We start from the raw sequence: 57,203 nt of genomic DNA, 5'->3' as shown, positions 1-57,203 counted from the left end.
GCCTCGCTCCGGCCCCTTCACTCTTTTTCCATCCTGTGGCGCCCGTCAAGGTTTTAAACTTGCATTAACTTATTTTTAACTTAAAGTATCACTTGTAGACACTTTTACTTTCGAATGAAAGATGCGAGGCAGTTATGACCTTTACCAGCGAAACGTTGCCAGCGGACCACAAAGCGGCAATTCGTCAGATGAAACGCGCGCTACGGGCCCAGATCGGTGACGTGCAGGCAGTGTTCGACCGGCTTAGCGACAAAATCGCCGCCCGCGTGGCGGAAATTAACGCCCTTAAAAATAAAGGTGAATCCGTATGGCCGGTAATCCCCTTTACGGATGTGAAAAACGGTACGATCACCGCCGAACAGCGCGAAGCGGTTAAACGTCGCGGCTGCGCGGTGATCAAAGGCCACTTCCCGCGCGAGCAGGCGCTGGCATGGGATCAATCGATGCTCGACTACCTCGATCTGAATAAGTTTGACGAGGTTTACAAAGGACCCGGCGATAACTTCTTTGGCACCTTAACGGCCTCTCGCCCGGAGATTTATCCGATCTACTGGTCTCAGGCGCAAATGCAGGCGCGCCAGAGTGAAGAGATGGCACAGGTACAGTCGTTCCTGAATCGTTTATGGACATTTGAGAGCAACGGTAAGCAGTGGTTCGACCCGGACGTGAGCCTAATTTATCCGGACCGCATTCGCCGCCGCCCACCAGGAACAACCTCGAAAGGACTTGGCGCACACACCGATTCCGGCGCGCTGGAGCGCTGGCTGCTGCCCGCTTATCAGCAGGTCTTTGCCCGCGTGTTTGACGGCAACGTTGAAAAATACGATCCGTGGAATGCTGCGCACCGTACCGAGGTGGAAGAGTACACGGTGGATAACACCACCAAATGCTCCGTGTTCCGCACCTTCCAGGGCTGGACGGCACTGTCGGACATGATCCCCGGCCAGGGGCTGCTGCACGTGGTGCCGATCCCGGAAGCGATGGCTTACATTCTGCTGCGTCCGCTGCTGGACGACGTGCCGGAAGACGAACTGTGCGGCGTGGCGCCGGGGCGCGTGCTGCCGATTTCTGAGAAGTGGCATCCGCTGCTCATCGAAGCGTTGACCAGCATTCCCGCGCTGGAAGCCGGTGATTCTGTCTGGTGGCACTGCGATGTGATCCACTCGGTCGCGCCGGTGGAAAACCAACAGGGCTGGGGCAACGTGATGTATATTCCTGCCGCGCCGATGTGCGAGAAAAACCTCGCCTACGCGAAAAAGGTCAAGGAAGCGCTGGAAACCGGCGCGTCACCGGGAGATTTCCCGCGCGAGGATTATGAGAAAAGCTGGCAGGACCGTTTCACCGTGAACGATCTGAACATCCACGGCAAGCGCGCGCTGGGCATGGCTTAACTGTCGTAAAGCCCTTCCCGCTCAACGGCGGTGCGTCGTTTTCCCTGACGTATCCGCCGTACCGATTCCCGCACGGCCAGCGTGCCGTTTAGCAGCAATGTTCCGACCGGCGCGTCCGGGCGCATCAGCCGCTGCTGGAGCATATATACCGCTTCTGTTCCCAGCTCATCGCGCGGGACATGCACCGCCGTCAGAGGCACATCCTGAATCGCCGCGAGATTAAAGCCGTCGATGCTCATCACCGAGACATCCTGCGGCACGCGCAGACCGTGTTTTTGCAGGGCGCTGATGGTCCCCGCCGCCATAAAGTCGCCGCCCACCAGGAACGCCGTCGGCAGATCTTTCCCTTTTTGCTGGTGAAGCCACTCACTCACCAGCTGCTCCGTCTCTTTGGCGCTGAAGCTTGGCACCATCAGCAGATCGCGCCGGTCGCTAAACCTGAGGTTATGGCCGTGCCACGCGTCGCGGATCCCCGACAGGCGCAGCTCCATGGTATAGCGACGCAAACACAGCACATTCATCACCTCCCGGTGCCCCATCTCGAACAGGTACTCCGCCGCCCGCTCGCCAATGGCGCGGTGATCCGGCGCGACGGCGGGCAGGCGCATGTGGCGGTCCCGGCAGTTAATCAGCATGCAGGGTTTGCCCACGTCTACCGCCAGATCGTGGATATGCGGATCGTCGATACCGAGGAGGATCGCCGCCTGGGTGTCCACTTCGTTCATGCGGGCCAGAAACAGCTGGGCGTCGCTGTCGTTCTCCTCCAGCGCACAGTAACGCAGGCGAACCTCGTGCGAGGCCAGCCCTTTGCTCACGCTCTGGATGACGCGGTAGTAAAAGATGTCAGACCGCTCGTCAAACGCCCGCTGCGGGGCAAACACCATCAGGCTGTTAAGCAACAGACGCCCCGCCGCCATGCCCTCTATTACCCCCAGCTCCCGCGCGCATGCCAGCACCGTTGCCCGTGCTTTTTCGCTGGTGTTTGCCTTCCCCGCCAGCACGCGGGAAACGGTGCTGATGGAGAGCCGGGTACGGGCGGCGATTTCGGTGATTTTAAGCCTTTTATCCATTTTGTGATCTGGCTCCGGATGTGAAATGAAAAAATTTTCACAACATCTTTATCAGGTAATAACTTGCGAGAAGGCCATAATGCCGAAAATTAAACCTCGGTTATGAGAAAGTTTGCACAAAATCCACTATTTCCTGCTCAATTTCTCTCTTAAGGTGAACCTGTCACACAACTTCCATACTAGTTGTATAGCAGCTTAGCACTCTAAAACAGATAACTTTCAAACGCCTGACGCTGTGTGACATCTGAACCTTTGTCCCTTACCGTCCGTCTTGTGGAGAAGAAAATGAGTCAGGACATCAACAACACCGTTGCGACAAGCAAAACCCGTCGCGTCATTAAGAATCTGCGCTGGTACGTACTGGTGCTGTTTCTTCTTGGCGTGACCGTAAACTACATCACCCGTAACTCGTTAGGTATTCTCGCCCCCGAGCTGAAAGAGAGCCTTGGTATCACCACCGAGCAATACTCGTGGATCGTCGGCGCGTTCCAGATCGCCTATACCATTTTCCAGCCCCTTTGCGGCTGGCTGATTGACGTTATCGGCCTCAAGATTGGCTTTATGGTCTGCGCCGGGATTTGGGCGCTGATGTGTATCTTCCACGCAGGTGCCGGGAGCTGGCTGCATCTCGCGATCCTGCGCTTCTTTATGGGCGCGTCCGAAGCCGCCGCCACGCCAGCGAACGCCAAAACCATCGGTGAATGGTTCCCGAAATCAGAGCGTCCTGTTGCCGCCGGTTGGGCGGGCGTGGGCTTCTCCATCGGTGCGATGCTGGCTCCGCCAATCATTTACTTCGCTCATGCGTCGTTCGGCTGGCAGGGTGCGTTTATGTTTACCGGCGTACTGGCGCTGCTGTGGGTGATCCTGTGGTGGATCTTCTATCACAACCCGGAGCAGCACCCGAACCTGAGCCGCGACGAGCTGGCGTTTATCAAACAGGATAACGAACCCGCACCGGTCAGGCTGCCCTTTCTGACCGCGCTGAAAACCGTCTCGAAGAACAAACGGTTCTACGGTATCGCCATTCCGGCCTTTATGGCGGAACCCGCCTGGGCGGTGCTGAGCTTCTGGGTGCCGCTGTACCTCGCCAAAGAGCACGGCATGGATTTGAAACAGATCGCGATGTTCGCCTGGCTGCCGTTCCTCGCCGCCGACCTCGGCAGCGTGGCGAGCGGCTACCTCACCCGGCTTTACACCCGCTGGTTCGGCTGCACCCGCGTCAACTCGGTGGTGGCAAGTTCAGTGACCGGCGCGTTTCTGATGATTTCTCTGGCCGTTGTGGCCGTGACCCGCGACCCGTATATCACCATCGTGCTGATCTCCATCGGCGGTTTCGGCCACCAGATTATCTCCTGCATGCTGAGCGCGCTGGTCGTGGAGTCGTTCGACAAGGGCCAGATGGCGACGGTTAACGGCATGCGCGGCTCGGCGGCGTGGATCGCCAGCTTCCTGTTCTCCCTTTTGATTGGGGTGACCGCCGACAAAATCGGCTTCAACCCGCTCTTTATCGCCATGGGCTTCTTTGACCTGATTGGCGCTTTCTTCCTGGTGGCATTTATTGCTGAACGTCGCGCCAAGCGCGCCTGATAGTGGATGTATTGCATATGAAAACCCTGAAAAACTGGACCATCGATACGCAGTCAGCGAATCATCTGGAACTGCTGGTGGATAACCAGCACCGTCTGTGCCTGTATGTGCTGGAAGAGAATCTGTTCCGCGTGCTGATCAAGCGTAAAGGCCAGCTGGCGCTGGACCGCACCTGGAGCATCGCGCCGGAACAAGACGTACCGTGGGAAGGCCGCCGTCGTGACGATGTCAGCGGCTTCACCTGCCCGGCCTGGACACTGACGCAGCAGGGCGATGCGTTAACCGCAGCGACCGAACAGCTGCGCGTCACCGTCCACCAGCCCCTGTGGCTGGAGTGGCACTACCGCAATGAAGCGGGCGAGTGGCAGCCGTTGGTCAATGACCGCCCGACCAGCGCCTACCTGCTGAACGCCCACGGTGACGGCGTGGCGCACTATCTCAGCCGTCGCAATGATGAACGTTTTTACGGTCTGGGTGAGAAAGCGGGTGATTTACAGCGCAACGGCAAACGCTATGAGATGCGTAACCTGGACGCGATGGGCTATAACGCCGCCAGCACCGATCCGCTGTACAAGCACATCCCGTTCACCCTCACCCGTCGCGATGACGTGAGCTACGGCCTGTTCTACGATAACCTGAGCAGCTGCTGGCTGGATCTGGGTAACGAGATCGACAACTATCACACCGCCTACCGCCGCTGGCAGGCGGAAGCGGGCGATATTGACTACTACCTCTTCACCGGCAAGCGCGTGCTGGACGTGACGAAAGCCTTCGTGCGCCTGACGGGGAAAACGCTGTTCGGACCGAAGTGGAGCCTGGGCTACAGCGGCTCAACCATGCACTACACCGACGCGCCGGACGCGCAGGACCAGCTGATGAACTTCATCCGCCTGTGCGATGAGCATGCCATTCCGTGCGACTCGTTCCAGCTCTCCTCCGGCTATACCTCGATTAACGGCAAGCGCTACGTCTTTAACTGGAATTACGACAAAGTGCCGCAGCCGAAGGTGATGAGCCAGGCGTTCCACGACGCGGGGCTGCGGCTTGCGGCAAACATCAAGCCGTGTCTGTTGCAGGATCATCCCCGCTACGGCGAAGTAGCGGAACGCGGCCTGTTCATTCGCGATTCAGAAACCGATGCGCCTGAACGTTCCAGCTTCTGGGATGACGAAGGATCGCATCTCGATTTCACCAACCCGCAGACGGTGCAGTGGTGGCAGAACGGCGTGACCACGCAGCTGCTGGAGATGGGCATCGACTCCACCTGGAACGACAACAACGAGTATGAAGTGTGGGACGGGGAAGCGCGCTGCTATGGCTTCGGCCAGGAGATCGCCATTAAGCATATTCGCCCGGTGATGCCGCTGCTGATGATGCGCGCCTCGCTGGAAGCACAGCAGCGCTTTGCGCCGGATAAACGTCCGTATCTGATCTCCCGCTCCGGCTGTGCCGGAATGCAGCGCTACGTTCAGACCTGGAGCGGCGACAACCGTACCAACTGGGACACCCTGCGCTACAACATCCGCATGGGCCTGGGCATGAGCCTGTCCGGACTGTTCAACGTCGGTCACGACGTCGGCGGTTTCTCCGGCGACAAGCCGGATGCCGAGCTGTTCGTGCGCTGGGTACAGAACGGCGTGATGCATCCGCGCTTTACCATCCACTCGTGGAATGACGATCGCACCGTGAACGAACCGTGGATGTACCCGGGCGTGACCCCTGCGATTCGCAGCGCCATTGAACTGCGCTATCGCCTGCTGCCGTACCTCTACACCCTGCTCTGGCAGGCGCACGCCGACGACGAGCCGATGCTGCGCCCGACCTTCCTCGATCATGAGCACGATGCGCAGACCTTTGAAGAGTGCGACGACTTCCTGCTGGGCCGTGACCTGCTGGTGGCCAGCGTCGTCGAAGCCGGGCAGCGCGAGCGCCGCGTCTGGCTGCCGGATAACGAAACCGGCTGGTACGATTTTTACACCCACGCGTGGTATGCGGGCGGGCAATCGATCGTCCTTGATGCGCCGCTGGAAAAGCTGCCGCTTCTGGTGCGCGCCGGGGCCGGTTTGCCGCTCAGCGAACGCATCCGTCACGTGAGCGCCGATAAAGACGATACCCGCGAGCTAAAACTGTTCCCGGTGAAAGGCGTCGGCACCACCTCCGGGCTGCTGTTTGAGGATGACGGCGAAAGCTGGGGCTACCTGAACGGCAATGCGCTGTGGGTGGAATGGGAGATGGTGTGCGACGGCGCAAGTATCAACCTGAAGGTGAATGCGCGCGGCGACTATCGTCCGGCATGGAAGGCACTGAAGGTGTCGTTACCGACGGGGGAAAAACGTACGCTGCGGGTGAACGGGGTTGAAGGAGGCGAGTGGGTGGTTTAGTGCGGCCTGATGCCCTCACCCTAACCCTCTCCCACAGGGAGAGGGGATAGAACGTAGGCCGGGTAAGGCGAAGCCGCCACCCGGCTATTTTTTTAACTCTCGATACCTTTACTGCGCAGGTAATCTTCGTAGTTACCGGTGAAGTCCACCACGCGCTCTGGCGTAATTTCGATCACGCGGGTCGCCAGGGAGCTAACGAACTCACGGTCGTGAGAGACGAAGATCAGGGTGCCCTGATACATCTCCAGCGCCATGTTCAGGGATTCGATCGATTCCATATCCAGGTGGTTGGTTGGTTCGTCCATCACCAGGATATTCGGTTTTTCCATCATCAGCTTGCCGAACAGCATACGGCCCTTTTCACCACCGGAGAGCACTTTGGCGGGCTTTTTGATGTCGTCCTGGCTGAACAGCAGACGCCCCAGAATGCTGCGTACCGCCTGCTCGTCGTCGCCTTCCTGCTTCCACTGGCTCATCCAGTCGAAGACGGTCAGATCGTTTTCGAACTCATATTCATGGTCCTGCGCGTAGTAACCAATCTGCGCGTTTTCAGACCATTTCACGGTACCGTTATCCGGTTGCATTTCGCCCACCAGAGTTTTCAGCAGGGTAGATTTACCCACGCCGTTGGCGCCCAGGATAGCAATCTTCTCGCCCACTTCCAGCAGCAGGTTGAAGTTTTTGAACAGCGGGCCTTCATCGAAGCCTTTGGTGAGGGCTTCCACTTCCAGCGCGTTACGGAACAGCTTCTTGTCCTGCTCGAAGCGGATGAACGGGTTCTGACGGCTGGAGGCTTTTACCTCTTCGAGCTTGATTTTGTCGATCTGACGGGCACGCGACGTTGCCTGGCGCGATTTAGAGGCGTTGGCGCTGAAGCGGCTCACGAAGGATTGCAGGTCCGCAATCTGCGCTTTCTTCTTGGCGTTGTCGGCAAGCAGACGTTCACGCGCCTGGGTTGCCGCCGTCATGTACTCATCGTAGTTGCCCGGATAAACGCGCAGCTCGCCGTAATCCAGATCCGCCATGTGCGTACACACCATGTTAAGGAAGTGACGGTCGTGCGAGATGATGATCATGGTGCTGTCGCGATCGTTCAGCGTCTGCTCCAGCCAGCGGATGGTGTCGATGTCCAGGTTGTTGGTCGGTTCGTCGAGCAGCAGGATGTCTGGATTAGAGAACAGCGCCTGCGCAAGCAGCACACGCAGCTTCCAGCCTGGCGCAACTTCGCTCATCGGACCATAGTGCTGTTCAACAGGAATGCCGACGCCCAGCAGCAGTTCGCCCGCACGCGCTTCCGCAGAATAACCGTCCATTTCGCCGTACTGCGTTTCCAGGTCGGCCACTTTGTAACCGTCTTCTTCGCTCATCTCAGCGAGACCGTAGATACGATCGCGCTCCTGCTTCACTTCCCACAGCTCCGCATGCCCCATGATCACGGTGTCGAGCACGGTGAACTCTTCGAAGGCGAACTGATCCTGACGCAGCTTACCGATACGCTCGTTCGGGTCGAGCGACACGTTGCCCAGCGTCGGCTCCAGGTCACCGCCGAGGATCTTCATAAAGGTGGATTTTCCGCTACCGTTGGCACCAATCAGGCCGTAACGGTTGCCGCCGCCAAATTTGACGGAAATATTTTCGAACAGCGGCTTACTGCCAAACTGCATAGTGACGTTGCTGGTAACTAACACGGAGAGATTCCTGCGAAAAGTGTGATAAACGCGGCATTATGCCACAATTCCGAATTGAGATCCTGTGTTGCGGTAATCCACTAAACTTTAACAAAATCGAAAAAAATGTGATTTCGTACACATCTGAATTCCCAGTTAACGGGAATGCACATATAATGCGCTCCCATTACAGATTCAGACTTCTCAACTCATCGCCAGAATGGCTTAGATACCTCGCATAACATGAACATGAAATTAACAACGCTTTTTGCGGCGGCGTTAGCCGTAGTAGGTTTTTGTAAGACCGCGTCTGCGGTGACGTATCCCCTGCCAACAGACGGAAGCCGTCTGGTGGGTGAAAACCAGGTGGTGACAGTTCCGGAAGGTAACACTCAGCCGCTGGAATACTTCGCGGCGCAGTATCAGCTCGGCCTGTCTAACATGCTGGAAGCGAACCCGGGCGTTGACCCGTATCTGCCGAAAGCGGGTACCGTACTCAACATTCCACAGCAGCTGATCCTGCCGGATACCGTGCACGAAGGTATCGTGATTAACAGCGCCGAAATGCGTCTGTATTACTACCCGAAAGGCACCAACACCGTGATCGTGCTGCCTATCGGTATCGGTCAGCTGGGTAAAGACACCCCGCTGAACTGGACCACCAAAGTGGAGCGTAAGAAAGCGGGCCCAACCTGGACGCCGACCGCCAAAATGCACGCTGAGTACATTGCTGCCGGTGAACCGCTACCGGCCGTTGTGCCTGCTGGCCCGGATAACCCGATGGGTCTGTACGCGCTGTACATTGGTCGTCTGTATGCCATCCACGGTACTAACGCCAACTTCGGTATCGGCCTGCGCGTAAGCCACGGCTGCGTACGTCTGCGTAATGAAGACATCAAATTCCTGTTCGATAACGTGCCGGTCGGTACGCGCGTGCAGTTCATTAACGAACCGGTGAAAGCGACGTCAGAGCCGGACGGCAGCCGTTACATTGAAGTGCATAACCCGCTGTCCACCAGCGAAGATCAGATCAACAACAACGAAATCGTACCGATTAAGCTGACCAGCGCGGTGCAGTCCGTTACCTCTCAGGCGGATGTTGACACGACCATCGTTGATCAGGCGATTCAGAACCGTTCCGGTATGCCGGTGCGTTTGAACTAATCGCGAGCACGAACAAAGCGGGCCTCGAGGCCCGCTTTTTTTTATCCGTTATTCACAATTACGATGCCGCCATGGTCATAGCGATAGTGACAATGGGCGTACTCCAGCGGCGTACCATCTTCCAGATAGATCACCTGCTCCACCTCCAGCACCGGGTCGGTTGGCTCACAGACCAGATGCTGCATATCCAGCGCACTGGGCTTCAGCGCCCGCACCACACGATACGATCCCATGATCTTCAGCCCCAGCGTCTCCTGCACATACCGGAATACCGAACTTTCAAGATGGGTTTTGTTCAGCCCGGGCACCAGATTGAGCGGCATCACCGTGGCATCCAGGGACATCGGCTCACCGTTGAGTAAACGCAGACGGATGAAGTCATAGATCGGCGTATCCGGATTTATCATCAGCGAGGCCTGCTCTTTCTCGTTCGGGAAGCGAAGTTCGAAGTGCACCACCTGGCTCGTCACCGTGCCTAAATGTTCCCAGGTTTTGGTCGCCCCAAAGTAGTCGCTGCCGGAGAGATCCCACTGGGAAAGCTGGAGGAAATTTTTGCGGATGAACGTGCCCTGTCCCTGCCGGGTATAGACCAGCCCTTCTACGATCAGCTGACGCATCGCCTGCTGAATGGTCATCCGGCTGGTGCTGAATTCCGCCGCCAGCGCGAACTGGTCCGGCAACGGTTCATTGGCGGCGTACTGCTGGGTAATAATGCGTTTCTTAATTTCCCGCGCTATGGTGATGTACTTCGCCGCCATCTTCCTTCCTTAAATTAGTTTTCTGTCCCGCTGTTTTTCAAGGCCACTCGCTCGGCCACCTTGAGGAAAGGCAGGTAGAAGAATACACCAAATACGATGATTGCCAACTGCACCACCACCGCCCGCCAGTCCCCCGCCGTCGCCAGCCAGGCGCTGAGGATCGGCGGCGTGGTCCACGGGATCATCACCACGCAGCGCGACATCAGACCCAGCGTGGTACAGAGCCACGCAAAGTAAATCCCGATGGCGGGCAGCAGCACAAACGGGATCATCAGCGGCAGGTTAAAGACAATCGGCAGGCCGAAAATCACCGGCTCGTTGATGTTGAACAGACCCGGCGCCAGTGACAGACGCGCCACCTGCTTCGCTGATTTCTGTCTTGAGAAGATGAAGATAGCGATCAGCAATGAGATAGTGCTGCCCGTCCCGCCCACCATGCCAAAGGTCGGCACAAAAATGTTGTTGATGATGTGTGGGATCGGCTGGCCGTTGGCAAAGGCCAGCATGTTCTCGTTGGTGTTGATCAGCAGAAACGGCTCCAGCACCACGCTGTTGACTACCGACTGATGAATACCGAGCGTGAACAGGAAGTTACCGAAGCTGTAAATGAAGATCGTCCCGGGCAGACTGGTGTTGATCAGCCGCAGCGGCTGCTGAATGAATGTCGTAATGAGATGGATCAGATCCGTATGCAGCACGTTCGCCAGTATGGCCGCCAGCACCGCAAACAGGGAGAGCGTAAGGATTGTCGGGATCAGCGCGGTAAAGGATTTGCTCACCGCCGGAGGCACGTTCTCCCCCAGCGAAATGTGCAGCGCCTTCAGCCGTGAAATGGCGATAAACAGCTCGGTTGAGAGCAGCCCAATCAGCACCCCGGCGAAAATGCCGGTGGAGCCGATATTGGCGAACGTCAGCACCTGGGTGACGTTCACCGTGGCGTCGCTGCCGACAGGCGTAATCTGTAAGCGCATCGGCATCATGATGATGAAGCTGCTGACGGCGATAACCACTGCCGAGACCGGATTGTCGAAATCTTTGTTGCGCGCCAGCGACCAGGCGATCATCGGCGCCAGCAGCAGCGCGGCGATGTTCAGCGTGCCGTTGATAATCGCCTCGCCCCACACCTTAAACTGCGTGAGCGTGTCGCCTTCCAGCACCCATGGAAACACGACGTTGTTCACCAGCACCGCCAGACCGGCGAGGATGAAAATCGGCATCACCGTGGCGAAAGCGTCCCGCAGGGATCGCAGGTGTACCTGGTTTGCCAGGCGCGCCGAGAACTCAACAAATTTATCGACAAAAGACTGCATGTGCGGTGTTATTTTTGTTTCAGACATAGCGGAGTATTCCCATCAATCAGTCACAAAAACGGCCCGGCAGCGTACGGCTTACATCTCGCGTCCGTTAGTATGGATAACCTGTTTTAACCACGCGTAGCTCTTCTTCGGCACGCGCTTAAGGTCTTTCAGGTCGTGATTTTCACGGTTGACGTAGACCACGCCGTAGCGCTTACGCATGTCACCCTGCGAGCTGAGAATGTCGATTAAGCCCCAGCCGAGGTAGCCCATTACCTCTGCCCCGTCCTCGAATATTGCCGCTTTCATCGCCTCGATGTGCGCCCGGTGGTAGTCGATGCGGTAGGTGTCCTCGATCGGGTTTACCCCGTCCCAGGACTCGATCACGCCGATGCCGTTTTCAATCGGGAATACCGGCATCCGCCAGTCGTTGGCATAGCGGGTGATGATGGTGCGAAAGCCCAGCGGGTCGATCTGCCAGTTCCACTCGGTGGCTTTCAGGTACGGGTTATTTTTCTCGCCATGCAGCAGGTAATGGTTCACCGGCGTGCCTTCCGGGATGGCATCGCTGTCCAGCGTTTTGCTGGCGTAATAGCTGAAGGCCAAAAAGTCGTTCTTCGTGCGCGCAAACAGCGCGAGATCGTCTGCGCGGTAGATATCACCGAAGCCCTCCTGCTCCACCACCGCCATCACCGCCGGGCTGTAGCCCTGTCCCGCGAAGACGCGCAGCAGGTTCTGGTTGAGGAATTCGTCGTACTGCTGGGCGCAGAAGATATCACGCGGTTTGCAGGTGGCCGGATAAATCAGCTGGTGCGCCAGCATGCCGCCCATCAGCTTGCCTGGCTTAGTCTGGTGCAGGTATTCGGTCAGAGTCATGTGCGCCACCATCGCATGGTGCTGAAGCTCATACAGCTCGCGCAGGGTTTGCTCGCCTTTCATGTAACCGGAAATGCGAAAAGCTTCCGGCATATGGAAAATGTTCTGCTCGTTGAAGGTCAGCCAGTACTTCACGCGATCGCCGTAGCAGTCGATCATCTTCTTGCCGTAGCGGATAAAGGCCTCCATCACCCGGCGGTCGTTGAAGCCGTTGTACTCCTGCGCCAGCGCCAGCGGCATATCGAAGTGGTAGAGGCAGACCATCGGCTCAATACCGCGGGCGAGCAGATCGTTAATAAAGCGGTCGTAAAACGCGATACCTTCGGCGTTGAACTCGCCGTCACCCTGCGGGCAGACGCGGCTCCAGGAGATCTGGAAGCGGTAGCAGTTCATGCCCAGATCCTGCATTAGATCGAAATCTTCCCGGTAGCGGTGATAGGAGTCGGTCGCCACTTTCCAGTCGGAGATGTTTTCTCCTGCTTCCCGAATGTCATATACCGACATCCCCTTCCCGCCCTCATTCCATGCCCCTTCCGTCTGCATGCTGGATACCGAGTTGCCCCATAAAAAGTTGGCTTGCAGTGATTTGTTCATGGTCTCTCCCTATATGACTAGTCATTTAAATTTCATGACTAGTCATATAGATCGAGATCAAACATCAGGCAAAGAGAAGGAGTATTTTTTGTGAGGTGGGTTGAAATAAAGACCAGAGATAGTAGCCCCGGTAGGCGAAGCGCCACCGGGGAAAAGGAAGGTTACTGCTGCGCGAGCTGACTACGACGGTATTCCCCCTGCCGCTCCAGCATCCAGCCTGGATATTCGCGCGGCAGCGCGCTGACGGCATCAAGCTGTTTAAGCTCGTCTTCGCTTAAGCGGATCCCGGTGGCGGCAATATTATCGTCCAGCTGATCGACGCGTTTCGCACCAATAATGACGCTGGTCACCGCTTTTTGATGCAGCAGCCATGCCAGCGCGATTTGCGCCACGGAGACGCCCCTACGCTCGGCAATGACGCGCATTACGTCCACGCAGTCGAAGGCGCGATCTTTATTCACCGGCGGGAAGTCAAATTCCAGACGGCGGCCTCCGGTTTCGCTCTGCCCGTCACGACCGTATTTTCCGCTCAGCAGGCCGCCCGCCAGCGGGCTCCAGACCATCAATCCGACGCCTTCGCTCTGCATCATCGGCACCAGCTCGCGCTCCAGGTCACGTCCGGCAATGGTGTAATACGCCTGCAACGATGCGAAACGCGCCAGCCCAAGACGTTCAGAAATACCGAGCGCTTTGGCAATCTGCCACGCAGTCCAGTTCGAGACGCCGATGTATCGCACGTGACCGTGCTGCACAAGGTTATCCAGTGCGTAAAGCGTCTCCTCGATGGGGGTCGCGGGGTCGAAACCGTGCAGCTGATAGAGATCGATATGATCGAGCTGCAGGCGGCGCAGGCTCTCCTTTACGCTGTCGATAATGTGATAGCGCGAGCCGCCGCGTGAGTTCACTCCCGCCGTGCCCGTTTCACCAAACACCTTTGTGGCGACCACCACGTTTTCACGTGGAACGCTCAGGTTTTTCAGCGCCTGCCCGAGGATCTCCTCCGAGCGTCCTTCCGAATAGACGTCGGCAGTGTCGATAAAGTTGATGCCCGCGTCCAGCGCGCGGCCCACCAGCTGCTCGGCTTCGTTTTGCCTTAGCTGGCCAATCTTGCCCCACATGCCGCCCTCGCCGCCGAAGGTCATGGTGCCGAGGCAGAGTTCAGAAACAAACAGTCCGGTATTGCCCAGTTTTTGATAACGCATAACGCTTTCCTCGCATGTCGATTGGGTGTCTGTTAGTTATACCCGCCCCCCAGCCATCGCGAATGTGGCGTTCCTGTCCGTTTCTTGCCCAATCCTCTGAATCTATCCGCGCGGGGCATCGCCAAAGACGCTGTAGTCTGGCAGCTGAACCTGCTGATACGGCTCCCAGCCGCCGCCGAGGGCTTTGTAGAGCGCCACCAGGTCAAGCGCGCTCTGCACCTGCGCCTGCGCCCGCTGCTGTTCGGCCTGAGCGAGCTGACGCTGGGCGTCCAGCACGTCAATAAAACTGGCGATCCCCTGCCGGTAGCTGTCGCTGGCGAGATCAAAAGCGTTTTGCAGCGCGTCGATGGTTTTCGCCAGGCCCGCCTCACGCTGCTGGTCAGTGCGATAGCTCACCAGCGCGTTTTCAACGTCACCGAGCGCCGTCAGCACCGTCTGACGATAGTCCAGCACCGCCGCCCCTTGCTGTGCGCGGGCCACCTTGACGCTGGAGACCAGCCGACCGCCCTGGAAGATGGGGATGGAGACCTGCGGACCGAAGCTGTAAAAGTGGCTGCTCCAGTCGGTCAGCCAGCCGGATTCGCTGTTACGCAGGCCAAACTGCCCGGAGAGGGTGAAGCTTGGGAACAGTTCGGCTACCGAGACGCCAATTTGCGCCGTGGCGGCATGGAGGTTCGCCTCGGCTTCGCGCACGTCCGGGCGACGACGCGCCAGCGTTGACGGAATGCCGGTTTGCACAATATCCGGCAACGCTGGCATCGGCTGCACGGATTGTAATTCGGCATCCAGCGCCCCCGGCGGTTTGCCGAGCAGGATGGCCAGCCCGTTCATCGCCTGGCGTTCCTGCGCCTGATACTGCGGCAATTGGGCTTCAAGATTGCCCAACTGCGCCCGGGCGTTTTCTACGTCCATCTGCGGTGACAGCCCGCCCCGCTGGCGGCTTTCGGTCAGATCCAGCGTCTGCTGCGCGCTTTCAATTTGCGTATTAAGCGTGGCAATGATGCTCTGCGCCCCTCGCAGCTGTAGCCACGCCCGCGCCACTTCGGCTTCCAGCGAGACCAGCGCATCGTTACGCTGCTCGATCGCCGCCCGCTGCTGCGCCTCGGCCGCTTCTACCTGACGGCGCACCTTGCCCCACAGGTCGATTTCCCACTGAGCGTCGAAGCTGCCCTGATAGAGGTTAATCGGCTGCGTCAGCGGGCCTAACGCGCTTCGCAACTGCGGATCGACATTATTCAACTGGTCATACACGCCGTGGGATTTCAGCTCCCCTTCCAGCCCAAGCTGCTGGCGCGTCGCCTGCACATTGCCATTCACCGACGGGAAAAATGCCCCGCCGGCCTGGTTAATCTGTTCGCGCGCGCCGGCAATGCGCAATACCGTTTGCTGTAGCGTCAGATTTCCGGCGATGGCGCGTTCAATCAGGCTGTCGAGCTGCGGCGAGCCGAAAGTTTTCCACCAGCGCGGGTTAGTTGCCGCGGAGGACGTTTGTGATTTCACCGCGCCGTCGCCCTTATCGTTCCAGTGCGTGGTGGCGGGCGGTGCAGGCTGTTGGTAGTCCGGCCCGACGGCGCAGCCCACCAGCAGCGTCATTATCATCAGGGGGTGTAAACGTCTGTGTATCATCAGTGTGCTCCTGCACTCCCCTCGCTCTTAACCGGCGAGAGCAACAAACAAAACGGAATCAGTAAGAAGGCCACCGCGCTCAGAATGGTGAAGACGTCGATGTAGGCCAGAAAGCGCGACTGCTCGATCATGGTCTGGTACATCCGCCCGGTGGCAATGCCGGTCGGATCGCCCACCTGAGTGGTGAAGTTCTGGATCGCCTGGGCGCTTTCGCGTATCGCCAGCTGGAACTGCTCATTAAACGGCGAAGCGTGGTAAGCCAAATGCGCGCTGTGCGCCTGTGAGCGCTCGGTGATCGCCGCCGTCGAGAGCGAAATCCCAATCGAGCCAGCCACGTTGCGGAACATGGTAAACAGCGCCGCCGCGTCGGCGTTAAGCCGCCTCGGGATCGAGATAAAGGCGATGGTGGTGAGGGGCACAAACAGGAACCCGAGTCCAATCGACTGGGCGCTGCGGAACAGCACCAGCGTTTCGAAATCGATATCCGGCGTCAGCGTGCGGGACCAGAAGAACGACACCGCCAGGCAGGTAAAGCCGAAGGCGATGATCCAGCGCGTCTGCACCACCGGCATCAGCTTCAGTACCAGCGGAATAGTCAGCACAATCAGCACCGCGCCGGGCGAGAGCACCAGCCCGGACCAGGTGGCGGTATAGCCCAAATCCTGCTGCGCCAGTTGCGGAATAACCACCGAACTGCCGTACAGGATCATCGCCATCCCCGCCATCAGCAGGCTGGAGATCGCAAAGTTGCGATCCTTCATACAGTGCAGATCCACCACCGGCTTTTTGGCATACATCAGCCAGCAGATCGCGCCGATAATGCCGACCAGCGTCAGTACCGCGAAGGTGCGGATAAAGTTCGAATAGAACCAGTCATCATCTTCGCCCCGGTCGAGCATCACCTGCAAACAGCCAAGTCCGAGAGCGATCAGGCCGATCCCCGTCCAGTCGACGGTGAGCTTCTCTTCCGACTTTTTCTCCCACGGCGGATCTTCCAGCAGCTGATAGATGGCCAGCACCGTCACAATCCCTACTGGAATATTGATAAAGAACACCCAGCGCCAGGAGTAGTTATCGGTGATCCAGCCTCCCAGCGTCGGGCCAAGTACCGGCGCGACGATAATGGCAATGGATGAAAGGCCAAAGGCTTTGCCCCTGTCCTCCGGCTTGAAGTAATCGAGCAGCACCGATTGCTGCGTGGGCTGCAACCCGCCGCCAAAAAAGCCCTGCATCACACGGAACAGGATGATTTGCCAAAGCTCGGTGGCGATGCCGCACAGGAACGAGCAGATGGTGAACATCACAATGCAGATCAGGAAGAACTGCTTGCGGCCAAACAGCCGGCTCAGGAAGGCCGAGATCGGCAGCACGATGCCGTTCGCCACCAGGTAGCTGGTGAGCACCCAGGTAGATTCGTCATAGCTGGCCGAGAGCGACCCCGCGACGTGGGGCAGCGCCACGTTGACGATGGTGGTGTCCAGAATTTCCATAAACACCGCCAGGGTGACCACAATCGCCACCGCCCACGGGTTACTGGCGGGCTTCCAGTTTTCGTGGCTGCTGTCCGTCATTCCACGGTGACCTTCGGTTCAACCGACAGCCCCAGCGGCAGCGGTTTGTTCGGATCCAGCCCCTTATCAATGACGATTTTCACCGGCACGCGCTGAACGATCTTCACAAAGTTACCGGTGGCGTTTTCCGACGGGAAGGCGGAGAAGCGCGAGCCGCTGCCCTGCTGGATGCTGTCAATATGGCCTTCGAGCGCCATATCCGGCCAGGCATCGACGGACACGGTCACTTTGTCGCCCGGCTTCATACGTTCAAGCTGCGACTCCTTGAAGTTCGCCACCACCCACACGTTCGGGGAAACCAGCGAGAACAGTGCCGTGCCTGCCTGCACCAGCGTACCAGGCTGGACGTTGCGTTTGGTGACAAAACCGTCGAACGGGGCGCGGACTTCGGTATAAGAGAGGTTCAGGTTGGCGGTTTCCAGCTGCGCTCTGGCCTGATCGACCTGCCGTTCGCGGGCTTCGACGTTAGTCTCCTGCTGGCGGATTTGCAGCTGGACCTGCTCCGCCACCTCCAGCTGCGCCTGCGCGCTGGCCAGACCCGCCTGGGCACTCCGCAGTTGAGCGTTCGCGGCATCGATGCTTTGTTGTGTGGTCGCGCGGGGGTCAACGCCGCGCTGACGGCGGTACTCCGCCTGAGCGTTGGCCATATCCGCCTGGGCTTTCAGTACCTGGGCTTTGGCTTCATCGCGCTGGGCGGGATATTGCACCTTCGAGAGCGCCAGCTGCGCCTGTGCCTGATGCAACTGCGCAACCGCCAGCCCAAGCTGGGCCTGAGCCTGATCACGCTGGGCGGTGGTATCACGCGGATCGATCACCACCAGCACATCCCCTTTCTTTACACGCTGGTTATCCCGCACGCGAAGTTCGGTAACGTAGCCTGCCGTTTTTGGGGCAATGGTCACTACGTCGCCGTCGGTGAAGGCGTCGTCGGTGGTCTCTTCGTTACGGGTTAAAAACCACCAGACCAGCGCCACGATCACCATCACGATGACCACGATGCCAAGGATAATTAACGGTTTTTTGCCCGGGCGCTTGCGCTCGTTATTGTTTTGATCCTGCTCGTCAGCAGGTGGATTTTGATCTTCTGCCATAGTTCAGCAACGGTCCTGTCAGTGAGCGGCATCACACTATGCCGTTCACTAAAGCTAGGACGTTGCTATACATTTGCCAGGAAAAACTGACAAATTGCGCACTATATGAGAAGGAATAGTCCGAAACCGACCGCCGCAGACCAGAGCAGCATCGGGATTGACCATAAATGGAAGCGCCACCAGATGCGGCGATCGTTGGCCATCCGCAGGGCGATGAGGTTGGCCAGCGAGCCGGGCAGCAGCCCAAAGCCGCCGACGTTGACCGCCCACGCCAGCAGTACCGTTGGGGGAACATAGTTAAGCAGCAAAATGGTAGACGGCACGTTACTGATCACCTGCGAGAGACCAATCGCCGTCAGCCATAATCCCGGCTGCGACAGACCGCTGACGCTATGAAGAACGGTCTGCAATACCGGGAGCTGGACCAGCAGATGCACGTCAATAAACATCGCCATAAACACCAGCAGCAGCGTCCAGTCAACACTCACCAGCACCCGCCGGGCGAGGAACAGGAAGCCACACGCCACCAGCAGCGCGCCCGCCAGCGCCTGGTTTAACTCCAGCGCGGTAATGAAAACGATATACAGTCCCAGGCAGCTCCAGACGAGACGCGGTTGCCACTGGGGGCCGGTGGTACCGCTGTGGTACTGCAACGATTTATTCGGGAAAGCAAACCAGCCCACCACCAGCAGCGTCGCCACGATCGCCAGCGCCAGCGGCGCCATCTGCCAGGTAAATGCGGTAAACGACAGGCCGGAGCGTCCCCACAGCAGAATGTTCTGCGGGTTACCGATCGGCGTGAGCAGCGAGCCTGCATTGACTGCCAGCGCTTCAAAGATAATCAGACGGGTAACCGGTATTTCGCACAGCTTACGCAGCGTGAGCGTAAGCGGCACCACGATAAACAGCGCTACGTCATTAGTGAGGAACGTCGACAGCAGCGCCGCCGAAAAGACCATGAACAGAGCCAGTTTGCGCTCGGTGGCGAAGCGGCGCACCATTTTGCGCCCCAGCACGTCAAAATAGCCGCTCAGCTCTACGCCTTTGGTGAGCATCATCAAACCGCTCAGGGTAATAATGGTGCGCCAGTCTATGGCCGCCGGCCAGGTGTGCGGCGTGAAGGGCACAAAGACGCTGAGCCCAACGCCAGTGATAAGTAAAAGATGGAAAAAACGATCGCGTTTCAGGGCCTGCAAGCCGGGGATGTTCATTCAGCGGCGGGGCCATATTTGAGCGTAAATTCGCGGAACTTCACCAGCGTCTCTTCGCTGACGTGGTGTTCCATACCTTCGGCATCCCGACGGGCAATTTCCGGGCTGACGCCCAGCACCAGTAAAAAATTCTCGACGATCTGATGGCGCTCGCGGCTCTCCTGCGCCAGCTTTTCGCCTTCAGCGGTGAGAAACACCCCGCGCCAGGGGATCATCTCGATCAGCCCGACCGACGCCAGACGTTTTAACATTTTGGCAACGGTTGGCTGCGACACCCCCAGGCGTGCGGCCATATCCACCTGGCGCGCTTCTCCAACTTCACGAATCAGATCGGAGATCAGTTCGACATAATCATCAATCAGCTCCCGGCGGTGCGCCTCACGCACCTGGCGGAAGCCTTCCACATGTTCTTCAACGTTCACCAGTTGCGTCGTTTTTTTTGTTGTTGGCTTACCTGCGCGACGGTTCATTGTGCTTCCTCAATGGGTTGACGCTTCCAGCGCCCTGTAACGGAGCGCACATTGTAAACCATAGCTCTACAAGCACAAAAAATTAACGAATTAGCCATAGCTATACAATATAGCCTGTGCTATATCTGTATGTAATGCAGTCACCCTTCACGGATCGAAGGGATCATGAATCAGGAGGTCTTATGAATGAATTCAAGAGGTGTATGAACGTGTTTACCCACTCTCCTTTTAAAGTGCGTCTAATGCTGTTGAACATGCTGTGCGATATGTTTAACGCCAAACCGCATCAGGACGACAAATCTTCTCACTAAGCGGCGTCGCGGCACGCCGCTTCATTTTCCTGTCACACTTTCGTTGTAAACTCGCTTTTTCCTGATTATTTTTGCGGATTTGCAGCCCCCTTCGCAAAACATCTGTTTAGCAACTGTTGACCTTGATTCACGCTCGCACTATCTTCTTGCAGCCCTGCACAATTTGCGGCTCGCTGAAGCGGACCTCCATTCCCTTTCCACGCACTGTCCGGCAGGCTTTGACCCTTGACGCCAGGGTGAGCACATGGCGTTTTCGTGATAGTGATCTATGAACGTAACCCTGATTGATACACTTGTTACCCGCAGCCGGGCCCTAAGCCCGTGGACGGGATTTTATTTTTTGCAATCGCTGTTGATTAACTTTGCTCTTGGCTACCCCTTTAGCCTGCTTTATGCCGTCGGGTTCACCTGCATTCTTCACCTGCTATGGCGAAGCGCACCGCGCGTGCAGAAAGTGCTTATCGGGATCTGTTCTCTGATTGCTGCCGCCTATTTCCCGTTTGGCCAGGCCTATGGCGCGCCGAACTTTAATACTCTGCTGGCGCTCCACTCCACCAATATGGAAGAGTCCACAGAGATCCTGACGATCTTTCCGTGGTACAACTACGTGGTTGGCCTTTTCATTTTTGCCCTCGGCGTGATTGCGGTTCGCCGTAAGCAGGTCGGGAAAAAAACATGGGGTAAAATTGAAAGCCTGTGCCTGGCCTTTAGCGTAGTGACGTTTTTTGTTGCGCCGGTACAAAATCTGGCCTGGGGCGGCGTGTTTAAGCTTAAAGATACCGGGTATCCGGTGTTTCGCTTCGTTAAAGACGTGGTAGTGAATAACGAGGAAGTGCTCGACGAGCAGGCGCGTATGGCCGAGCTTTCCACCATGAAAGATACCTGGAACGTGCTGGCGGTGAAACCGAAGTATCACACCTATGTGGTGGTGATCGGTGAAAGCGCGCGTCGCGATGCGCTCGGCGCGTTTGGCGGTCACTGGGATAACACGCCGTTTGCCAGCTCCGTCAACGGTACGCTGTTTACCGATTACGTGGCGGCCAGCGGTTCGACGCAGAAATCTCTCGGTCTGACGCTCAACCGTGTCGTGGATGGAAAACCGCAGTTTCAGGATAATTTTGTCACCCTGGCCAACCGGGCAGGTTTTCAGACGTGGTGGTTCTCCAACCAGGGGCAGATCGGCGAGTATGATACCGCCATTGCCAGCATCGCGAAGCGTGCCGACGAGGTACAGTTCCTGAAAAGCGGTGATTTCGAAGCCGATAAAAACACAAAAGATGAAGCGTTGCTAAAAATGACCGCGCAGGTCTTTGCCACTCAGCGCACCCAGCCGCAGCTGATCGTCCTGCACCTGATGGGGTCACACCCGCAGGCATGCGATCGTACCGGGGGAAAATATGCGGAGTTTGTGCAATCCAAAGAGACCTCGTGTTATCTGTACACCATGACGCAAACCGACGATCTGCTCAGCAAGCTGTACGCGCAGCTGCGCAACAGCGGCGATAGCTTCTCGATGGTCTATTTCTCTGACCACGGTCTGGCGTTTAAGGAGCGCGGTAAAGAGGTGCAGTATCTGGCCCACGATGACAAGTTTCAGCAGAACTTCCAGGTACCGTTTATGGTGCTGTCGAGTGATGACAAAACGCATCGCATCATCAAAGCGCGCCGTTCCGCGAACGATTTCCTGAAATTCTTCTCACAGTGGACGGGGATTAAGGCGAAAGAGATAAAAAATGATTACCCGTTTATCTCCGGGAAGAAGGGCCCGCCAGTTTACATTACCAACTTCAGGTTACAGAAAGTTGACTATAACCATCTGGGGACGGATATTTTCGATATTAAGAGTAAGTGATCTCTGTCGTCTCGTGCAGGCTGATGCCCTCACCCTGGCCCTCTCCCACGGGGAGAGGGTACAAACAAAAAAAATCCGCCACATTGGGCGGATTTTTTACTGGCTCACCGAAGTGATTAGAAGCGGTAACCTACGCCCGCGATCCAGGTGCCAACGTCAACGTTGCGGATACGGCTCTGCTCATAGGAGAAGTCCAGAGCAACGTTTTCGATTGGGTTGAACTGCATACCTGCGCCATAGGAGAAACCGTAGTCGCTGTTGCTTGCAGTACGGTTCAGACCCTGGTTTTCGGTCTGCTGGAATTTACCGTAGCCAACACCTACAACACCGTAGATGCTTGCCCAGTCATTCAGGCGGTAAGCAGGACCCGCGGTGATGCCGTAGTACTGACCTTTATTGTAAGAGCCATTTTCAGTACGATCTTTCTCGGTGTAAGTGAAAGAACCGATCACACCCAGCGGGTTGTTGTCTTGCTCGTAACGGTACTTCAGGTTGAAACCGTTGGTTTTGTTCATCACGCCCTGCATATCGCTCTGAGCGTAACCACCAGTTACAGTTGAAGTTGCCGCTACAGCGGTACCTGCGGAAACAGCCAGAACAGCTGCCAGTGCTGAAAGACATGCAATTTTTTTCATAACCACCTCAAATGTGCTTCAAGTAAGTCCGTAAGTTTTAAATATATCAAAAAAATCTGTGAAACTCTTTGTCATTCACGATGTCTAATGCGACCTTTCCTGTAACAGAACATTTCCAGCACCAGCTATCTCGTTCAAATAACTCCAGATTTTCACCTGTAAATGCTAATAGTGCGCGTCATCGCCATTTAGTTCATCCAGATTATTCCTAATCTTTCAGGCGATAAAATCAGCAACGTTTTCTCATTTTACGGATTTTCCCTGGATTTTTTTTTCAACAGTAGCTCAACCGTTGCAGGTTATTTCCATTACACTGCGACTTTTACCTCTTTTGACAAAAATTGACAGGAGAAAGGATGCCAGGTTTACCTCGTAAATCGTCGGTCTGGATGCCGGTGGCAGTCATACTTATCGCGATGATGTCCATACAAAGCGGCGCGTCGCTGGCAAAATCGCTGTTTCCGCTGATTGGTGCGCCCGGCGTCACGGCGCTGCGTATCGCATTAGGCACCCTGATCCTCGTGGTTGTCTTTAAACCCTGGCGGCTACGGTTTAAAAAGGAGCAGCGACTGCCTCTGCTTTTTTATGGGCTGGCGCTGGGAGGGATGAACTACATGTTCTACCTCTCTATTCAGACTATCCCGCTGGGGATCGCGGTCGCGCTTGAATTTACCGGCCCGCTGGCGGTTGCCCTCTTTTCTTCTCGTCGCCCGGTAGACTTTATCTGGGTCATACTGGCCGTGCTGGGGCTATGGTTCCTGCTGCCGCTCGGCCAAAGCGTTTCACAAATCGATTTGACAGGGGCCGCTCTGGCGCTGGGCGCAGGGGCGTGCTGGGCGGTGTATATTCTCACTGGCCAGCGTGCGGGCGAAGAGCACGGCCCCGCGACGGTCGCCTTAGGCTCGCTGATTGCCGCGGTTATCTTTGTCCCGATCGGCATGGCACAAGCAACGGACTCAATATGGCAGTGGTCAATCCTGCCGGTTGGGCTGGCGGTCGCCATTCTTTCCACGGCGCTGCCCTACTCTCTGGAGATGATAGCCCTGACGCGTCTGCCTACGCGTATTTTTGGTACGCTCATGAGCATGGAGCCCGCGCTGGCTGCCATCTCTGGAATGATGTTCCTCGGCGAAACCCTGACACTGGTGCAGACGCTTGCGCTCTGTTCCATTATCGCGGCGTCAATGGGCTCTACATTGACCATGCGCCCGGAACCAAAAGTACATAAGATTGACCTCAACTAGCCCTTAAATTCTGCATGGCTTACCGGCCATGCAGAATATAGGTCTCGTCAGCCCTTCAAATAATTTCTTACAAACTCTCTTATATTGCCAAAATATTTCACCTGCCCGCCTTGTCACTTAACGAATTAAGATTGATCTGCATCAATTTATATAAAAAACTTTAAAATCATTAAGTTAAAAGTTCAACCATCCTTTCGCTATTAAACCGATAGGCAGCGCCAAACCGCAGAGAAAAAATCCGGTGCTATACTTAATCCCGTAATTACCTGGGACACAAACATCAAGAGGATATGAGATTATGAGTACCGCTAAACTGGTGAAAACGAAAGCGTCTAATCTGCTTTATACCCGTAACGATGTATCGGATAGCGATAAAAAAGCGACCATTGAGCTGCTGAATCGCCAGGTGGTCCAGTTCATCGATCTTTCGCTGATCACCAAACAGGCCCACTGGAATATGCGCGGTGCAAACTTTATTGCCGTTCATGAAATGCTGGATGGCTTCCGCACAGCACTGGTGACTCATCTGGATACCATGGCCGAACGCGCCGTACAGCTGGGCGGTGTGGCTCTGGGTACCACGCAGGTGATCAACAGCAAAACGCCACTGAAAAGCTATCCGCTGGATATCCATACCGTTCAGGATCACCTGAAAGAGCTGGCAGACCGTTATGCGATTGTCGCGAACGATGTTCGTAAAGCGATTGGCGAAGCAAAAGATGAAGACACCGCTGATATCTTCACTGCCGCGTCACGCGACCTGGATCAGTTCCTGTGGTTCATTGAGTCAAACATCGAATAATCCCTGCGGATTGTCTGAATAACCCTCGCCCCTGGCGGGGGTTTTGCACATTTATGGTGCACACCTTTGTCCGCAACGGCCGCAAAAGTGAATAAAATGTAATAATCACCTCACACAACCGTTAACGGAAGATTGTTTTTTCGTCAGATTCTGCGCTAAATATCCCCCTGTCAGAAGACCTTAACGAAGCGCACCAAAACGGTGCTCCATTCTGGTGCAACCTGACAGAATTGCCACGCTTTTTGTGCAATGCGTGACATTATCCCCTTTGCAAAACAACAGCTTGTAAAACTGGCACGATTTTTTCATTGTGCCTGAGGTTCTCGCAGGGGATCGCCCCGTGGATATAAAAGGAAATGCTATGAAGTCTGTATTAAAAGTTTCACTGGCTGCACTTACCCTGGCGTTTGCGGTGTCCTCGCAGGCTGCCGACAAACTGGTTGTGGCGACTGACACGGCGTTCGTACCGTTTGAATTCAAACAGGGTGATAAATACGTTGGTTTTGACGTTGATCTGTGGGCCGCTGTTGCAAAAGAACTCAAACTGGATTACACCCTGAAGCCAATGGATTTCAGCGGTATTATCCCGGCACTGCAAACCAAAAACGTTGACCTGGCGCTGGCGGGCATCACCATTACCGAAGAGCGTAAAAAAGCTATCGATTTCTCTGATGGCTACTACAAAAGCGGCCTGCTGGTGATGGTGAAAGCGGATAACAACGACGTGAAAAGCGTGAAAGATCTCGAGGGTAAAGTGGTCGCCGTGAAGAGCGGCACCGGTTCCGTTGATTACGCGAAAGCCAATATCAAAACCAAAGACCTGCGTCAGTTCCCGAACATCGACAACGCTTACATGGAACTGGGCACCAACCGCGCAGACGCGGTGCTGCACGACACGCCTAACATCCTTTACTTCATCAAAACCGCCGGTAACGGCAAGTTCAAAGCGGTAGGTGATTCTCTGGAAGCTCAGCAGTACGGTATTGCGTTCCCGAAAGGCAGCGACGACCTGCGTAATAAAGTTAACGGCGCGCTGAAAACCCTGAAAGAGAACGGCACCTATAACGAAATCTACAAAAAATGGTTCGGTACCGAGCCTAAATAATTTCACCTGACTTCAGGTTTGTAACGCCCGGTGGCGCTACCGCTTACCGGGCCTACGTTTTTCGTTTTTCACCACGGTATACAGGAATACATCATGCAGTTTGACTGGAGCGCCATCTGGCCTGCCATTCCTCTCTTGCTTGAAGGCGCTAAAATGACCTTGTGGATTTCGGTCCTCGGTCTGGTTGGCGGGTTAATTATCGGTCTGGTGGCCGGTTTCGCCCGCACCTACGGCGGCTGGATTGCAAACCACATCGCGCTGGTTTTCATCGAAGTGATCCGCGGCACCCCCATTGTGGTGCAGGTCATGTTTATCTACTTCGCCCTGCCGATGGCCTTCAACGATCTGCGCATTGACCCGTTCAGCGCAGCTGTCGTCACCATTATGATCAACTCCGGCGCCTACATTGCGGAAATCACCCGCGGTGCGGTGCTGTCGATTCATAAAGGCTTCAGCGAAGCCGGTCTGGCGTTAGGTCTTTCCCGTCGCGAAACGATCCGTCACGTGATCCTGCCGCTGGCGCTGCGCCGCATGCTGCCGCCGCTGGGCAACCAGTGGATCATCAGCATTAAAGACACCTCGCTGTTTATTGTTATCGGCGTGGCCGAGCTGACCCGTCAGGGCCAGGAGATCATCGCGGGTAACTTCCGCGCCCTGGAAATCTGGAGTGCGGTCGCTGTTGTCTACCTGATTATCACGCTTGTCCTGAGCTTTGTTCTGCGTCGTCTTGAAAGAAGGATGAAAATCCTGTGATTGAATTTAAAAATGTTTCCAAGCACTTTGGTCCAACCCAGGTGCTGCACAATATCGATTTGAACATCAGGCAGGGTGAAGTGGTGGTGATCATCGGGCCGTCGGGTTCCGGAAAATCCACCCTGCTGCGCTGCATTAACAAGCTCGAGGAGATCACCAGCGGCGATTTGATCGTTGATGGTCTGAAGGTGAACGATCCGAAAGTGGACGAGCGCCTGATCCGCCAGGAAGCGGGCATGGTGTTCCAGCAGTTCTACCTGTTCCCGCACCTGACGGCGCTGGAAAACGTGATGTTTGGTCCTTTGCGCGTGCGTGGGGCCAGCAAAGCGGCGGCAGAAACGCTGGCAAAAGATCTGCTGGCGAAAGTGGGTCTGGCGGAGCGTGCCCACCACTATCCTTCCGAGCTGTCCGGTGGCCAGCAGCAGCGCGTGGCCATTGCCCGTGCGCTGGCGGTGAAGCCAAAGATGATGCTGTTTGATGAGCCAACGTCCGCACTCGACCCGGAGCTGCGTCACGAGGTGTTGAAAGTGATGCAGGATCTGGCAGAAGAAGGCATGACGATGGTGATCGTTACCCACGAAATCGGCTTTGCCGAAAAAGTGGCGTCCCGTCTGATCTTCATTGATAAGGGCCGCATCGCGGAAGACGGTAATCCGCAGGCGCTGATTGCGAACCCACCGAGCCAGCGCCTCCAGGAGTTCCTGCAACACGTCTCCTGATAGCCATACACAGAGCCGGGCATGCCCGGCTTTTTTATGCCGGATTGTTCCCAAAAACTCCCCTCCGCTCCGCGCGCTCTATACTTATCATTTTGCACGATATTTTTGTCGGAGGACGCCGTGCCGTGGATCCTGTTGCTACTGTTTACCCTGTTTAGCGCGCCATCACTTGCTGTCACCATTCCCGGCGTCACCACCGGAGCCACCGCCACCCAGCAAAATGCGCCGCCAGAACCCGACGCTGAAAAGAAAAAAGCCGCTTACAGCGCACTTGCCGACGTGCTTGAGAACGACACGTCCCGGCAGGAGCTTATCGATCAGTTGAGGAAAGTGGCCGCCACACCGCCTCAGGATCCGGTTCCGACTATCGCGCCGCCGGAAGTCGAAGACGAAAAGACGGTACTGGAAAACGTCACCGATATCAGTCGCCGCTACGGGGAAGCCCTGTCGTCGCGTTTTGCCCAGCTCTATCGCAACCTTGTTGGCACCTCGCATAAGCCTTTTAATCCCCACACTTTTTCTGCAGCCGCGACCCAGTTTTCTATTCTGGCCGCCGCGGTATTCATTTTTTACTGGCTGTTGCGCCTGTCTGTCTGGCCGCTTTACCGGAAGATGGGCCACTGGGGACGTAAAAAGAATCAGCATAAAAGCAGCTGGCTGCATCTTCCGGCAATGATTACCGGGGCCTTTATCATCGATTTGCTGCTGCTGGCGCTGACGCTGTTTGTCGGCCAGATGCTGGCCGACCGTCTTAATACCGGGAACAAAACCATTGCCTTTCAGCAGGGGCTGTTCCTGAACGCCTTTGCCCTGATCGAGTTCTTTAAGGCGCTCCTGCGGTTAATATTCTGTCCGCGCGTGCCGGAACTTCGCCCGTTCGCCATTTCGGATCGGAGCGCCAAATACTGGGCGGTTCGGCTCAGCGTGCTGAGCGGGTTGATCGGCTATGGCCTGCTGGTCGCCGTCCCGATTATTTCCAACCAGGTTAACGTGCAGTTCGGGGCCCTGGCGAACGTGCTGATCATGCTCTGTATTACCGTCTGGGCGCTGTACCTCATCTTCCACAATAAAAAAGCGATCACCGACAGTCTGCTTCACCTGGCCGATCGCTCCCTCTCCTTTTTCAGCCTCTTTATTCGCGCCTTTGCGCTGGTGTGGCACTGGCTGGCCAGCGCCTATTTTATTGTGCTGTGTTTCTTCTCGCTGTTCGATCCGGGCAACAGCCTGAAATTTATGATGGGGGCGACGTTCAAAAGCCTGGCGATTATCGGCATCGCGGCCTTTGTTTCTGGCCTGCTCTCCCGCTGGCTGTCGAAGACGATCACCCTGTCGCCGCAGGTTCAGCGTAATTACCCCGAGCTGCAAAAACGGGTAAATGGCTGGACATCGGTGTCGCTGAAGGTGGCGCGTATTTTGACGGTCTGCGTGGCAATTATGCTGCTGCTGAATGCGTGGGGACTGTTTGATTTCTGGAACTGGCTGCATAACGGTGCGGGAGAAAAGACCGTCGATATTCTTATTCGTATCGCGCTGATCCTGTTCTTCTCCGCCGTCGGCTGGACGCTGCTGGCAAGCCTTATCGAAAACCGTCTGGTGTCGGATGTCCACGGCAGGCCCCTGCCAAGCGCCCGCGCCCGCACACTGCTGACGCTGTTCCGCAACGCGCTGGCGGTGATCATTAGCACCATTACCATCATGATTGTGTTGTCGGAAATCGGCGTAAATATCGCCCCACTGCTGGCGGGTGCCGGTGCCCTGGGACTGGCGATCTCCTTTGGTTCGCAGACGCTGGTGAAGGATATTATCACCGGCATTTTTATCCAGTTTGAGAACGGGATGAACACCGGGGATCTGGTGACCATCGGACCGCTCACCGGCACGGTGGAGAGGATGTCCATTCGCTCCGTCGGCGTACGTCAGGATACCGGGGCGTACCACATTATTCCGTGGTCATCGATCACCACCTTTGCCAACTTTGTGCGCGGCATTGGTTCGGTGGTGGCGAATTATGATGTCGATCGTCACGAAGATGCAGATAAGGCGAAACAGGCGCTGCGGGATGCGGTGAGCGAACTGATGGAGATGGAGGATATTCGCGGGCTGGTAATTGGTGAGCCGTCGTTTGCGGGCATCGTCGGGCTGACAAACACAGCCTTTACCCTGCGCGTGTCGTTCACCACCCAGCCGCTGAAACAGTGGACGGTGCGCTTTGCTCTCGACAGCATGGTGAAAAAACACTTCGATCTGGCGAACGTGAGAGCGCCGGTGCAGACGTATCAGGTATTGTCGCCGCCCGCTTCGCCGCTCCCTCCACAGGAGCCGACGCTGTAACCGAGCCGGGTGGCGGCTTCGCCTTACCCGGCCCGAGAAACGATTATTTGCGACGTTTGTTATCGTCCATAAAGGACCAGGCAATAAAGCGGCTCTGCTTCTGACCCTGCGCCATCTCTTTTTTGACCACCTTCACCGCGCCGGCTTCGGTCAGCGCGCGGTAAAGCGGCGGCAGGTTATCGCCACGAGAGACCAGCGTGGTAAACCATTTCACCTGACGACCGAAGCCTTTACTCTCGGCAATCATGCGCAGAATAAAGGCCACTTCCCCGCCCTCGCACCACAGCTCCTGCTGCTGGCCGCCAAAATTCAGCGCGCCATCTTCGGCCTGGCCCAGGTTACGCCGCTTGCGTTCACTTCCCGCACGCGCGGACGCGGCGGAGTCGTGGAATGGCGGGTTGCACAGGGTGGCATCATATTGTTCGTTCTTATGAATTATTCCGGTGAAAATAGCAGCGGCATCCTTCTGACGACGCAGACGTATGGCCCGGCTTAACCCCGGGTTAGCGTTGATAATGGCCTTCGCGCTGGCGAAGGCCTCATCACCGATCTCGCTGCCGGTAAATCGCCACTGGTACTCATGTGCGCCTATCAGGGGGTAGATCAGGTTCGCGCCCGTACCGATATCAAGGACGGTAGCCTGTTTCGGCACTACGCCATCGTGGTCATCCGCCAGCAGATCGGCAAGATGATGGACGTAATCCGCACGGCCCGGGACCGGCGGGCAGAGAAAGCCATCAGGGATGTCCCAGTGCGTCACACCATAAAAATGGGCCAGCAGCGCTTTGTTCAGCGTTTTAACCGCCAGCGGATCGGCAAAGTTTACCGACGGTTCACCGGCTGGTGTCTGAACGATAAAACCCTGCAATTCAGGGCAGCTCAGACACAGGGCTTTCATATCATAGCGGCTACGGTGGCGGTTACGCGGGTGCAATCCCGGCTTGTGGGAAGTCATGGCATTCTCCTTTAAACAGCCGCGTAAGATACCCTGTGACGGCGCGGGGGTAAATATCTGTCTGAGTCGCACAAAAAAACGACAAAATTCAGCGACCTGTATGTCTATGATCTGTCAACAAATTGTCAGAATTTATCGTTCAAAAAATAAGCAGATCATCATCAAATTTTTGCGCTAAATCACACGCATCAGGCTTCTAAACTTAACAGGAATCACCTGTTGTTTCCCCTGAGGATGTGATTATGAAAAAGTATCTGACCTTTATTATTGCGGGTGCGCTGGCAGGCGCATCGTTCTCTGCCTTGTCCGTTCAACCTCTGACCGACAGTACCGACACCAGCCAGCTACGCGCGGCCGGGACGGTCTCTGTCAGCCGGGCAAGCAACCTAGATGACCTTCAGGACAAGCTGGCCGAAAAAGCTCGTCAGGAAGGCGCTAAAGGCTTCTTGGTGAACGCCGCCGGTGGCGATAACCATATGTACGGTACAGCGACTATCTATAAATAACTTACCGCCTTCCAAACTGCATCTGTCCGGCAGATGCAGTTCTCTCTGCCAGCGCCTTGACTGTGCGTTTTTTCACCCCATATTAAAATGCATGACTTGATCCTTTCAGGAGAACATCATGGCTTCCGGCTGGGCGAATGACGACGCCGTTAACGAACAGATCAACAGTACCATTGAAGATGCGGTTGCGCGTGCTCGCGGTGAAATTCCGCGCGGCGAAAGTTTGACGGAATGCGAAGAGTGCGGGGATCCCATTCCTGAGGCACGACGTAAAGCCATTCCCGGGGTGCGGCTTTGCATCACCTGTCAGCAGGAGAAAGATTCAAAAAATGCTTCACATTCAGGATATAATCGTAGAGGATCGAAAGACAGCCAGTTACGTTGACTTTCCTTTACCGTAGTTAACCGCACCAACAGTTTACTTTACGCTCACGACTTTCAGCGAAGCGCGTAGCAAAACGTGCCCTTCTGATTGTGTCTGTAAAGCGTATCCGCAAGAAGTGTCAATTGCGCTTCTGATTTTATTAATAATCAATAAGTTATTTGTCATTCAATTTTTTTGACCAACCACGTCAATTCTCTTCGATTTTATCTTCCGCTAAAAAGCGTGATACTTATCACATCGACGGAACATCGTCCCCTTTACAGAATAACCTGCGAGAATTGACCTATGAAAACCATCAAATATGCTGTTGCCGCTGTTGCCCTGTCCGCTCTGTCTTTCGGCGCTTTCGCTGTAGAGCCAGTCTCCTCTACTCAGGCACAGGATCTGAACAAAATCGGTGTGGTGAGTGCTGAAGGCGCGACCACGCTGGACGGTCTGGAAGCAAAACTGGCTGAAAAAGCTGCCGCCGCGGGCGCAAGTGGATACACCATCACTTCCACTAACGGTAATAACAAACTGAGCGGTACTGCGGTTATCTACAAATAATCGAACAAATTATGCTCCACCCTCGCCATACCCTCTGGTGAGATGCTCCAACCCTCATTGACCCTGTTGTTGTTACCCTTGTTTGCCCGTCCGCCACTGGACGGGCTTTTTTTTGCTTAAAATGACTGCGCCACGCGCTGCAACCCGGCTTCCACGGACTCGACTTCCCCTGCAGCCAGCAGGCAGCAGGCCATTTGCAGCTTGATTGACTGCGGAACCGGCACCTTCCCGGCCAGACACTGCACAATCCAGCGCGCGGTGACCTGCGGATCTTTCGACTCAGGCAGGATCGCATCTCTGTTCTCTTCCCCACGTTCAACAACGGCCCGCGTCCCGGCGGGCTCAATCAGCATCAGCTGTGGACAACGCTGCGGGTTGGCGTAAACCTCGCCTTCTGTCCCGTGCATCAGCAGCGCGCGTCCACCGATTTCGGCAAAGAATTGCCCGACTCGCGTCACGTATTCCGGATGGGAGACGCTGGAAAGACGCAGCGCGGCGTCTTCGGCAAACGGCGTCGCCAGCTTCGCCAGGGTGTGAGCGCTGTTACGTACGCCCATGCGCCAGCGCATGTCCAGCTGCTTTTCCAGCGGTGGGCAGAGCGCGCTAACGGGGATATAGACCGGCTGATTCCCCTCCAGCTTTGCCTGTGCCTGACCGGCATGGAGGGTCGGTTCAATACCTAACAACGCCAGGATGGTTTCTGTCAGCACGCGCGTCGGATCTTCGCTCACGCCATGCACTACTACCGGGAAACCGAGTTTCTGCAACAGAATAGCCAGCAGCGGCGTGAGGTTTGCCTGCTTACGCGCGCCGTTGTAGGTCGGGATCACAATTGGCATCGGCTTCGTGACGGGCGGGGTTAAGCGCATGGTCTGCGACTGCATGGCCTCATAAAAGCCGCGCATCTCCGCCTCACCTTCCCCTTTAATACGCAGCGCAATCAAAATGCCGCCCATTTCCAGTTCCGGCACGTCGCCATTCAGCATATGCGTGTACAACGCGCGGGCTGTTTCCTGGTCCAGATCGCGAGCGTGGTTTTTCCCACGCCCTACCTCTTTGATAATTTTGCGGTAATCCACGACATTTCTCCTGACTGCATTATCTTGTTAACAATATAGCCCGATGAACACATACCCGATAGTGTTTTGTGATCATTATCAACCTGCTGTTTTCATATAAAAAAATTAAACTCAAGTACTATTTACATTATTTGTGATTGGGACAAAAGATCCGCAGCGACCCTTTTTTTGATTAAATAAACATCGAAAAATCATTAAGGGTCAACGGTAAAAACGTCCAGGCAACGCTTTTACCAGAATCACATCAGGATTAACTATGAACAAGGTTGCATTAGGTTTTTTTATCGCCGCAACGGTGGGATGTTCTGCATCCGCATTTGCGGCAACTAACGGTGAAGGCCAGATTAATTTCACCGGTGAAATTATCGATTCTGCTTGCCAGGTCGTGAATGGATTAAGTAATCCATTAAACGTTCAGTTGGGTAAGGTGTCTAAAACGGTATTTACCGGCGCAGGCTCTACCAGCACATCAACGAAGTTTGATATTAAGTTAACCAATTGTCCGGAAACAGTGACCTCGGCTGCGATTAACTTCGGCGGTACGCCGGATGCGGATAATAATGCCGCGCTGGCATTAACGCCAGATACCGATGCGGCAACCGGTGTAGCCATTCAGTTGATGGATGCTTCCGGGCAGCCTGTCACTCTGTATACGCCTTCGCAGCAATATCCTTTAGCCTCCGGCACGGCAGTTAACGACCTGGAATTCGGTGCGCGTTATATTCAAACTCAGGCCGCCATTACCGCAGGCCCTGCCAACTCTGTATCGACTTTCACCGTTATTTATAACTGATCTTATCAATCCTGAGATATTAATGCTTTTGCGGGCATTAATATCTCTTCTATTTATTGAGAAATCTTTATGCGCCACGGTTATTTACTGAGCACTCTTTTACTGATAGCAGCCTCTGCACATGCGGGTGTCGTGATTAATGGTACCCGGCTGGTCTATCAGGGAGATAAAAAGGAATCATCTCTTGGCCTGTCAAACCCAGATACGACGGATTATCTGGTACAGTCCTGGGTCGATTCTGGCGGTAAAAACCCGGCCAAAGCCCCATTCCTGATCACCCCGCCGCTTTTCCGTCTGGATGCAAAAGAAGATAACGTTCTGCGCGTGGTACGCACGGGCGGAAATTTACCGGAAGACAGGGAATCTCTGTACTGGTTGAATATCAAAGCGATCCCTTCCTCAAAACACGTTGAGGGAGTAAATACGCTGCAAATTGCCATTAATACCCGCATTAAATTGCTGTATCGCCCGTCCGCGGTAAAAGGCCGACCAGAAGATGTGGCGGATAAGCTTGAATGGCATCGCGAAGGTAACGACCTGGTGGTGAATAACCCTACGCCTTTCTATATGAATTTCCAGACCGTCACGCTTAACGGTCAGAAAGTCACAAAAGCGACCTGGGCTGTTCCGAAATCAGAAACACATTTTGCCATACCGGGTAATGTCGGGGGCTCAAACGTGACGTATTCCATTATTAATGATTACGGCAGCATCAGCCATTCCTGGTCGAAATCCGTTCATTAATTGTTCCGGTAATAAAATAATCATGTACAGCCACAAAAAGCCGTTCACCTGCCGAATGTCTTCATTGCTGGTCATTCTCTGTGGCCTGGCAATAGCCATCTTTGCGCAGCAGGTTATGGCTGATGATTATTTTAACCCCGCCCTGCTGGATATTGATAATCCCCAGCAGGGTAAAACCGATCTGTCCGTCTATGAAAAAGGTCCCGGCCAGGCACCGGGGAAATATGAGGTCGCGGTGTTTATCAATAATAATAAAATTGATACCCGCAACGTGACCTTTACGCTTGAGAAAGATTCGCAGGGCAACGACACGTTACAACCTTGCTTTAGCATGGGTGAGTTAAAAAGCCTCGGTATCAGGACCCAAAAGTTTCCTCAGCTAATGGCCAAAGGCCAGTGTGCCGATCTAGGTGTCATCCCTGCTTCATCTGCAATCTTTCACGTTCGCAACCAGCAGCTGCTGCTGAGCATTCCGCAAAAGGCGCTCGGACAGGTGCCACGCGGTTACATCGACCCGAAAGAGTTTGACGAAGGGATCAACGCGGGCTTGCTTAATTACAGCGTCAACGCCAGCCAGAGCCATACGCGCCAGCAGGGTGAAGAGGATAGCAGTAGCCAGTACGTGAACCTGCGTCCGGGTTTAAACGTTGGCGCATGGCGCCTTCGCAACTATTCCACCTGGAATCGCAGCACCACAGGCAATGAGGAGGAACAGAAATTCACCTCCGTTTATACCTATGCGCAACGCGATATTGTGGCGATGAAAAGCGATATCACCGTTGGCCAGAGCTCATCACCTGCTGATGTTTTTGACAGTGTCCCTTACACCGGCGTGGAGCTGAAATCCGATAACGACATGCTTCCCGACAGCGAAAAAGGCTATGCACCTATTATTCGTGGCACCGCCCACAGCAACGCGCTGGTGATGGTGCGCCAGAACGGGTACGTGATTTATCAGAACACGGTCGCGCCGGGGGCCTTCGAAATTAACGATCTCTACCCCACCGGCAGCAGCGGCGACCTCCAGGTCACGGTGAAAGAAACTGACGGCAGCGAAAGCCATTTCGTGGTGCCGTTTGCCTCCGTTCCGGTATTGCAGCGTGAAAAAAACCTGCGCTACAGCGTAACTGCCGGGCGTTATCGTTCTTATGACAAAGATGTTGAAAAGACCCCGTTTGCTCAGGGGAGCGCCATCTATGGTTTACCCCACGGCTTCACGGCCTACGGCGGCGTGCAGCAGAGCAGACATTATCAGTCGCAGGCGATAGGCGCCGGGAAAAACATGGGCGATTTAGGGGCGTTCTCCATTGACGTGACTCGCGCCAGAGCCCTGCTGAAAAAACAGCAGTCCAGCACAGGCAAATCGTGGCGCGTACGCTACAGCAAAGATTTCGCCGGTTCAGGCACCAACTTTTCGCTTGCGGGCTATCGCTACAACAGCAAGGGGTTTTACACCCTGGACGACACCATGGAGTCGTATACCCGCGCCGACAACTGGTCTGCGCCACAGCAGCGCCGCGCCCGTACCGAAGCCACCATCGACCAGACGCTACCAGAAGGCTGGGGATCGGTCACGCTGAGCATGGTGAAGGAAACCTACTGGAGCCAGAACCAGGACATGACCTCCATGAGCGTCAGCTACAACAACAGCTGGCACGGCGTTAGCTACAGCCTTAGCTACAGCATGAATAAAAACACTCACGACAGCGATCTGGACGGTAATGCGGTGACGAACGACAACCAGTTCTCGCTGAGCGTTTCGGTTCCGCTGGATCGCTGGATGCATAACACCTGGGCCACGTACAACCTGAACAACACGAAAGATGGCACCACGCAGAACATCGGCCTGAACGGTACGGCCCTGAAAGAAGACAACCTGAACTGGAATCTCCAGGAGGGGCTGAGCAGCACCGGCAGCGGTAACTCCACCAGCGTTAACGCCGACTACAAAGCGACATACGGTGAAGTGAGCGGTGGCGTCAGTCAGGATAAATATCAGCAAACACTGAACGTCGGCTTGCAGGGAGGCGTGATTGCCCATGCAAACGGCATCACGCTAAGCCAGCCGCTCGGTGAGACCATTGCGCTCGTGAAAGCCCCGGGTACGCACGGCACGCATATCACTAACCAGACCGGCGTTGAAACCGACTTCCGCGGCTACACCGTCGTACCGTTCGTCACCGCGTATCGCCACAACACTATTGCGCTGGATACGGAAACGCTGCCGGAGGACGCCGACGTCACCCATGCGGCACAAATTGTGACGCCAACCCGCGGAGCCATTGTGCGCGCCAGCTTCACGACGCGCGTGGGCAATCGCGTCCTGATGACGCTCACGCAAAACGGTAAACCGCTGCCGTTCGGCGCAACGGTTACCACCGAGGACAAGGACAGCGAATTTATCGTCGGGAATGATGGCCAGACCTATCTCTCCGGTCTGCCACAGCAAGGGCATCTCCGCGTTTCCTGGGGACAGGAGGCAAACGAGCATTGCGTCGCTGACTATGTGCTCACGGATGAGAAAGCGAAAACCAGCATCATTAACGCTGCCGCGCAGTGTCACTGATCTCCCCTAAAGGCAAAACATTATGCAAATGATTAAACAGTGCTTTTTCTTACTGATTCTGGGAACCGCTGCGTTATTCATGCCGCATGCGAAGGCGACCTGCACCACGCCGGATCTCCCCAAAATGATCAACGTGGCATCCATTTCTGTCCCGACGACGCTGGCAGTTGGCGCAACTATCCCGGGTACAGAGCAGAGCGTTCATGTTGCCGGGCATTGCGATCAGAGTACCGACAGCGGCCTGGAGATTGTCTCCTGCTACTACGGCACCGGAGCGGAAATGCCAGGGCTCAGGGGGGTATACGAATCCGGCGTGCCGGGGATTGGCGTAGCATTGATGAATGATCACGGGCAGCGAATTAGCGGCGCTGGCGGCGTGCAGTGCGATTCACGTGGAACGCCTGTTGGCTACGTCTCTACCGATGGAACACAGACTTTTAGCTTTGAAATAACGCTTGAGCTGGTTAAAACGAGTGACACCGTGACATCCGGTACGCTGGTGCAGTCTCAAACCGAATTTGGCATTGGCGTTTTCGGCCATGAAGGGATCGGCAACCCTAACCACATCGCCTATGCAGGTAATGTTATTCTTCATCAGGTCACCTGCTCCGTTTTACCGAAAAATCTCACCGTTAATTTGGGCGATTTTCCCGTCAGTGATTTCATCAGCGTAGGTTTTTTATCCAGTCCTGCTCAAAAATTTAATATCACCGTCAACTGTGACACAACCGTACAGCCTGAGCTAAAAATCACCAGCGCGAATGGATATGACACAGCATTTGAGGGGGTGATCAAACTCACGCAGCAGACCGGCATGGCTACAGGCGTCGGAGTAAGAATGCTATTTGATGACCATCTCGCCACCTTCGGTACCTATGTAAGTACCCAAAATCAGGCCGTAGCCAACGAAACGCTGGTGATCCCGTTTGAGGTTCGCTACGAGCAGGTCAGCAATGTAGTCACCCCCGGGCCAGCCAATACTGTGGCAACCATCACCCTCGCTTATAAGTGAACGTCATGAAAAAAACCGCATTGATTCTCGCGCTGGGGCTGATCGCCCAGGCCCACGCCGATGATATACAGATCCAGATGACGGGTAACATTTACGCCAACACGTGCGTCATTGACAGTGCCAGCCGCAACCTGACGGTGGACTTAGGCCAGGCGGCATCGGGTAGTTTTAAAGACGTGGGCGATACCGGCGAGTGGAAGGACTTTTCCCTTTCGGTGTCGCACTGCCCGGCCACGCTGGCGCTTGCCACCGCCTTTTTCTACGGTCAGGCCGACAGCACCCATCCCACCAAATTTGCCAATCTCGGTAGCGCAAAGGGGCTGGCACTGGAGCTGGCAGATCGTCAGGACAAGATACTGATTGCCCCGCAGGCCGCCTTTAACGCTGCCATAAACCCGTCAGACCACACGGCCACGTTCCCGCTGGCCGCACGCTATTACGCCACCTCGATGCCCATCTCTGCCGGCACGTTCAGCAGCGTGATCCAGGTGACCTTCACTTACCAGTAGGACCGCGCCCCTTAGCACGGAAGCTTTTTCGACGCCCGGCAGCCAGTTTTGTCGGGCGTTTTTTTACTTCCGGCACGTCCGGCTGCTCAATCGGGAAGATCGGCAGCGCATTCAGCAGCCGCTGGCCGTAGTTTTTGGTGAGCAGTCGTTTGTCATAAATCACCACCTCGCCCCAGCAGCCGTGGCTACGGATCAAGCGCCCGACCTGCTGAATCAGGTTAAACGACGCTGCAGGCAGGCTTTGCACTTCAAACGGATAACGGTTAAGGCTTTTCAGCCATTCGCCTTCGGTGATCACCACCGGGCTGTCGATGGGCGGGAAGGCGATTTTATGGATATGCACCTGCGTCAGGTAGTCGCCTTTCAAATCAAGCCCTTCCGCAAAGGACTGTAACCCCACCAGCACGCTGCGCTCGCCGTTATCAATGCGTTTACGGTGGGTTTCCACCAGCCGATAGCGCGGCTGATCGCCCTGCACCAGCAGGAGTAAGCGCAGATCGGTGACGTGCTCCAGGAAGCGTTGCATCGCCCGACCGCTGGCAAACAGCACCAGCATACCGGGGTATTTTTTACTCTCAACCTGCTCGCGGAAGTAGGCCGCCATTTCCGCAATATGCTGCTCTTCGTTATCGATAAGCGGCTCATAATTCATGCGCGGAATGACCAGCTTTCCCTGCTCACAGTGGTTGAACGGCGAGTCCAGGGCCACAAAGCGGTCGCCGGCTTTCTCTTTCAGGCCGCTCATCTCCTGCAACCTTGAGAAGCTGTTCAGGGAACGCAGAGTCGCTGACGTCACTACCACGTGCGGAACGCTGCGCCAGATCAGCTTTTCCAGCTGATCGGCCACGCGGATGCCCACGCAGTGGAAGAAGAGATGTCCCTGCCCGTCTCGTACTTCGCGGGTGGCCCACTTAGTCACCGGCGCGCCGGACGCCTGCGCCATCGAAGCCAGCCGCCAGAGTTTGCTCTGCGCTTCAAACATCCCCAGCGCACGATTCATTTGCAGCAGAATGCGGTGCAAACGCACCACGTCGTGAGTACCGGTTTTCTCGCTGAGATCGTTTAAGAACATCTCCGCCAGCCCGCGCAGCTTTTCCAGGTGCTTCGCCAGCTGCTGGCAAATCTCCATCACTTCCTGCGGCAACTCACCCATCGCAAAGCGGTGTTCCGCCTCCTGGGTGGCGGGGAGATACAGGTTAAGAATATTATTCAGCGAGGCGATGAGGCTGTACACCTCTTCACAGTGCTCGCTCAACCGCTCCGGAACCGCCAGCGGCGGCGTGGTTTTCGGACGGAACTGCTCCATGCAGGTTGCCACCAGTTTGCAGAACAGATCCAGTTGCAGGCGAAACCACGGGGCGGTAATTTCCGCGCTCATCTCCAGCGCATCTCGCGCCACGTCGGGCAGATGATGACCTTCATCGAGCACCAGCAGCAGGTTTTTGGGCTCCGGCAGGACCGCTTCACTCTCCAGTGCAGCCATGACCAGCGCGTGGTTGGCGACAACCACCTCCGCTTCCTGAATCTCACGCCGGGCGACAAAGAACGGGCACTCGCGATAGTAGTGACAGTTACGGTTCAGGCAGCTTGCTTTATCGGTGCTGAGCCTGCGCCACAGGTCGTCGCCGATCGCCTGGTTGGTGTGATCCCGCAGGCCGTCCCACTTGTAGCCGTCGAGATCGGCCTTCAGCTTTGCGCACTGCTCCTGCTCCGCCTTGTTGTTTGGCGTCAGCTCGTCATCAAGAAACGCGAGCAGATCCTGTTGGGAGGGTTCACTGCTGGCCAGAGCCGCCAGATTGCGCGGACAGACGTAGCGCCCGCGACCAAAGGCGGCGGTAAACCGTAAATCGGGGATAATTTTGCGCAGCAGCGGCAAATCTTTGCTGAAGATCTGATCCTGCAAGGCCACGTTAGCGGTACTGACCACCAGCGTTTTATCTTCTTCCCGCGCGATGGCAATGCCGGGAATAAGATACGACAGGGTTTTCCCGACGCCGGTCGGGGCTTCAATCGCCAGATGTCGCCCGTCGTCCCCGGCGAGCGTTTTTGCCACGTCGGCAATCATCTGCCGCTGCGGGGCTCGGGGGATAAAATCGGGGATCTGCTGTTGTAGCGCCTTATACCATGCGCCAATTTGCGCCTTGAGCGCAGCGGTTAAAGCCATCGGAAAACCTGAAATACTGTATAAACAGCCACTATTGTGGCACTTTCTCTCCGCTGCCGCAAAAAGAAAAGCCCGGCTTTACGACCGGGCTTCCAGATTACTGCGGGTTAGCAGGCTTACGCGGGCGGCGTCGGCGCTGTCCCTCGCCTGCCGGTTTCCCTTCGCCGCTACGCCATGGGTTTTCACCGGCCGGTTTGCTGTCGTTATTACGACGCGGCGGTTTGCCCGAAGATTTCGGCGCGCCGCCTTCGGCACGACGCGGCTGCTGACCGCGACCACCGCCGCCCTGACCGCGCCCGCCACCCTGACGACCGTTCTGAATTGGCTCGGCTTTGATTGACGGGTCAACTTCATAGCCCGGGGTTTCAATGCGCGGGATCTCTTTCTTCAGCAGGCGTTCGATGTCGCGCAGCAGCTTGTGCTCATCCACGCAAACCAGAGAGAGCGCTTCCCCGGTTGCCGCCGCGCGTCCGGTACGGCCGATACGGTGAACGTAATCTTCCGGCACGTTTGGCAACTCGTAGTTCACCACGTGCGGCAGCTCTTCGATATCCAGACCGCGTGCGGCGATGTCGGTTGCCACCAGCACGCGTATGTCGCCGGACTTGAAGTCTGCCAGCGCGCGGGTACGCGCGCCCTGGCTCTTGTTGCCGTGAATGGCCGCGCTGCGGATGCCATCTTTATTCAGCTGTTCCGCCAGGTGATTGGCGCCGTGCTTGGTGCGGGTAAAGACCAGCACCTGCTGCCAGTTGCCCTGGCCGATCATCTGGGAGAGCAGTTCCCGCTTACGCTTCTTATCTACAAAGTGCACGTGCTGCGTCACCTGCTCGGAGGCGGTGTTGCGGCGCGCGACTTCCACTTCCAGCGGGTTATGCAGCAGCTTTTCCGCCAGCGCCTTGATCTCGTCGGAGAAGGTCGCGGAGAAGAGCAGGTTCTGACGACGCGTCGGCAGCTTCGCCAGCACGCGGCGAATGTCGTGGATGAAGCCCATGTCCAGCATACGGTCGGCTTCGTCCAGCACCAGAATTTCGATGTTATCGAGCTTCACCGCGTTCTGGTGTTCGAGATCCAGCAGACGCCCCGGGGTTGCCACCAGCACGTCCACGCCGCCGCGCAGCTTCATCATCTGCGGGTTAATGCTTACCCCGCCGAAAACTACCAGCGAACGAATGTTGAGATAGCGGCTGTATTCACGCACGTTCTCACCAATCTGGGCCGCCAGCTCGCGGGTTGGGGTGAGGATCAGCGCACGCACCGGACGACGGCCTTTGGCGTGTGGCTGGTTTTTTACCAGCAGCTCCAGCAGCGGCAGGGTAAAGCCCGCGGTCTTACCAGTACCGGTCTGCGCGCTTGCCATCAGGTCACGGCCCTGCAAAACGGCCGGGATAGCCTGCTGCTGAATAGGGGTTGGCTCAACGTAGCCCTGCTCTGCGATGGCGCGCAGAATTTCCGGGTTCAGACCAAGGGAATCAAAAGACATAAAAACTCCGAACCGCCCCGACCATCACAGGTGTAGTTTTCAGGGAGATATAACGAATAGAAGGACAAAAACCACAATGTCGCGAAGGAGCGGAGTGTAGCAGCTTTTGTGACGTGGCGCATAAAATATCCCCGGCGATGACTCGACGTTTGCGCAAATCAGGCATAATCTTAATCAATCGATTGATTAATTTTTAATGCTGCTATGAATACAACCCCAACGACAACCAAAGGCGAACAGGCGAAAAGTCAGCTTATCGCCGCCGCGCTGGCGCAGTTTGGCGAGTATGGTCTGCATGCCACCACGCGGGATATCGCCGCGCAGGCCGGGCAGAATATTGCGGCCATTACCTACTATTTTGGCTCAAAAGAGGATTTATACCTCGCCTGCGCCCAGTGGATCGCGGATTTTATCGGCACCAGCTTTCGCCCACACGTGGAAGAAGCGACCGCGCTGTTCAGCCAGCCAGAGCCGGACCGGGTTGCCATCCGCCAGCTGATCCTTAACGCCTGTCACAACATGATCCGCCTGCTGACGCACGACGATACGCTGAACCTGAGCAAATTTATCTCCCGCGAGCAGCTCTCCCCCACTGCCGCGTACCAGCTGGTGCACGATCAGGTGATCGCCCCGATGCACAGCCATCTGACCCGGCTGATTGCCGCCTATACCGGACGGAACGCCAGCGATACGGACACCATTTTGCATACCCACGCCCTGCTGGGCGAAGTGCTCGCCTTCCGTCTGGGGCGTGAGACCATCCTGTTACGTACGGGCTGGACACAATTCGATGAGGATAAAGCCGCGCAAATTAGCCAGGTCATTACCTGTCACGTTGATCTGATCCTGCAAGGCTTAACGCAAAGGAGCCAGAAGTCATGAAAAAACCTGTCGCCATCATTCTTATGGTTGTTGTCTTGCTTGCTGCGGGAACAGGCGGCTGGCTGTGGTATCAGAGCCAGCAGGCTCGTGGCCTGACGCTGTACGGCAACGTGGATATCCGCACCGTGAACATGAGCTTCCGCGTCGGCGGACGACTGGCCTCGCTGAGCGTTGACGAAGGCGATGCCATCAAAACCGGGCAGACGCTGGGGATGCTGGACAAAGCCCCGTTTGAAAACGCGTTGATGCAGGCAAAAGCGGGCGTCGCCGTCGCACAGGCGCAGTACGACCTGATGCTGGCGGGCTATCGTGATGAAGAGATCGCCCAGGCGGCCGCTGCCGTTAAGCAGGCAAAAGCCGCCTATGACTATGCGCAGAATTTCTATAACCGTCAGCAAGGCTTATGGAAAAGCCGCACCATTTCCGCCAACGACCTGGAAAATGCGCGCTCATCCCGTGACCAGGCGCAGGCGACGCTGAAATCTGCCCAGGATAAGTTAAGCCAGTACCGCACCGGTAACCGCGCGCAGGACATTGCCCAGGCGAAGGCCAGCCTTGAGCAGGCGCAGGCGCAGTTAGCCCAGGCGGAGCTGGATCTGCACGATACCACGTTAATCGCCCCGTCTGACGGTACGCTGATGACCCGCGCCGTGGAGCCGGGCAGCATGCTCAGCGCGGGCAGCACCGTGTTAACGCTCTCCTTAACCCGTCCGGTGTGGGTGCGCGCTTACATTGATGAGCCGAATCTTGGCCAGATGCAGCCGGGCCGCGAACTGCTGCTCTACACCGATGGTCGCCCGGACAAGCCGTATCACGGCAAAGTGGGCTTCGTCTCCCCAACGGCCGAGTTCACGCCAAAAACCGTTGAAACCCCGGATCTGCGTACCGACCTGGTGTATCGCCTGCGCATCATCGTCACCGATGCGGACGACGCGCTGCGTCAGGGCATGCCTGTTACCGTGACCTTAAACGACGGGGAACAACATGAATGATGCGGTTATCCAGCTCAATAATCTGGTCAAACGCTTCCCGGGAATGGCTAAACCGGCGGTCGCGCCGCTGAACTGTACGATTCAGAAAGGCTATGTGACCGGGCTGGTGGGGCCGGACGGCGCGGGTAAAACCACGCTGATGCGGATGCTGGCGGGATTGCTGAAGCCGGATGAAGGCAGCGCCAGCGTGCTTGGCCTTGATCCCATCAAAGACGACGCGGCGCTCCACGGCATACTCGGCTATATGCCGCAGAAGTTTGGTCTGTATGAAGATCTGACGGTAATGGAAAACCTCAACCTGTATGCCGATCTGCGCAGCGTTACCGGCGAAACCCGGCAGAAAACCTTCGAGCGTCTGCTGGCGTTTACCTCCCTCGGCCCGTTCACCGATCGGCTGGCGGGCAAACTTTCCGGCGGGATGAAGCAGAAGCTGGGGCTGGCCTGCACGCTGGTGGGCGAACCGAAGGTGCTGTTGCTGGATGAACCCGGCGTCGGCGTGGACCCGATTTCCCGCCGTGAGCTGTGGCAGATGGTGCACGAGCTGGCGGGTGACGGCATGCTGATCCTCTGGAGTACCTCTTACCTTGATGAAGCAGAGCAGTGCCGTGACGTGCTGCTGATGAACGAAGGCGAACTGCTCTATCAGGGCGAGCCCACCGAGCTGACGCAAACCATGGCCGGGCGCAGTTTTCTGCTACACAGCGCGCAGGAATCCAACCGCAAGCTGCTGCAACGGGTGCTGAAGCTGCCCCAGGTGAGCGACGGGATGATTCAGGGCCGTTCGGTGCGCGTGATCCTCAAAAAAGAGGCCACCGCCGACGATATCCGGCGTGCGCAGGGGATGCCTGAAATCGACATGACAGAGACCGCGCCGCGCTTTGAAGATGCGTTTATCGATCTGCTGGGCGGGGCGGGAACCTCAGAATCACCGCTTGGCGCCATTCTGCACACGGTGGAAGGCACGCCGGGCGAAACGGTCATTGAAGCGAAATCGCTCACCAAAAAATTTGGCGATTTCGCCGCCACCGATAACGTCAATTTTGCCGTGAAGCGCGGCGAGATATTTGGCCTGCTCGGGCCGAACGGTGCAGGGAAATCCACCACCTTTAAAATGATGTGCGGCCTGCTGGTACCGACCTCCGGCAAAGCGCTGGTGCTGAACATGGATCTCAAAGTCAGCTCCGGCAAGGCGCGCCAGCATCTGGGCTATATGGCGCAGAAGTTTTCGCTCTACGGCAACCTGACGGTGGAGCAAAATCTGCGATTTTTCTCCGGCGTCTACGGCCTGCGGGGACGGGCGCAGAACGAGAAAATCGGCCGCATGTGCGACGCCTTTGGCCTGACCGATATCGCCTCACACGCTACCGACGCGCTGCCGCTTGGCTTCAAACAGCGGCTGGCGCTGGCCTGTTCGTTGATGCACGAGCCCGATATCCTCTTTCTTGATGAACCTACGTCAGGCGTGGACCCCCTCACCCGCCGTGAATTCTGGTTGCATATCAATAGCATGGTGGAAAAAGGCGTGACCGTGATGGTCACCACCCACTTTATGGACGAGGCAGAGTATTGTGACCGCATCGGGCTGGTCTATCGCGGCAAGCTGATTGCCCACGGCACGCCGGACGACCTGAAAGCGCAGGCCGCCGACGACGCACAGCCGGACCCAACCATGGAGCAGGCGTTTATCATCCTCATCCACGACTGGGATAAGGAGAATCCTCATGCGCAGTAACGCCCTCTCCTGGCGCCGGGTGCGCGCCCTGTGCGTCAAAGAGACGCGGCAGATTGTGCGTGACCCCAGCAGCTGGCTGATTGCGGTGGTGATCCCCCTGCTGCTGCTGTTTATTTTTGGCTACGGGATTAACCTCGATTCCAGCAAGCTGCGGGTCGGTATCCTGCTGGAGCAGCAGAGCGAAGAGGCGCTGGACTTCACCCACGCCATGACCGGCTCGCCCTACATCGATGCCACCATCAGCGACAACCGGCAGGAACTGATCCAGAAAATGCAGGCCGGTAAAATTCGCGGTCTGATCGTCATCCCGGTCGATTTCGCCGCCAACATGGCACGCCCGGGCGCCGATGCGCCAATTCAGGTGATCACCGACGGCAGCGAACCGAACACCGCCAATTTCGTGCAGGGCTATGCGGAGGGGATCTGGCAGCTCTGGCAGATGCAGCGCGCCGAAGACCGGGGGGAGAAGTTTGAACCGCTGATTGACGTGCAGACGCGCTACTGGTTTAACCCCGCCGCCATCAGCCAGCATTTTATTATCCCGGGTGCAGTCACTATCATCATGACGGTGATTGGCGCGATCCTCACCTCGCTGGTGATCGCCCGCGAATGGGAGCGCGGCACCATGGAGGCGCTGCTCTCCACCGAAGTGACGCGCGTCGAGCTTTTGCTCTGCAAGCTGATCCCCTACTACTTCCTCGGCATGCTGGCGATGCTGCTCTGTATGCTGGTCTCGGTATTTATTCTTGGCGTGCCGTACCGCGGTTCGCTGGTGGTGCTGTTCTTTATTACCAGCCTGTTTTTACTCAGCACGCTGGGAATGGGGCTGCTGATCTCCACCATCACCCGCAACCAGTTTAACGCCGCGCAGGTGGCGCTTAATGCCGCCTTCCTGCCGTCGATCATGCTCTCCGGCTTTATCTTCCAGATTGACAGTATGCCAGCGGTGATCCGTGCCGTGACCTACATCATTCCGGCACGCTACTTTGTGAGCACCCTGCAAAGCCTGTTTCTGGCGGGGAACATCCCGGTAGTGCTGATTATCAACACCCTGTTTTTGCTGGCGTCGGCGGTGATGTTTATCGGGCTGACGTGGATGAAAACGAAAAGAAGATTAGATTAGCCATCGGATTTTGTAGGTCGGGTAAGCGCAAGCGCCACCCGACAGGAGGACGACGCGATGTTTCACCGTTTATGGACATTGATCCGCAAAGAGCTGCAATCCTTGCTGCGCGAGCCGCAGACCCGCGCCATTCTGGTGCTGCCGGTGCTGCTTCAGGTTGTACTGTTTCCGTTTGCCGCCACGCTGGAGGTCACCAACGCTACCATCGCCATTTACAACGAAGACAATGGCAAGCATTCCGTCGAGCTGACGCAGCGTTTCGCCCGCGCCAAAGCCTTTACCCATGTCCTGCTGCTGCAAAGCCCGCAGGCGATCCAGCCCACCATCGACACGCAGAAAGCATTATTGCTGGTGCGCTTCCCGGCGGATTTCTCCCGCAATCTGGACACCTTCCAGACCGCGCCGATGCAGCTGATCCTCGACGGGCGTAACTCCAACAGCGCCCAGATAGCGGCGAACTATTTGCAGCAGGTAGTGAAGGACTACCAGCAGGAGCTGATGGCGGACAAACCCAAACCCAACAACAGCGAGCTGGTGGTGCGCAACTGGTACAACCCGAATCTGGACTACAAGTGGTTTGTGGTGCCGTCGTTAATCGCCATGATCACCACTATTGGCGTGATGATTGTCACCTCGCTGTCCGTGGCACGCGAACGTGAGCAAGGTACGCTGGATCAGCTGCTGGTCTCGCCGCTCGCTACCTGGCAGATATTTGTCGGCAAGGCGGTGCCGGCACTGATTGTCGCGACGTTCCAGGCCACCATCGTGCTGGGGGTGGGAATATGGGCGTACCAGATCCCGTTTGCCGGATCGCTGGCGCTGTTTTACTTCACGATGGTGATTTACGGCCTGTCGCTGGTGGGGTTTGGGCTGCTGATTTCCGCGCTCTGCTCAACGCAGCAGCAGGCGTTTATCGGGGTGTTTGTCTTTATGATGCCGGCGATTTTGCTTTCAGGGTACGTGTCGCCAGTGGAGAACATGCCGGTGTGGTTACAAGATCTGACATGGATAAACCCGATTCGTCACTTCACGGATATCACCAAGCAAATCTATCTGAAGGATGCGAGTCTGGATATTGTGTGGGGAAGTTTGTGGCCGCTACTGGTCATCGCGGCCACAACGGGCTCAGTGGCCTATGCGATGTTTAGACGAAACATCGCGTAGCTTTTTCTCTTTGGTGAGCAACGACACCACCGCAGGCCCTGCGAGGATAGCCAGACCCGCCAGGGCCAGCAGCAGGTTGTTTTGCAGCACGCGTGACAACAGCCACAGGACGATCATTGCCGCACCAAAATACCAGGTGGTGGTAAGCTCTTCGAGCACATCACCCACTTCACGCCAGCGCGCGTCGTGGTGACGCTGTAAAAACAGCATCGACAGCACGGTCACGCCGTAAACCACACATAACCCTAAGCCGACACGCACCAGCGTGCCGCTCATCCAGCCCATCACCAGTACGGCCACGACCAGTAAATGCAACATTATCTGCCAGCAACTCAAACCGGTTGCGACACGAACGCGTTGTTGCCACTTCATGGCTTCTCTCCTGAAGGATTTTTCTCTGCTAATTCAGACTACCGCACTTTACGGAAAATTCCGTAACGCCGCATCTTTTTGTGACGCCTACTACACTTTATTTTCATCGGGATAGTCACCCAGGAAGGTGTTTATGAGCAAAAGAACGCAGCATTTCTCGCTTAAGGTGCTGACGATAAATATTCATAAGGGCTTCACAGCATTTAACCGCCGCTTCATTTTACCGGAGCTGCGCGACGCGGTACGCACCGTCAGCGCCGATATTGTCTGCCTCCAGGAGGTCATGGGCGCGCACGAAGTGCACCCGATGCATTTCGAAAACTGGCCCGACACGCCCCATTACGAGTTTCTGGCGGATACCATGTGGAGCGATTACGCCTACGGGCGCAATGCGGTCTACCCGGAGGGGCATCACGGTAACGCAGTGCTGTCGCGTTTTCCTATCGAGCATTATGAGAACCGGGACGTCTCCGTTGGCGAGAGCGAAAAACGCGGGTTGTTATACTGCCGCATCACGCCACCGGCGCTCGATTTTCCCATTCATGTGGGCTGCGTTCATCTTGGCCTGCGTGAGGCCCACCGTCAGGCTCAGCTACAGATGCTGGCAGACTGGACCAATGCGCTGCCGGAGGGCGAGCCCGTGGTGGTGGCCGGTGATTTTAACGACTGGCGACAGCGGGCCAACCATCCTCTGAAGGTGAATGCGGGGCTGGAGGAGATTTTTACCCGCTCACGCGGTCGTCCCGCGCGGACGTTTCCGGTGCGCTTCCCCCTGCTGCGCCTTGACCGCATCTACGTAAAAAATGCCCACGCCAGCAGCCCGACGGCGCTGGCTTTACTCAACTGGCGACATCTCTCCGACCATGCCCCACTCAGCGCGGAGATCCACTTATGAAATGCACATGGCAGGAAGGTAACCGTATTACGCTGCTGGAAAATGGCGATAACTTTTATCCGGCTGTCTTTGAGGCGATTAGCCACGCACAGCAGAAAGTCTTTCTGGAAACGTTTATCTGGTTTGAAGACGACGTGGGCAGGCAGTTGCACAGCGCGCTGCTGCAAGCCGCTCGTCGCGGTATAAAAATCGAGGTCCTGCTCGACGGATATGGTTCGCCGGATCTCAGCGACGAATTTGTTAACGAGCTCACCGCCGCAGGGGTGGTATTCCGCTATTACGATCCCGGCCCGCGTCTGTTCGGGATGCGCACCAACCTGTTCCGCCGAATGCACCGCAAAATTGTGGTGGTGGACGAAACGGTGGCCTTCGTTGGCGGCATTAACTACTCCGCCGAGCATATGTCGGATTATGGTCCCGAAGCGAAACAGGACTACGCGATCCGTATCGAAGGGCCGGTGGTTCAGGACATCCAGCTGTTCGTGCTGGAAAACTTACCCGGCAAAGAGGCCGCACGCCGCTGGTGGCGACGCCGCCATCGCCCGGAAGAGAACCGCAAGCCCGGCGAGGCGCAGGCGCTGTTCGTCTGGCGGGATAACGAGGAGCACCGGGACGATATCGAACGTCACTACCTGAAGATGCTGGCGAACGCGAAGCGCGAGGTGATTATCGCCAACGCCTATTTCTTCCCCGGTTACCGGATTTTGCACGCCATGCGCAACGCGGCCCGACGCGGCGTGAGCGTGAAGCTCATCGTCCAGGGTGAGCCCGATATGCCGATTGTGAAGGTGGGCGCGCGTCTGCTCTATCGCTATCTGGTCAAAAGCGGCGTGCAAATCTATGAATATCGCCGCCGCCCGCTGCATGGCAAAGTGGCCGTGATGGATGACCACTGGGCGACCGTTGGCTCAAGCAACCTCGATCCGCTGAGCTTATCGCTCAATCTGGAAGCGAACCTGATCATCCACGATCGCCAGTTTAATCAGACCCTGCGCGATAACCTTCAGGGTCTGATCAATAAAGACTGCGTGCGTGTGGATGAGTCCATGGTGCCGAAACGCAGCTGGTGGAACGTTGGCATCGGTGTGGTGGTGTTTCACTTCCTGCGCCACTTCCCGGCCATGGTGGGCTGGCTGCCCGCGCATACGCCGAAACTGGCGCTGGTGGATCCGCCAGTGCAACCCGAAATGGAAACCCAGGACCGCGTAGAGGCGGAAGATGGAGGGAAAACCTGATGTCGAAATCTCATCCTCGCTGGCGGCTGGCGAAAAAAATCCTGACCTGGCTGTTCTTCATTGCCGTCGCGGTCCTGCTGGTGGTGTATGCCCAAAAGGTGGACTGGGAAGAGGTGTGGAAGGTTATTCGCAACTACAACCGGACAGTCCTGCTGGGGGCGGTTGGCCTGGTGATTGTGAGCTACCTGATGTACGGCTGCTATGACCTGTTGGGACGCGCCTACTGCGGGCATAAGCTTGCCAAACGGCAGGTTATGCTGGTGTCATTCATCTGCTACGCCTTTAACCTGACGCTGAGCACCTGGGTGGGCGGGATTGGTATGCGCTATCGCCTGTACTCCCGCCTTGGCTTACCGGGCGGCACCATCACGCGTATTTTCTCGCTGAGTATCACCACCAACTGGCTGGGGTATATCCTGCTCGGCGGGGTGATCTTCACCATTGGCGTGGTGCAGCTGCCTGCGCACTGGTACATCGATGAGGCCACCCTGCGCATTCTGGGCATCGTACTGCTGCTCATCATCGCCGCCTACCTTTGGGCCTGCGCCTTTGCCAAACGTCGTCATATGACCATTAAAGGGCAGAAGCTGGTGCTGCCGTCATGGAAGTTTGCCGTCCTGCAAATGGTGGTTTCCAGCGCCAACTGGATGGCGATGGGGGCCATTATCTGGCTGTTGATTGGCGAAGATGTGAACTACTTCTTCGTGCTGGGCGTGCTGCTGGTAAGCAGTATTGCCGGGGTAATTGTGCATATTCCGGCGGGGATCGGCGTACTGGAAGCGGTGTTTATCGCGCTGCTTGCAGGGGAGCATGTGTCTCACGGGACGATTATCGCTGCCCTGCTCGCGTACCGCATGATCTACTACTTCCTGCCGCTGGCGCTGGCAACGATCTGTTATCTGGTGCTGGAGAGTCGGGCGAAGAAGCTGCGCGCCAAAAACGAGAAGGCGATGGCAAAATAAAAGCAAAACGGCAACTTCGTTGCCATTTTTAGGGTTTGTTCCCTCTCCCTGTGGGCTGAGGGATCCCCAGTAATTTTTTTATGCAGAAGCAATAAAGTTGCTTTCTAAATGACTGAGGGCTGTCAGCGATGCCCTGGTCCGGCTGTAAATCGCTGAGGCGTTTGCCTTCCGGCCGGGGCGAGGCGCAGGGATGCGCCGAGAGGGCGGCTTTACAGGGACGTTGCCTCCGCCCGTACCCGATAAGCCGGAAGGAATAAGCCGAGGGCACCGCGAAGCGGCGATTTACCGCCGGGAGCCCGGGTCGCCAGGGTGGTGGCGACTGAGCCACCCTGGCACGTTCACCGGTCATGTCCTTACAGAGTAGCAAGGAACATAAAGTGAACGGAATGACCACCACCGCCGTATGTTCCCCTCACCCTGACCCTCTCCCCGGAGGGGCGAGGGGATTGCTCAGTGCTCGCATTAATTTGTGGGGAACCCTCAGCCCTGTGGGAGAGGGTCAGGGTGAGGGCATCAGACAGCGCCACCCTCACTAACGCCGGTTGCCAAAAATACGCAGAAGCATCAGGAACAGGTTGATGAAGTCCAGATACAGCGTCAGCGCGCCCAGAATCGAGTATTTGCGCAGGTTTGAACTGTCGCGAACATCAATTTGTTCACCGATGTTTTTCAGCTTCTGGGTGTCGTAGGCGGTTAAGCCCACGAAGATCACCACCCCGATATAGGTCACCGCCCACATCAGCGCGTCACTCTTCAACCACAGGTTCACCAGCGACGCCAGCACAATCCCTATCAGCCCCATAAACAGCATGTTGCCGAAGCCGCTCAGGTCACGTTTGGTGGTGTAACCGTACAGGCTCATCACACCGAACATCCCGCCGGTCACCACAAAGGTGCTGGCGATGGAGGAGTAGGTGTAAACGATGAAAATACTGGAGAGCGTCAGCCCGGTCAGCGCCGAATAGAGCATAAACAGCGTGGTCGCCATGCCCGCGCTGAGCTTGTGCACCAGCCCGGAGAGCACGAATACCAGCGCCAGTTGCGCAATAATCAGCCCAAAGAAGGTGATTTTGCTGGAGAAGATAAACATCATCAGTTCAGGCGTGTTTGCCGCATACCACGCGATAAACGCGGTAAGCAGCAGGCCAACCGTCATCCAGCCATATACCTGAGCCATGTAGGTTTGCAGCCCGCTACGGGTCTGCTGAACTATCGAATCGGAACGCGGAAATCGGTCCATGATTCACTCCTGATTAAGTAAACACACACGTTAAGACTAACACATCCACGTAAACCTGTTACCAGCGGCTGGCAGCCTGTTTGTCGCTGTCCCGCGATTCCACCCAGCGCTCACCTTCCGGCGTCGCTTCACGCTTCCAGAACGGCGCTTTAGTTTTGAGGTAATCCATGATGAACTCCCCCGCCGCAAAAGCACTCCCGCGATGGGCGCTGGTGACGCCGACAAACACAATTTCTTCGCCGGGCCACATTTCGCCGATGCGATGGATAACCGTAACGCGCCCCAGCGGCCAGCGGCCTCGCGCCTCTTCGACAATGGCCGCCAGCGATTTTTCGGTCATTCCCGGATAGTGCTCCAGCGTCAGCGCTTTTACGCTGTCACCGAGATTATGATTGCGCACTTTCCCGGTAAAGGTCACGACCGCGCCGTCTTCGTCGCGCCCGGCCAGCCAGTCATATTCCGTGCCCACGTTAAAACGCTCATGGCCAACCAGAATTCGGGTTTCCGTCATCTCAACCCCCTGTGACCGGCGGGAAGAAGGCCACTTCATCCCCATCAGCCAGCGGGTGGGTCAACTCCACCAGCGTCTGATTCACGGCGGCCAGCACTTTGCCTTCATCCAGCGCCAGCGCCCAGCGGTCGCTTTGCGCCGCCAGATGCGCACGCAGGGCGGCGACGTTTTCGAAAGAGCCGTCCAGCGTCAGGCTGTCGGTATTGATCAGCTCACGGACCTGGGCAAAAAAGAGCACCTTAATCATGGCTTTCCACCTTAAAATCACCGGATTTGCCGCCGCTTTTTGCCAGCAGACGCACCGGGCCAATCACCATATCTTTCTGCACCGCTTTACACATGTCGTAGATGGTCAGCGCCGCCACGGAGGCTGCCGTTAACGCCTCCATCTCCACACCGGTTTTCCCGGTTAAGCGGCACAGGGACTCGATACGCACGCGGTTATGCTCCGGCTGCGCCTGCAAATTTACCTCCACTTTGCTAAGCATCAGCGGATGGCAGAGCGGGATGAGGTCCCAGGTGCGTTTAGCGGCCTGAATACCGGCGATGCGGGCGGTGGCAAACACATCACCCTTGTGATGGCTACCGTCGATAATCATCGCCAGCGTCTCCGGCAGCATGGTGACGAACGCTTCAGCACGCGCCTCGCGCACCGTTTCGGCTTTGGCGGAGACATCCACCATATGCGCTTCGCCAGCGGCGTTTATGTGGGTCAGTTGTGACATAGCTTATTTCTTTAAATGGGGATGGAAATTACACGGACGGGTACGGGCATCCAGCTGCGGGGCAATAATGTTTTCCCACGCGGTGCGGCAGGCTTTGGTCGAGCCCGGCATGGCGAAGATCAGCGTCTTGTTCGCTACCCCCGCGACGGCACGGGACTGGAGCGTAGAGGTGCCAATCTCTTCAAATGAGAGCATGCGGAACACTTCGCCGAAGCCTTCTACTTCGCGATCGAACAGCGGAAGCTGCGCTTCCGGCGCCTGGTCGCCTGCGGTAAAGCCGGTGCCGCCAGTGATCAGTACAACCTGGACGTCATCACTCGCAATCCACTGTGAAACCTGAGCGCGAATGGCGTAACGGTTCTCTTTGACGATCGCTTTATCAACAATCTGGTGCCCGGCTTCGTGTGCCGCCTCGCGCAGCCAGTGGCCGGAGGTATCATCCTCTTCACCACGACGTTCGGAAACGGTAAGAATTGCAATGCGTGTCGGGATAAATTCCGCGCTTACCTGACTCATCTTCTGGTTCCTTCTAAAGCCTGATTACCCGCCGATATAGGACAGGTTCTGAGTAATGCCGGTGTTGCCCTGATGCAGGAAATGGGTCTGCTTTTTGTGCGTCAGCGCCTCGGAAATGCGTGCTTCAAGCGCGTCCTGTTGGGCGTCGTCTTCCAGCAAATCGCGCAGATCGACGCCGCCATCCCCGAACAGGCAGAGGTGCAGCTTGCCAACAGAGGAGACGCGCAGGCGGTTGCAGCTGGCACAGAAGTCTTTTTCATAGGGCATGATCAGGCCGATTTCGCCTTCATAATCCGGATGACAAAAGACCTGCGCCGGGCCATCGCTGCGCTGGCGGATCTGGTGGATCCAGCCGCGTTTCAGCAGTTCGTCACGCAGGACCATGCCGGAGATGTGATGGCGACGGAACAGCTCGCTGCCCTCCCCGGTCTCCATCAGCTCAATAAAACGCAGTTGAATGCGGCGCGGTTTGATCCACGCCAGAAAGGTGTCCAGCTGATGGTGGTTCACATCACGCATCAACACGGTATTGACTTTGACCTTGTCGAAACCGGCGGTGAACGCGGCATCGATGCCGTCCATTACCTGCTGGAACTTATCCTGGCCGGTAATGGCGTGGAACTGACGGGCGTCCAGGCTATCGACGCTGACGTTGATCGCCGTCAGCCCCGCATCGCGCCAGTTCGCCACGTCACGCGCCATGCGGTAACCGTTGGTGGTCACCGCTATCTGGCGGATACGTTCGTTTTCACGCACGGCGGCAATGATGTCAGGGAAATCACGGCGCAGGGAGGGCTCTCCCCCGGTAAGACGCACTTTTTCCGTACCGAGTTCAGAGAACGCGCGCGTGACGCGGCGTACTTCATCCACGGAGAGAAAGCCGTTGTTGGTGACGCTGCCCGGCTTGTAGCCATCGGGCAGGCAGTAGGTGCAACGGAAGTTACACACGTCGGTAATCGACAAACGTAAGTAGAAAAACTTACGCGCGAAAGCATCAGTAAGTTGTGAAGCCATGTACACCTTTCCAGATCGGGAGGCACAGTCATTTCTTTCTGTACCCTGGTGGCAAATCCGCCACGGCCAGGGCGCCATATCTCTCGACACAGGCGCCAGGGCTAGAGTGTATGTTTTCAGTTTTGAAAACGTGGTTATGGCGATAGTAGCGTGGAAATCGCCACTTCGCCATTGTCGCTTTTCGCTATATAAGTTTATACATAACGATGTTATCGTGCATTTTCACTACAGAATACGCAAAAACAGCGCTTTCGCATTGATATACGTCATTATGGTTTGTGAGAGGCATCGTCTTTTAGGAGTAGTTGCGTTACTGTGACGCAAGCTTAACAGGATAAGGAATAGGTATGCGCAATCGCACTTTTGCGGATCTGGACCGCGTGGTCGCTCTTGGAGGAGGTCACGGTCTGGGACGGGTTATGTCGTCGTTATCGTCACTGGGCTCACGCCTGACGGGCATCGTGACAACAACGGACAACGGCGGCTCAACCGGGCGGATCCGACGTGCTGAAGGCGGGATAGCCTGGGGTGATATGCGCAACTGCCTCAACCAGCTCATCACTGAGCCAAGCGTGGCCTCGGCGATGTTTGAGTACCGTTTTGGGGGAAATGGCGAACTTTCAGGCCATAACCTTGGAAATCTGATGTTAAAGGCGCTGGATCACCTGAGCGTGCGCCCTCTGGAAGCGATCAATTTAATTCGTAACCTGCTAAAAGTGGATGCGTTCCTGATCCCGATGTCCGAACAGCCGGTAGATTTGATGGCGATCGATGCTGACGATCACGAAGTGTATGGTGAAGTGAATATCGACCAGCTTCTCCTTCCGCCAAAAGAGCTGATGACCTACCCCAGCGTACCCGCAACGCGTGAAGCGGTTGAAGCGATTGGCGAGGCCGATCTGATCCTGATTGGGCCGGGGAGTTTTTATACCAGCCTGATGCCGATCCTGCTGGTGAAAGAGCTGGCGCAGGCGCTGCGCAGAACGCCTGCGCCCATGGTCTATATCGGTAATTTAGGCCGCGAACTCAGTCCGGCGGCGGCAAGCCTGTCGCTGGCGGATAAGCTGGACCTGATGGAACAGTATGTTGGTAAGAAAATTATCGATGGTGTCGTGGTCGGGCCAAAAGTAGATGTGTCGGGGATTGGCGATCGCGTGGTGGTGCAAGAGCCGCTGGAAGCCAGCGATATTAAATATCGCCACGACCGCCATCTGCTGCGCGAGGCGCTGGAGAAGGCGATTCAGGCATTAGGTTAGGTTCGTTTTGTGCGGCCTGATGCCCTCACCCCGGCCCTCTCCCACAGGGCTGAGGGTTCCCCACAAATTAATGCGAGCACTGAGCAATCCCCTCGCCCCTCCGGGGAGAGGGTTAGGGTGAGGGGAACATACGGCGGTG

At 56.4% G+C, this 57,203-nt stretch carries 52 protein-coding genes and 1 riboswitch; of the genes, 29 read left to right on the top strand and 23 right to left on the bottom strand.

Annotation, left to right across the window (positions count from 1 at the left end; translation table 11 throughout):
- Positions 1–134: 134 nt before the first annotated feature.
- Positions 135–1,391 carry a DUF1479 domain-containing protein gene (locus tag ACOTX2_RS17355; RefSeq protein WP_063148410.1) on the top strand — a complete coding sequence of 419 codons (1,257 nt, stop codon included), beginning with the start codon at positions 135–137 and terminating at the stop codon, positions 1,389–1,391.
- On the opposite strand, the gene ACOTX2_RS17350 is transcribed toward ACOTX2_RS17355, so the two are convergent.
- Entirely contained in the window at positions 1,388–2,461 is a 1,074-nt protein-coding gene (locus tag ACOTX2_RS17350; RefSeq protein ID WP_032676354.1) for a LacI family DNA-binding transcriptional regulator, read from the bottom strand. The two genes, ACOTX2_RS17355 and ACOTX2_RS17350, sit on opposite strands and share 4 nt — an antisense overlap.
- Before the next feature lie 285 nt (positions 2,462–2,746).
- Here ACOTX2_RS17350 and ACOTX2_RS17345 point away from each other — a divergent pair, with 285 nt between their 5' ends.
- Together ACOTX2_RS17345 and ACOTX2_RS17340 are read left to right on the top strand one after the other, a co-directional pair.
- A complete protein-coding gene (locus tag ACOTX2_RS17345) occupies positions 2,747–4,048 on the top strand; it encodes an MFS transporter (protein WP_023299659.1) in 1,302 nt (433 codons plus the stop codon).
- A gap of 17 nt (positions 4,049–4,065) precedes the next feature.
- A complete protein-coding gene (locus ACOTX2_RS17340) occupies positions 4,066–6,429 on the top strand; it encodes a TIM-barrel domain-containing protein (RefSeq protein ID WP_063148409.1) in 2,364 nt (787 codons plus the stop codon).
- 92 nt (positions 6,430–6,521) lie between these two features.
- On the opposite strand, the gene ACOTX2_RS17335 is transcribed toward ACOTX2_RS17340, so the two are convergent.
- On the bottom strand, positions 6,522–8,117 hold the full coding sequence (locus tag ACOTX2_RS17335; RefSeq protein WP_023299657.1) for an ABC-F family ATPase: 1,596 nt from the start codon (positions 8,115–8,117) through the stop codon (positions 6,522–6,524).
- 222 nt (positions 8,118–8,339) lie between these two features.
- Here ACOTX2_RS17335 and ldtB point away from each other — a divergent pair, with 222 nt between their 5' ends.
- Positions 8,340–9,260, top strand: a complete 921-nt coding sequence (ldtB, locus tag ACOTX2_RS17330) for a L,D-transpeptidase (protein ID WP_003858435.1) — start codon at positions 8,340–8,342, stop codon at positions 9,258–9,260.
- A 41-nt stretch (positions 9,261–9,301) separates the two neighbouring features.
- Here ldtB and ACOTX2_RS17325 read toward each other — a convergent pair whose 3' ends face one another.
- The 9 genes from ACOTX2_RS17325 to mntR all read right to left on the bottom strand — a co-directional run bounded on the left by ACOTX2_RS17325 (position 9,302) and on the right by mntR (position 19,954).
- The gene (locus tag ACOTX2_RS17325) at positions 9,302–10,018 is read right to left on the bottom strand and encodes a GntR family transcriptional regulator (protein ID WP_015571043.1); all 717 of its coding nucleotides are present in this window, start codon (positions 10,016–10,018) and stop codon (positions 9,302–9,304) included.
- A 14-nt stretch (positions 10,019–10,032) separates the two neighbouring features.
- Complete coding sequence (locus tag ACOTX2_RS17320) at positions 10,033–11,355, bottom strand: PTS sugar transporter subunit IIC (RefSeq protein ID WP_063146188.1); 1,323 nt, start codon at positions 11,353–11,355, stop codon at positions 10,033–10,035.
- A 51-nt stretch (positions 11,356–11,406) separates the two neighbouring features.
- Positions 11,407–12,783: a glycoside hydrolase family 1 protein gene (locus ACOTX2_RS17315; protein ID WP_063148408.1), complete on the bottom strand. Its 1,377-nt coding sequence runs from the start codon at positions 12,781–12,783 to the stop codon at positions 11,407–11,409.
- Between the two features lie 161 nt (positions 12,784–12,944).
- The gene (locus tag ACOTX2_RS17310) at positions 12,945–13,985 is read right to left on the bottom strand and encodes an aldo/keto reductase (RefSeq protein ID WP_063148407.1); all 1,041 of its coding nucleotides are present in this window, start codon (positions 13,983–13,985) and stop codon (positions 12,945–12,947) included.
- A 102-nt stretch (positions 13,986–14,087) separates the two neighbouring features.
- Entirely contained in the window at positions 14,088–15,611 is a 1,524-nt protein-coding gene (locus tag ACOTX2_RS17305; protein WP_023299652.1) for an efflux transporter outer membrane subunit, read from the bottom strand.
- Entirely contained in the window at positions 15,611–17,182 is a 1,572-nt protein-coding gene (locus ACOTX2_RS17300; RefSeq protein WP_063148406.1) for a DHA2 family efflux MFS transporter permease subunit, read from the bottom strand. The genes ACOTX2_RS17305 and ACOTX2_RS17300 overlap by 1 nt, the downstream gene beginning before the upstream one ends.
- A complete protein-coding gene (locus ACOTX2_RS17295; protein ID WP_022647528.1) occupies positions 17,179–18,273 on the bottom strand; it encodes an HlyD family secretion protein in 1,095 nt (364 codons plus the stop codon). The genes ACOTX2_RS17300 and ACOTX2_RS17295 overlap by 4 nt, the downstream gene beginning before the upstream one ends.
- A 101-nt stretch (positions 18,274–18,374) precedes the next feature.
- Entirely contained in the window at positions 18,375–19,484 is a 1,110-nt protein-coding gene (locus ACOTX2_RS17290; RefSeq protein WP_045308536.1) for an anion transporter, read from the bottom strand.
- A complete protein-coding gene (gene mntR / locus ACOTX2_RS17285) occupies positions 19,481–19,954 on the bottom strand; it encodes a manganese-binding transcriptional regulator MntR (RefSeq protein WP_022647526.1) in 474 nt (157 codons plus the stop codon). Before mntR ends, ACOTX2_RS17290 begins: the two co-directional genes overlap by 4 nt.
- A 182-nt stretch (positions 19,955–20,136) precedes the next feature.
- Between mntR and mntS the strand changes: the two genes are divergently transcribed.
- Positions 20,137–20,265, top strand: a complete 129-nt coding sequence (gene mntS, locus ACOTX2_RS17280; RefSeq protein WP_022647525.1) for a manganase accumulation protein MntS — start codon at positions 20,137–20,139, stop codon at positions 20,263–20,265.
- A gap of 268 nt (positions 20,266–20,533) precedes the next feature.
- The gene (locus tag ACOTX2_RS17275; protein ID WP_063148405.1) at positions 20,534–22,117 is read left to right on the top strand and encodes a phosphoethanolamine transferase; all 1,584 of its coding nucleotides are present in this window, start codon (positions 20,534–20,536) and stop codon (positions 22,115–22,117) included.
- A 116-nt stretch (positions 22,118–22,233) separates the two neighbouring features.
- Here the strand turns inward: ACOTX2_RS17275 and ompX are convergent, their stop codons facing one another.
- Positions 22,234–22,752: an outer membrane protein OmpX gene (ompX, locus tag ACOTX2_RS17270; RefSeq protein ID WP_003858450.1), complete on the bottom strand. Its 519-nt coding sequence runs from the start codon at positions 22,750–22,752 to the stop codon at positions 22,234–22,236.
- A gap of 356 nt (positions 22,753–23,108) precedes the next feature.
- Between ompX and rhtA the strand changes: the two genes are divergently transcribed.
- From rhtA to ybiO, 6 genes are all read left to right on the top strand, one after another.
- Positions 23,109–23,996 (top strand): threonine/homoserine exporter RhtA, encoded by an 888-nt coding sequence (gene rhtA, locus ACOTX2_RS17265; protein WP_023305742.1) that lies wholly within the window; start codon positions 23,109–23,111, stop codon positions 23,994–23,996.
- Between the two features lie 298 nt (positions 23,997–24,294).
- Positions 24,295–24,798, top strand: a complete 504-nt coding sequence (dps, locus tag ACOTX2_RS17260) for a DNA starvation/stationary phase protection protein Dps (protein WP_000100801.1) — start codon at positions 24,295–24,297, stop codon at positions 24,796–24,798.
- Between the two features lie 361 nt (positions 24,799–25,159).
- Positions 25,160–25,903, top strand: coding sequence for a glutamine ABC transporter substrate-binding protein GlnH (gene glnH / locus ACOTX2_RS17255; protein ID WP_058646135.1), 744 nt, complete (start codon positions 25,160–25,162; stop codon positions 25,901–25,903).
- A 93-nt stretch (positions 25,904–25,996) separates the two neighbouring features.
- On the top strand, positions 25,997–26,656 hold the full coding sequence (glnP, locus tag ACOTX2_RS17250; RefSeq protein ID WP_010428919.1) for a glutamine ABC transporter permease GlnP: 660 nt from the start codon (positions 25,997–25,999) through the stop codon (positions 26,654–26,656).
- Positions 26,653–27,375 carry a glutamine ABC transporter ATP-binding protein GlnQ gene (gene glnQ, locus ACOTX2_RS17245; RefSeq protein WP_022647522.1) on the top strand — a complete coding sequence of 241 codons (723 nt, stop codon included), beginning with the start codon at positions 26,653–26,655 and terminating at the stop codon, positions 27,373–27,375. The genes glnP and glnQ overlap by 4 nt, the downstream gene beginning before the upstream one ends.
- A gap of 120 nt (positions 27,376–27,495) precedes the next feature.
- Positions 27,496–29,706, top strand: coding sequence for a mechanosensitive channel protein (gene ybiO / locus ACOTX2_RS17240; protein ID WP_022647521.1), 2,211 nt, complete (start codon positions 27,496–27,498; stop codon positions 29,704–29,706).
- Between the two features lie 43 nt (positions 29,707–29,749).
- Here ybiO and rlmF read toward each other — a convergent pair whose 3' ends face one another.
- Positions 29,750–30,661: a 23S rRNA (adenine(1618)-N(6))-methyltransferase RlmF gene (gene rlmF / locus ACOTX2_RS17235; protein WP_063148404.1), complete on the bottom strand. Its 912-nt coding sequence runs from the start codon at positions 30,659–30,661 to the stop codon at positions 29,750–29,752.
- Positions 30,662–30,903: 242 nt separating this feature from the next.
- Here rlmF and mcbA point away from each other — a divergent pair, with 242 nt between their 5' ends.
- The 3 genes from mcbA to ybiJ all read left to right on the top strand — a co-directional run bounded on the left by mcbA (position 30,904) and on the right by ybiJ (position 32,098).
- Positions 30,904–31,167 (top strand): DUF1471 family periplasmic protein McbA, encoded by a 264-nt coding sequence (mcbA, locus tag ACOTX2_RS17230; protein WP_063148402.1) that lies wholly within the window; start codon positions 30,904–30,906, stop codon positions 31,165–31,167.
- A gap of 118 nt (positions 31,168–31,285) precedes the next feature.
- Positions 31,286–31,552 (top strand): DksA/TraR family C4-type zinc finger protein, encoded by a 267-nt coding sequence (locus ACOTX2_RS17225; RefSeq protein WP_022647518.1) that lies wholly within the window; start codon positions 31,286–31,288, stop codon positions 31,550–31,552.
- A 285-nt stretch (positions 31,553–31,837) separates the two neighbouring features.
- Complete coding sequence (gene ybiJ / locus ACOTX2_RS17220; RefSeq protein WP_003858474.1) at positions 31,838–32,098, top strand: DUF1471 family protein YbiJ; 261 nt, start codon at positions 31,838–31,840, stop codon at positions 32,096–32,098.
- A 116-nt stretch (positions 32,099–32,214) separates the two neighbouring features.
- Here the strand turns inward: ybiJ and ybiB are convergent, their stop codons facing one another.
- A complete protein-coding gene (gene ybiB, locus ACOTX2_RS17215; RefSeq protein WP_063148401.1) occupies positions 32,215–33,177 on the bottom strand; it encodes a DNA-binding protein YbiB in 963 nt (320 codons plus the stop codon).
- 256 nt (positions 33,178–33,433) lie between these two features.
- On the opposite strand from ybiB, the gene ACOTX2_RS17210 reads away from it, so the two are divergent.
- The 5 genes from ACOTX2_RS17210 (at position 33,434) to ACOTX2_RS17190 (ending at position 38,801) form a co-directional block, all read left to right on the top strand.
- Positions 33,434–33,970, top strand: a complete 537-nt coding sequence (locus tag ACOTX2_RS17210; RefSeq protein WP_022647516.1) for a fimbrial protein — start codon at positions 33,434–33,436, stop codon at positions 33,968–33,970.
- 69 nt (positions 33,971–34,039) lie between these two features.
- Positions 34,040–34,714, top strand: coding sequence for a fimbrial biogenesis chaperone (locus ACOTX2_RS17205; RefSeq protein ID WP_022647515.1), 675 nt, complete (start codon positions 34,040–34,042; stop codon positions 34,712–34,714).
- 22 nt (positions 34,715–34,736) lie between these two features.
- The gene (locus tag ACOTX2_RS17200; RefSeq protein WP_139154661.1) at positions 34,737–37,280 is read left to right on the top strand and encodes a fimbria/pilus outer membrane usher protein; all 2,544 of its coding nucleotides are present in this window, start codon (positions 34,737–34,739) and stop codon (positions 37,278–37,280) included.
- A gap of 22 nt (positions 37,281–37,302) precedes the next feature.
- Positions 37,303–38,292: a fimbrial protein gene (locus ACOTX2_RS17195; RefSeq protein ID WP_022647513.1), complete on the top strand. Its 990-nt coding sequence runs from the start codon at positions 37,303–37,305 to the stop codon at positions 38,290–38,292.
- Between the two features lie 5 nt (positions 38,293–38,297).
- Positions 38,298–38,801: a fimbrial protein gene (locus ACOTX2_RS17190; protein WP_023299643.1), complete on the top strand. Its 504-nt coding sequence runs from the start codon at positions 38,298–38,300 to the stop codon at positions 38,799–38,801.
- On the opposite strand, the gene dinG is transcribed toward ACOTX2_RS17190, so the two are convergent.
- Positions 38,788–40,965, bottom strand: a complete 2,178-nt coding sequence (gene dinG / locus ACOTX2_RS17185; RefSeq protein ID WP_038415719.1) for an ATP-dependent DNA helicase DinG — start codon at positions 40,963–40,965, stop codon at positions 38,788–38,790. The genes ACOTX2_RS17190 and dinG overlap by 14 nt on opposite strands.
- Positions 40,966–41,062: 97 nt before the next feature.
- Positions 41,063–42,445 carry an ATP-dependent RNA helicase RhlE gene (gene rhlE / locus ACOTX2_RS17180; RefSeq protein ID WP_017693771.1) on the bottom strand — a complete coding sequence of 461 codons (1,383 nt, stop codon included), beginning with the start codon at positions 42,443–42,445 and terminating at the stop codon, positions 41,063–41,065.
- Between the two features lie 204 nt (positions 42,446–42,649).
- On the opposite strand from rhlE, the gene cecR reads away from it, so the two are divergent.
- Genes cecR through ACOTX2_RS17155 form a run of 5 tightly spaced genes read left to right on the top strand, consistent with a single transcriptional unit; the run spans position 42,650 to position 48,338 of the window.
- The gene (gene cecR, locus ACOTX2_RS17175; protein WP_046618586.1) at positions 42,650–43,327 is read left to right on the top strand and encodes a transcriptional regulator CecR; all 678 of its coding nucleotides are present in this window, start codon (positions 42,650–42,652) and stop codon (positions 43,325–43,327) included.
- Positions 43,324–44,319 carry a secretion protein HlyD gene (gene hlyD, locus ACOTX2_RS17170; RefSeq protein ID WP_063148400.1) on the top strand — a complete coding sequence of 332 codons (996 nt, stop codon included), beginning with the start codon at positions 43,324–43,326 and terminating at the stop codon, positions 44,317–44,319. Before cecR ends, hlyD begins: the two co-directional genes overlap by 4 nt.
- Positions 44,312–46,051: an ATP-binding cassette domain-containing protein gene (locus tag ACOTX2_RS17165; protein ID WP_063148399.1), complete on the top strand. Its 1,740-nt coding sequence runs from the start codon at positions 44,312–44,314 to the stop codon at positions 46,049–46,051. Before hlyD ends, ACOTX2_RS17165 begins: the two co-directional genes overlap by 8 nt.
- Entirely contained in the window at positions 46,041–47,174 is a 1,134-nt protein-coding gene (locus ACOTX2_RS17160; RefSeq protein WP_022647507.1) for an ABC transporter permease, read from the top strand. The genes ACOTX2_RS17165 and ACOTX2_RS17160 overlap by 11 nt, the downstream gene beginning before the upstream one ends.
- 57 nt (positions 47,175–47,231) lie before the next feature.
- A complete protein-coding gene (locus ACOTX2_RS17155) occupies positions 47,232–48,338 on the top strand; it encodes an ABC transporter permease (protein WP_038415714.1) in 1,107 nt (368 codons plus the stop codon).
- On the opposite strand, the gene ACOTX2_RS17150 is transcribed toward ACOTX2_RS17155, so the two are convergent.
- Positions 48,300–48,710: a YbhQ family protein gene (locus tag ACOTX2_RS17150; RefSeq protein WP_003858499.1), complete on the bottom strand. Its 411-nt coding sequence runs from the start codon at positions 48,708–48,710 to the stop codon at positions 48,300–48,302. The genes ACOTX2_RS17155 and ACOTX2_RS17150 overlap by 39 nt on opposite strands.
- Positions 48,711–48,843: 133 nt before the next feature.
- On the opposite strand from ACOTX2_RS17150, the gene ACOTX2_RS17145 reads away from it, so the two are divergent.
- From ACOTX2_RS17145 to ACOTX2_RS17135, 3 genes are read left to right on the top strand one after another with little or no spacing between them, the layout of a single operon-like run.
- Positions 48,844–49,605, top strand: a complete 762-nt coding sequence (locus tag ACOTX2_RS17145) for an endonuclease/exonuclease/phosphatase family protein (protein WP_022647505.1) — start codon at positions 48,844–48,846, stop codon at positions 49,603–49,605.
- Positions 49,602–50,840 carry a cardiolipin synthase ClsB gene (gene clsB, locus ACOTX2_RS17140; RefSeq protein ID WP_022647504.1) on the top strand — a complete coding sequence of 413 codons (1,239 nt, stop codon included), beginning with the start codon at positions 49,602–49,604 and terminating at the stop codon, positions 50,838–50,840. The genes ACOTX2_RS17145 and clsB overlap by 4 nt, the downstream gene beginning before the upstream one ends.
- Positions 50,840–51,802, top strand: a complete 963-nt coding sequence (locus ACOTX2_RS17135; protein WP_023299637.1) for a lysylphosphatidylglycerol synthase domain-containing protein — start codon at positions 50,840–50,842, stop codon at positions 51,800–51,802. The genes clsB and ACOTX2_RS17135 overlap by 1 nt, the downstream gene beginning before the upstream one ends.
- Positions 51,803–52,334: 532 nt before the next feature.
- Here ACOTX2_RS17135 and ACOTX2_RS17130 read toward each other — a convergent pair.
- The 6 genes from ACOTX2_RS17130 to moaA form a co-directional block, all read right to left on the bottom strand.
- Positions 52,335–53,042 (bottom strand): Bax inhibitor-1/YccA family protein, encoded by a 708-nt coding sequence (locus tag ACOTX2_RS17130; RefSeq protein WP_015571081.1) that lies wholly within the window; start codon positions 53,040–53,042, stop codon positions 52,335–52,337.
- A gap of 58 nt (positions 53,043–53,100) precedes the next feature.
- Complete coding sequence (gene moaE / locus ACOTX2_RS17125; protein ID WP_022647503.1) at positions 53,101–53,553, bottom strand: molybdopterin synthase catalytic subunit MoaE; 453 nt, start codon at positions 53,551–53,553, stop codon at positions 53,101–53,103.
- Between the two features lies 1 nt (position 53,554).
- The gene (gene moaD, locus ACOTX2_RS17120) at positions 53,555–53,800 is read right to left on the bottom strand and encodes a molybdopterin synthase sulfur carrier subunit (protein ID WP_046618591.1); all 246 of its coding nucleotides are present in this window, start codon (positions 53,798–53,800) and stop codon (positions 53,555–53,557) included.
- The gene (gene moaC / locus ACOTX2_RS17115) at positions 53,793–54,278 is read right to left on the bottom strand and encodes a cyclic pyranopterin monophosphate synthase MoaC (RefSeq protein WP_006809528.1); all 486 of its coding nucleotides are present in this window, start codon (positions 54,276–54,278) and stop codon (positions 53,793–53,795) included. Before moaC ends, moaD begins: the two co-directional genes overlap by 8 nt.
- 3 nt (positions 54,279–54,281) lie before the next feature.
- Positions 54,282–54,794, bottom strand: coding sequence for a molybdenum cofactor biosynthesis protein B (gene moaB / locus ACOTX2_RS17110; protein WP_100148858.1), 513 nt, complete (start codon positions 54,792–54,794; stop codon positions 54,282–54,284).
- Between the two features lie 24 nt (positions 54,795–54,818).
- Positions 54,819–55,808, bottom strand: a complete 990-nt coding sequence (gene moaA / locus ACOTX2_RS17105) for a GTP 3',8-cyclase MoaA (RefSeq protein WP_017384935.1) — start codon at positions 55,806–55,808, stop codon at positions 54,819–54,821.
- A riboswitch (molybdenum cofactor riboswitch) is annotated at positions 55,796–55,929 on the bottom strand. Its footprint overlaps the gene before it by 13 nt.
- Before the next feature lie 226 nt (positions 55,930–56,155).
- On the opposite strand from moaA, the gene yvcK reads away from it, so the two are divergent.
- Positions 56,156–57,064, top strand: coding sequence for a uridine diphosphate-N-acetylglucosamine-binding protein YvcK (yvcK, locus tag ACOTX2_RS17100; protein ID WP_023299636.1), 909 nt, complete (start codon positions 56,156–56,158; stop codon positions 57,062–57,064).
- The last annotated feature ends 139 nt before the right edge of the window (positions 57,065–57,203 follow it).

Origin of the sequence: Enterobacter cloacae complex sp. IR5412 (genome assembly GCF_049237385.1) — a bacterium.
Classification (GTDB): Bacteria; Pseudomonadota; Gammaproteobacteria; order Enterobacterales; family Enterobacteriaceae; genus Enterobacter; species Enterobacter intestinihominis.
This window is presented reverse-complemented; position numbering and strand designations above follow the sequence as displayed.

Bases quoted from the DNA above. Each gene is read 5' to 3' on its own strand.
- ACOTX2_RS17355 (WP_063148410.1), top strand. From the start codon at position 135: ATGACCTTTACCAGCGAAACGTTGCCAGCGGACCACAAAGCGGCAATT.
- ACOTX2_RS17350 (WP_032676354.1), bottom strand. From the start codon at position 2,461: ATGGATAAAAGGCTTAAAATCACCGAAATCGCCGCCCGTACCCGGCTC.
- ACOTX2_RS17345 (WP_023299659.1), top strand. From the start codon at position 2,747: ATGAGTCAGGACATCAACAACACCGTTGCGACAAGCAAAACCCGTCGC.
- ACOTX2_RS17340 (WP_063148409.1), top strand. From the start codon at position 4,066: ATGAAAACCCTGAAAAACTGGACCATCGATACGCAGTCAGCGAATCAT.
- ldtB (WP_003858435.1), top strand. From the start codon at position 8,340: ATGAACATGAAATTAACAACGCTTTTTGCGGCGGCGTTAGCCGTAGTA.
- ACOTX2_RS17325 (WP_015571043.1), bottom strand. From the start codon at position 10,018: ATGGCGGCGAAGTACATCACCATAGCGCGGGAAATTAAGAAACGCATT.
- ACOTX2_RS17320 (WP_063146188.1), bottom strand. From the start codon at position 11,355: ATGTCTGAAACAAAAATAACACCGCACATGCAGTCTTTTGTCGATAAA.
- ACOTX2_RS17315 (WP_063148408.1), bottom strand. From the start codon at position 12,783: ATGAACAAATCACTGCAAGCCAACTTTTTATGGGGCAACTCGGTATCC.
- ACOTX2_RS17310 (WP_063148407.1), bottom strand. From the start codon at position 13,985: ATGCGTTATCAAAAACTGGGCAATACCGGACTGTTTGTTTCTGAACTC.
- ACOTX2_RS17305 (WP_023299652.1), bottom strand. From the start codon at position 15,611: ATGATACACAGACGTTTACACCCCCTGATGATAATGACGCTGCTGGTG.
- ACOTX2_RS17300 (WP_063148406.1), bottom strand. From the start codon at position 17,182: ATGACGGACAGCAGCCACGAAAACTGGAAGCCCGCCAGTAACCCGTGG.
- ACOTX2_RS17295 (WP_022647528.1), bottom strand. From the start codon at position 18,273: ATGGCAGAAGATCAAAATCCACCTGCTGACGAGCAGGATCAAAACAAT.
- ACOTX2_RS17290 (WP_045308536.1), bottom strand. From the start codon at position 19,484: ATGAACATCCCCGGCTTGCAGGCCCTGAAACGCGATCGTTTTTTCCAT.
- mntR (WP_022647526.1), bottom strand. From the start codon at position 19,954: ATGAACCGTCGCGCAGGTAAGCCAACAACAAAAAAAACGACGCAACTG.
- mntS (WP_022647525.1), top strand. From the start codon at position 20,137: ATGAATGAATTCAAGAGGTGTATGAACGTGTTTACCCACTCTCCTTTT.
- ACOTX2_RS17275 (WP_063148405.1), top strand. From the start codon at position 20,534: ATGAACGTAACCCTGATTGATACACTTGTTACCCGCAGCCGGGCCCTA.
- ompX (WP_003858450.1), bottom strand. From the start codon at position 22,752: ATGAAAAAAATTGCATGTCTTTCAGCACTGGCAGCTGTTCTGGCTGTT.
- rhtA (WP_023305742.1), top strand. From the start codon at position 23,109: ATGCCAGGTTTACCTCGTAAATCGTCGGTCTGGATGCCGGTGGCAGTC.
- dps (WP_000100801.1), top strand. From the start codon at position 24,295: ATGAGTACCGCTAAACTGGTGAAAACGAAAGCGTCTAATCTGCTTTAT.
- glnH (WP_058646135.1), top strand. From the start codon at position 25,160: ATGAAGTCTGTATTAAAAGTTTCACTGGCTGCACTTACCCTGGCGTTT.
- glnP (WP_010428919.1), top strand. From the start codon at position 25,997: ATGCAGTTTGACTGGAGCGCCATCTGGCCTGCCATTCCTCTCTTGCTT.
- rlmF (WP_063148404.1), bottom strand. From the start codon at position 30,661: ATGACTTCCCACAAGCCGGGATTGCACCCGCGTAACCGCCACCGTAGC.
- mcbA (WP_063148402.1), top strand. From the start codon at position 30,904: ATGAAAAAGTATCTGACCTTTATTATTGCGGGTGCGCTGGCAGGCGCA.
- ACOTX2_RS17225 (WP_022647518.1), top strand. From the start codon at position 31,286: ATGGCTTCCGGCTGGGCGAATGACGACGCCGTTAACGAACAGATCAAC.
- ybiJ (WP_003858474.1), top strand. From the start codon at position 31,838: ATGAAAACCATCAAATATGCTGTTGCCGCTGTTGCCCTGTCCGCTCTG.
- ACOTX2_RS17210 (WP_022647516.1), top strand. From the start codon at position 33,434: ATGAACAAGGTTGCATTAGGTTTTTTTATCGCCGCAACGGTGGGATGT.
- ACOTX2_RS17205 (WP_022647515.1), top strand. From the start codon at position 34,040: ATGCGCCACGGTTATTTACTGAGCACTCTTTTACTGATAGCAGCCTCT.
- ACOTX2_RS17200 (WP_139154661.1), top strand. From the start codon at position 34,737: ATGTACAGCCACAAAAAGCCGTTCACCTGCCGAATGTCTTCATTGCTG.
- ACOTX2_RS17195 (WP_022647513.1), top strand. From the start codon at position 37,303: ATGCAAATGATTAAACAGTGCTTTTTCTTACTGATTCTGGGAACCGCT.
- ACOTX2_RS17190 (WP_023299643.1), top strand. From the start codon at position 38,298: ATGAAAAAAACCGCATTGATTCTCGCGCTGGGGCTGATCGCCCAGGCC.
- dinG (WP_038415719.1), bottom strand. From the start codon at position 40,965: ATGGCTTTAACCGCTGCGCTCAAGGCGCAAATTGGCGCATGGTATAAG.
- rhlE (WP_017693771.1), bottom strand. From the start codon at position 42,445: ATGTCTTTTGATTCCCTTGGTCTGAACCCGGAAATTCTGCGCGCCATC.
- cecR (WP_046618586.1), top strand. From the start codon at position 42,650: ATGAATACAACCCCAACGACAACCAAAGGCGAACAGGCGAAAAGTCAG.
- hlyD (WP_063148400.1), top strand. From the start codon at position 43,324: ATGAAAAAACCTGTCGCCATCATTCTTATGGTTGTTGTCTTGCTTGCT.
- ACOTX2_RS17165 (WP_063148399.1), top strand. From the start codon at position 44,312: ATGAATGATGCGGTTATCCAGCTCAATAATCTGGTCAAACGCTTCCCG.
- ACOTX2_RS17160 (WP_022647507.1), top strand. From the start codon at position 46,041: ATGCGCAGTAACGCCCTCTCCTGGCGCCGGGTGCGCGCCCTGTGCGTC.
- ACOTX2_RS17155 (WP_038415714.1), top strand. From the start codon at position 47,232: ATGTTTCACCGTTTATGGACATTGATCCGCAAAGAGCTGCAATCCTTG.
- ACOTX2_RS17150 (WP_003858499.1), bottom strand. From the start codon at position 48,710: ATGAAGTGGCAACAACGCGTTCGTGTCGCAACCGGTTTGAGTTGCTGG.
- ACOTX2_RS17145 (WP_022647505.1), top strand. From the start codon at position 48,844: ATGAGCAAAAGAACGCAGCATTTCTCGCTTAAGGTGCTGACGATAAAT.
- clsB (WP_022647504.1), top strand. From the start codon at position 49,602: ATGAAATGCACATGGCAGGAAGGTAACCGTATTACGCTGCTGGAAAAT.
- ACOTX2_RS17135 (WP_023299637.1), top strand. From the start codon at position 50,840: ATGTCGAAATCTCATCCTCGCTGGCGGCTGGCGAAAAAAATCCTGACC.
- ACOTX2_RS17130 (WP_015571081.1), bottom strand. From the start codon at position 53,042: ATGGACCGATTTCCGCGTTCCGATTCGATAGTTCAGCAGACCCGTAGC.
- moaE (WP_022647503.1), bottom strand. From the start codon at position 53,553: ATGACGGAAACCCGAATTCTGGTTGGCCATGAGCGTTTTAACGTGGGC.
- moaD (WP_046618591.1), bottom strand. From the start codon at position 53,800: ATGATTAAGGTGCTCTTTTTTGCCCAGGTCCGTGAGCTGATCAATACC.
- moaC (WP_006809528.1), bottom strand. From the start codon at position 54,278: ATGTCACAACTGACCCACATAAACGCCGCTGGCGAAGCGCATATGGTG.
- moaB (WP_100148858.1), bottom strand. From the start codon at position 54,794: ATGAGTCAGGTAAGCGCGGAATTTATCCCGACACGCATTGCAATTCTT.
- moaA (WP_017384935.1), bottom strand. From the start codon at position 55,808: ATGGCTTCACAACTTACTGATGCTTTCGCGCGTAAGTTTTTCTACTTA.
- yvcK (WP_023299636.1), top strand. From the start codon at position 56,156: ATGCGCAATCGCACTTTTGCGGATCTGGACCGCGTGGTCGCTCTTGGA.